31 protein-coding genes (2 of these 31 running past the window's edge) are annotated in these 57,671 nt (G+C 67.1%); 26 read left to right on the top strand and 5 right to left on the bottom strand.

From position 1 onward, the window contains the following. The 10 genes from FFS49_RS24775 to FFS49_RS24730 all read left to right on the top strand — a co-directional run. Positions 1-132, top strand: partial view of a fimbria/pilus outer membrane usher protein gene (locus FFS49_RS24775; protein WP_105815858.1) — the final stretch only. Its footprint begins 2,520 nt before the window's first position; 132 of the gene's 2,652 nt are visible here — the last part of the coding sequence; its start codon lies beyond the left edge, outside the window; the stop codon is at positions 130-132. 4 nt (positions 133-136) lie between these two features. Continuing rightward, positions 137-928, top strand: a complete 792-nt coding sequence (locus FFS49_RS24770) for a fimbria/pilus periplasmic chaperone (protein ID WP_105815857.1) — start codon at positions 137-139, stop codon at positions 926-928. Positions 929-1,010: 82 nt separating this feature from the next. Beyond that, complete coding sequence (locus FFS49_RS24765) at positions 1,011-4,007, top strand: GLUG motif-containing protein (RefSeq protein WP_105815856.1); 2,997 nt, start codon at positions 1,011-1,013, stop codon at positions 4,005-4,007. 60 nt (positions 4,008-4,067) lie between these two features. Beyond that, entirely contained in the window at positions 4,068-5,243 is a 1,176-nt protein-coding gene (locus tag FFS49_RS24760) for a fimbrial protein (protein WP_105815855.1), read from the top strand. Between the two features lie 181 nt (positions 5,244-5,424). Beyond that, a complete protein-coding gene (locus tag FFS49_RS24755) occupies positions 5,425-6,240 on the top strand; it encodes an ABC transporter substrate-binding protein (protein WP_071334422.1) in 816 nt (271 codons plus the stop codon). Between the two features lie 94 nt (positions 6,241-6,334). After that, complete coding sequence (locus FFS49_RS24750; protein WP_105815854.1) at positions 6,335-7,057, top strand: amino acid ABC transporter permease; 723 nt, start codon at positions 6,335-6,337, stop codon at positions 7,055-7,057. Positions 7,058-7,059: 2 nt separating this feature from the next. After that, positions 7,060-7,785, top strand: coding sequence for an amino acid ABC transporter permease (locus FFS49_RS24745; protein ID WP_105815853.1), 726 nt, complete (start codon positions 7,060-7,062; stop codon positions 7,783-7,785). A 342-nt stretch (positions 7,786-8,127) separates the two neighbouring features. After that, a complete protein-coding gene (locus tag FFS49_RS24740) occupies positions 8,128-17,991 on the top strand; it encodes a hemagglutinin repeat-containing protein (protein WP_224755951.1) in 9,864 nt (3,287 codons plus the stop codon). A gap of 1 nt (position 17,992) precedes the next feature. Further along, on the top strand, positions 17,993-18,463 hold the full coding sequence (locus FFS49_RS24735; RefSeq protein ID WP_137910145.1) for a hypothetical protein: 471 nt from the start codon (positions 17,993-17,995) through the stop codon (positions 18,461-18,463). A 63-nt stretch (positions 18,464-18,526) separates the two neighbouring features. Then, complete coding sequence (locus tag FFS49_RS24730) at positions 18,527-20,260, top strand: ShlB/FhaC/HecB family hemolysin secretion/activation protein (protein WP_105815851.1); 1,734 nt, start codon at positions 18,527-18,529, stop codon at positions 20,258-20,260. A 208-nt stretch (positions 20,261-20,468) separates the two neighbouring features. Here FFS49_RS24730 and FFS49_RS24725 read toward each other — a convergent pair whose 3' ends face one another. Both FFS49_RS24725 and FFS49_RS24720 read right to left on the bottom strand, forming a co-directional pair. Continuing rightward, complete coding sequence (locus FFS49_RS24725) at positions 20,469-21,737, bottom strand: M23 family metallopeptidase (protein WP_105815850.1); 1,269 nt, start codon at positions 21,735-21,737, stop codon at positions 20,469-20,471. A 340-nt stretch (positions 21,738-22,077) separates the two neighbouring features. Then, positions 22,078-22,725: a TetR family transcriptional regulator gene (locus tag FFS49_RS24720; RefSeq protein WP_137910450.1), complete on the bottom strand. Its 648-nt coding sequence runs from the start codon at positions 22,723-22,725 to the stop codon at positions 22,078-22,080. Between the two features lie 150 nt (positions 22,726-22,875). Between FFS49_RS24720 and FFS49_RS24715 the strand changes: the two genes are divergently transcribed. From FFS49_RS24715 to FFS49_RS24685, 7 genes are all read left to right on the top strand, one after another. Continuing rightward, the gene (locus FFS49_RS24715; protein ID WP_105815848.1) at positions 22,876-24,075 is read left to right on the top strand and encodes a MexX/AxyX family multidrug efflux RND transporter periplasmic adaptor subunit; all 1,200 of its coding nucleotides are present in this window, start codon (positions 22,876-22,878) and stop codon (positions 24,073-24,075) included. A 20-nt stretch (positions 24,076-24,095) separates the two neighbouring features. Continuing rightward, entirely contained in the window at positions 24,096-27,233 is a 3,138-nt protein-coding gene (locus FFS49_RS24710) for a multidrug efflux RND transporter permease subunit (protein WP_105815847.1), read from the top strand. Next, positions 27,233-28,690: an efflux transporter outer membrane subunit gene (locus FFS49_RS24705; RefSeq protein WP_105815920.1), complete on the top strand. Its 1,458-nt coding sequence runs from the start codon at positions 27,233-27,235 to the stop codon at positions 28,688-28,690. The genes FFS49_RS24710 and FFS49_RS24705 overlap by 1 nt, the downstream gene beginning before the upstream one ends. 838 nt (positions 28,691-29,528) lie before the next feature. Continuing rightward, positions 29,529-30,041, top strand: a complete 513-nt coding sequence (locus FFS49_RS24700; protein WP_027787455.1) for a fimbrial protein — start codon at positions 29,529-29,531, stop codon at positions 30,039-30,041. 117 nt (positions 30,042-30,158) lie between these two features. Continuing rightward, on the top strand, positions 30,159-32,612 hold the full coding sequence (locus FFS49_RS24695) for a fimbria/pilus outer membrane usher protein (RefSeq protein ID WP_105815846.1): 2,454 nt from the start codon (positions 30,159-30,161) through the stop codon (positions 32,610-32,612). Positions 32,613-32,628: 16 nt separating this feature from the next. Continuing rightward, positions 32,629-33,375: a molecular chaperone gene (locus tag FFS49_RS24690; RefSeq protein WP_105815919.1), complete on the top strand. Its 747-nt coding sequence runs from the start codon at positions 32,629-32,631 to the stop codon at positions 33,373-33,375. Then, on the top strand, positions 33,372-34,397 hold the full coding sequence (locus FFS49_RS24685) for a fimbrial protein (RefSeq protein WP_105815845.1): 1,026 nt from the start codon (positions 33,372-33,374) through the stop codon (positions 34,395-34,397). Before FFS49_RS24690 ends, FFS49_RS24685 begins: the two co-directional genes overlap by 4 nt. A 108-nt stretch (positions 34,398-34,505) precedes the next feature. On the opposite strand, the gene FFS49_RS42100 is transcribed toward FFS49_RS24685, so the two are convergent. Next, positions 34,506-34,643, bottom strand: coding sequence for an HHHH-motif protein (locus FFS49_RS42100; RefSeq protein WP_163008971.1), 138 nt, complete (start codon positions 34,641-34,643; stop codon positions 34,506-34,508). Between the two features lie 47 nt (positions 34,644-34,690). Continuing rightward, positions 34,691-34,930: a hypothetical protein gene (locus FFS49_RS24680; protein WP_105815844.1), complete on the bottom strand. Its 240-nt coding sequence runs from the start codon at positions 34,928-34,930 to the stop codon at positions 34,691-34,693. Positions 34,931-35,251: 321 nt separating this feature from the next. On the opposite strand from FFS49_RS24680, the gene FFS49_RS24675 reads away from it, so the two are divergent. The 7 genes from FFS49_RS24675 to FFS49_RS24645 all read left to right on the top strand — a co-directional run bounded on the left by FFS49_RS24675 (position 35,252) and on the right by FFS49_RS24645 (position 42,058). Next, positions 35,252-35,908, top strand: coding sequence for an RNA polymerase factor sigma-70 (locus FFS49_RS24675; RefSeq protein WP_039358666.1), 657 nt, complete (start codon positions 35,252-35,254; stop codon positions 35,906-35,908). An 85-nt stretch (positions 35,909-35,993) separates the two neighbouring features. Further along, a complete protein-coding gene (locus tag FFS49_RS24670; protein ID WP_039358664.1) occupies positions 35,994-36,236 on the top strand; it encodes an MbtH family NRPS accessory protein in 243 nt (80 codons plus the stop codon). 45 nt (positions 36,237-36,281) lie between these two features. Beyond that, positions 36,282-37,289 (top strand): TauD/TfdA family dioxygenase, encoded by a 1,008-nt coding sequence (locus tag FFS49_RS24665; RefSeq protein ID WP_105815843.1) that lies wholly within the window; start codon positions 36,282-36,284, stop codon positions 37,287-37,289. Then, positions 37,289-38,137 carry an ABC transporter ATP-binding protein gene (locus FFS49_RS24660; protein WP_105815842.1) on the top strand — a complete coding sequence of 283 codons (849 nt, stop codon included), beginning with the start codon at positions 37,289-37,291 and terminating at the stop codon, positions 38,135-38,137. The genes FFS49_RS24665 and FFS49_RS24660 overlap by 1 nt, the downstream gene beginning before the upstream one ends. Continuing rightward, a complete protein-coding gene (gene fhuB / locus FFS49_RS24655) occupies positions 38,134-40,224 on the top strand; it encodes a Fe(3+)-hydroxamate ABC transporter permease FhuB (RefSeq protein ID WP_137951023.1) in 2,091 nt (696 codons plus the stop codon). Before FFS49_RS24660 ends, fhuB begins: the two co-directional genes overlap by 4 nt. Beyond that, the gene (fhuF, locus tag FFS49_RS24650; RefSeq protein WP_105815840.1) at positions 40,221-41,024 is read left to right on the top strand and encodes a siderophore-iron reductase FhuF; all 804 of its coding nucleotides are present in this window, start codon (positions 40,221-40,223) and stop codon (positions 41,022-41,024) included. The genes fhuB and fhuF overlap by 4 nt, the downstream gene beginning before the upstream one ends. Next, on the top strand, positions 41,021-42,058 hold the full coding sequence (locus tag FFS49_RS24645; protein ID WP_105815839.1) for an iron-siderophore ABC transporter substrate-binding protein: 1,038 nt from the start codon (positions 41,021-41,023) through the stop codon (positions 42,056-42,058). The genes fhuF and FFS49_RS24645 overlap by 4 nt, the downstream gene beginning before the upstream one ends. Positions 42,059-42,257: 199 nt before the next feature. Here FFS49_RS24645 and FFS49_RS24640 read toward each other — a convergent pair whose 3' ends face one another. After that, the gene (locus FFS49_RS24640; RefSeq protein ID WP_105815838.1) at positions 42,258-44,003 is read right to left on the bottom strand and encodes a cyclic peptide export ABC transporter; all 1,746 of its coding nucleotides are present in this window, start codon (positions 44,001-44,003) and stop codon (positions 42,258-42,260) included. A gap of 272 nt (positions 44,004-44,275) precedes the next feature. On the opposite strand from FFS49_RS24640, the gene FFS49_RS24635 reads away from it, so the two are divergent. After that, entirely contained in the window at positions 44,276-53,938 is a 9,663-nt protein-coding gene (locus FFS49_RS24635) for a non-ribosomal peptide synthetase (RefSeq protein WP_105815918.1), read from the top strand. 9 nt (positions 53,939-53,947) lie between these two features. Beyond that, positions 53,948-57,671, top strand: the 5' portion of a protein-coding gene (locus tag FFS49_RS24630; RefSeq protein WP_105815837.1) for a non-ribosomal peptide synthetase. 1,277 nt of this gene lie beyond the right edge of the window; 3,724 of the gene's 5,001 nt are visible here — the first part of the coding sequence; its start codon is at positions 53,948-53,950; the stop codon falls past the right edge of the window.

Raw genomic sequence — 57,671 nt, 5'->3', positions numbered from 1 at the left:
GTGATCGATTACGCGGTACCTGCTGAACAGCGCTCGGGGACGGGCTACGTGATGCTGACGGGCACCTGCCGTGCGGCGACGCTGACGCCGAACGCGCTCGGGCCGCGGGCCGAGCGGGAAGGGGGGCGCTAGCACGATGGATCGTTCGCGCTTTCGCTTCGGCCCGCTCGCGCGCCTGTCGTCGCGTCGTGTGTGCCGGCAACGGGTTGCCGGCCGCATCGTGCGGGCGGCGGTGCTGGCCAGCGTCGCGAGCGTCGGCACGCCCCGGTGCGACGCGTCGCTTACCGTCGTCGGCACGCGGTTCGTTTATCCGGCCGATGCGCGTGCGCTGACGATCCTCGCCCGCAACAGCGGCAGCGCGCCCATTCTCGTGCAGGCGTGGCTGGACGACGGCGACGCGAATGCCGACCCGAGCCGGCTGCGCGTGCCGTTCGTCGTCGCACCGCCCCTTGCGCGGCTCGATCCCGGGCAACCGCTGTCGATCCGCGTGCAGGCCGTCGGCGGCGGGCTTGCCACGGACCGCGAGTCCTGTTTCTGGATCAACCTGCTCGAAGTCCCGCCCGCCGCGCCGACCGGCGAGCCCGTGCTGCGCATCGCCTACCGGTTCAGGATGAAGCTGCTGGTCCGGCCGCCCGGGCTTCGTGGCGAGCCCGACGACGCACCGAACCGGCTCGCATGGACGCACGACGGCACGCCGGCCGCAGCGTCGATCGCCGCGAGCAATCCCACGCCTTACTACGTGACGCTGACGCGCCTGTCGGTGAACGGCGAGCCCGTCGCGCTGAAGCACGGCGCGGTGGATGTCGCGCCATTCGGGCGAGCCGAGATCCCGATCGACAGGCAAATCGGCGCGGGCGCGATCGTGTTCGATGCCGTCGACGAGAGCGGCGCATCGCACGAATACCGGGCGCAAGCCGTGCCGCCGTGACGAGCGGCACGTCAATGTTTGCAGGACCCGTCCTGCCGGGGAGTATCGGCAGGGATTCGACTATAACAAGGGAAAAACGAAAGTGAACAAGACCTATGCTTTGGTGTGGAACGTCCGACAAGGCGCCTGGCAGGTCGCCGGCGAACGCGTACGCCGGCGCGGCAAATCCACCACGCGCGCGGGCGTCGTCGTGGTGCTGGCGTGGCTCGCGGGCAGCGCGGCGATGCCCGTGCATGCGCTACCCGCGGGCGAGAAGATCGTGTCCGGGAAAGCCGACATTCTTCGCTACGACAACGGGCAGCAGATGTCGATCAACCAGCATGACAACAAGCTGGTGTTGGACTGGCAGACGTTCAACGTCGACAAGGGGCAGCGTGTCACGTTCAACCAGCCGTCCGTGACGTCGATCGCGTTGAACCGCGTCATCAGCCAGGACGCCAGCGCGATCCACGGCAGCATCGATGCGAACGGCCGCGTGTTTCTCGTCAATCCGAACGGCATCCTGTTCGGCAGGAGCGCACAGATCAATGTCGGCGGCCTGGTCGCGACGACGCTGGACATCAAGAACGAAGACTTCGACGCCGGCCGCTTCCGGTTCTCCGGCCAGACTCCGAGCGAAGTGCAGAACTTCGGCAATATCGTGGCGAGCGAAGGCGGCGCGATCGCGCTGCTGGGGGCGCGCGTGTTCAACAAGGGGATCGTCCAGGCGCAGATGGGCACCGTCGCACTGGCGTCCGGCAGCGATGCCACGCTGAACTTCGACGGCGGCAAGCTGCTCAACGTGCAGATTGACAAGGGCACCCTCGACGCGCTGGTGAGCAACGAGCAGTTGCTGAAAGCCGACGGCGGACAGGTGTTGATGAGCGCCAAGACCGCCGATGCGGTGCTGCGCACGGTGGTGAACAATCAAGGGACCATCGAGGCACGCACGCTCAGGAACAACGCGGGCCGGATCTCGCTGGACGGCCACGATGCGGGCACCGTGAACGTCGCGGGCGTGCTGAACGCGAGTGCGACGACGCCGGGCAACGGCGGTACGGTCGAGACGCGCGGCGCCGACGTGAAGGTGGCGCTCGGCGCGACGGTCGACACGCGCGCGACCAACGGCCGGACCGGCACGTGGCGCATCGCATCGTCGGACGTCTCGGTCACGGCGGGTGCGAACCAGCCCGGTACGATCGTGGCGGACACGCTGTCGCGCAATCTCGCGACGACGGATGTCGAGCTGGTTGCCGAACGCGGCCAAACCTCGGTCGACGGGGCGATCACGTGGGCGAGCGGCAACCGCCTGGCGCTGGCCAGCCGGCAGGGCGACGTGTCGGTCAACGGCGCGTTGCGCGCGACCGGCGCGAACGCACGTGTTGCGATCGATGCACGCAAGGACGTGCGGATCACGGCGCCGATCGCGCTGACCGGCGCGAACGCGCTGCTGACGCTCGACTACGGCGCGGCGCAATGGCTCACCGGTGGTGCGGCAGTGAAGCTGTCCGGCGCCGGGGCCGGTTTCGAATCGAACGGCTATCGCTATACCGTGGTCCAGAACCTCCAGCAGTTGCAGGCGGTCAACGCGAATCTCGACGGCCTGTACGTGCTCGGCAACGACATCGTCGGTTCCTACTACGGCACGGCGTTCAGGACCATCGGTTCGGGCGCGTCGTTCGCCGGTGTGTTCGACGGCCTCGGCAACACGATCGGCAACCTCGCCATTTCGAGCAGCGACCCGTACGCGGGGCTGTTCGGCCGCAACACCGGCACGATTGCCAACCTCAAGCTGAACGCGTTGCGCGTCAATGCCGCGGCGGGCGTCGGCCCGGTGGCCATCGGCGGGCTGGTCGGCGAAAACGCCGGCAGGATTTCGAACGTGACCGCGACCAGCATGCAGGTGAGTGCAGGCGCCAACCGCAGCAATGCGCTCGGCGGCCTGGTCGGCATCAACCAGGGTGAAGTATCCCGCGCGTCGTTTACCGGTTATGTCGCGGGCAACGGCATGTCGTATGCCGTCGGCGGCCTGATCGGCGAGAACCGTGTGGACCGGTTTTCAGGTGTCGTATCGGACAGCGAGTCGAATGCGACCGTATCCGGTGGTGCATCGAATCTTGCATCGATCGGCGGTCTCGTCGGCGTGAACCGGGATGGCCTCATTCTGAGGTCGACCAGCCGCGGTACCACGTCGGGCGCCAACATCGCGGGCGTGAACGTGGGCGGGCTCGTGGGGGCGAACCTGCTCGGCATGATCGAAGACTCGGCCGCTCTCGGGCGGGTGACGGGCGGCTCGGGCGGTACGGCGGGCGGCCTCGTGGGCAGCAATACGGGCAAGATCGTCAAGTCGAGCGCGAGCGGCCCCGTCGACGGCCGGTACGCGCAAGCGATCGGCGGCTTCGTCGGCCTGAACCAGGGCATCGTGACCGACAGCAAGGCGCTGGGTGACGTGTGGAGCGCATCGACGGGTTCGACGGGCGGCTTCGTCGGCGTCAACCTGGGTGCGAACGCATTCATCGACATGGCGGAAGCGCATGGCGCGGTGAACGGCGGCCAGGGCAACAACGGCGGCTTCGTCGGCAGTCACTTCGGTGGGCGGATTGCGCATGCGGTCGCGCGCGGCAAGACGACGGGCGGCAACTACAGCAAGACGGGCGGCTTCGTCGGCAGCAACGCGGCTGAACTGAGCAACGTCGACGCGAGCGGCGCCGTGTACGGCGGCTATGGTGCGGCGGTGGGTGGTTTCGTCGGCGCCAACACGACGTCCGGCACGATCGAGGCAGCGTCGACCACCGGCAACGTGACGGGCAGTTCGTCGAGCACGGTGGGCGGCTTTGCCGGCGAAAACCTCGGCACGGTGAGCGACGCGTCGGCATCGGGCGTGGTCAACGCGGGGAGTTACTCGACGCTCGGCGGCTTGATCGGCATGAACGCCGGACTCGTCGAACGCTCCACTGCGAACGGCCGGGTCAACGGATCGTCGACGCAGACTTTCGGCGGGCTCGTCGGCATCAACCGTGGCATCTTTCGCAACAGCATCGCGTCCGGTGAAGCTGCGCTGCAGAAGATCGCCGGTCTCAATCTCGGTGTGATCGAGTAACGCAACGGCCGGCGGGCGCGGCCACCTGCGCGCCCGTCGGCGATACCAAGGTAGAGCAGCATGAAGACGATTCTATGGCGCAGCTCCTGGCGGATCGGCCGGGCGATCGTACGCCTGACGATGGCGGGATACCTGGTTCTTGCATTCGGCACGCATGTCGCGGCGCAGGGTGCCGACGGTACGACAGCGCTGGATTGCAGTGTCGGCAACGTCGAAGCGACACCCTGGCAAATGCAGACGCCATTGACGAGTACGACGCCGCCAAACGCGATCCTGTACGGGCGCACCGTTTCTATCTTCGTGAAGTTCAAGTACGGCACGGCGCCGGTGGCGCACGAGTTCGTGACTGCCGCCCATTGGTTGCCAGGCAGTGTCGTCCCGGACGGCATCGCGCAAACCAACGTCGAAGGTATCGGCTTCAAATGGGCCGGTGTGTCTGACGATGGCGCCGAACGCACGCTGCGGCAAGGCCCGCAGCCGATGGCGACGGCAAAGTTCGCCCTCAATTCCGCGGGCGGCGGCGGTTCGGACTCGATGATCATGCGCTTTCGGCAGTTTCTGGTGCTCGACAAGCCGGCTTCGCAATTGCCGCAGGGCAAGCTGATCGTCAAGAGCCTGTCCGGCAATCCGACCGTCGCGATTTACGCGCTTGACTTGCCCAAAGGCACCGCGTCGATTGGTGGCTCGGTGACTGTGCCCGAGGTGACCGTGCCGCCCAACCTGTGCAAGCTACCGAAAACCTATACGGGCGTCGGCAACGTTTGCATCGGCAGCGAATGCGAAATCCATGTGCCGAATCGTTGCGAGATTCAGTCGAACTGGATCGTGCCGGTGACGCTCGGCAATTTCTCGATCAGCAATTTTCCGAGCGTGAATGCGACGTCGAAGCCGGTCAGTTTCGACATCGCGCTCAGTCAATGCGCGGCGTCGGCCAAGCCGGAGATCAGCTTCCGCGACAAGGCCGCGAAGCCGAATCCGGACAAGACGCTGCTTCAACTGAGCGCGCCGGCCGGGCAGACGGTCGCACGCGGGTTCAACATCGTGATGACGAACGCGTTGACCGGGGAGCGGATCGCGTACGGCGAGCCGGGCGCAGCCGTCGAGTACCCGATGCGGCGCACGGGCGACATGGCGGTGATGCCGTTGCGTGCGCAGTACATCCGTACCGGCGCAGAAGGCGAGCTGGCGCCCGGCTATGCGGGCGGCGGGGCGGAATTCTCGTTCACGTTTCCGTGATCGCGGCGCGCGATGCGGCCTCATTACGAAACCCGCAGAGCAAAGCACCATTTGTTGGTTCGGATTCGCCGCGTGCGCTGATACGTTAGCGGCTTCGCGACGGCACACTCCGTCGCGATGTGTGTCGAACCGTGCCGCCGCGCGATCCGCGGCGGCCTTCATAACAAATCAGGTCGTGCTCATGAAATTCCACACGCTCGCTGCGTGGCTCGTCGGAGCCGCGCTCATTACCGCAGGCACCGTCGCGCATGCGGACCGTCTCGACGACATCAAGAAGGCCGGTGTGCTGCGCGTCGCAACGTTCGACAGCAACCCGCCATTTGGCTATGTCGACGGCAAAAGCAATCACATCGTCGGTCTCGACGTCGATTACGCGAAGGCACTCGCCGACAAGCTCGGCGTGAAGCTGCAACTGCAACCGACCAATCCCGCGAACCGCATTCCGTTCCTGACGTCCGGCAAGGTCGACCTCGTGCTCGCGAACTTCACGATCACCGACGAGCGCGCGAAGCAGGTCGACTTCAGCATCCCGTATTTCTCGTCGGGCCAGCAGTTTCTCGCGAAGAAGGGCGTACTGAAATCGGCCGACCAGCTGAACGCGCTGCGCGTCGGCGCCGACAAGGGCACGACCAACGAGATCACGCTGCGCGAGAAATTCCCGAAGGCGACGATCGTGGCGTACGACGATACGCCGTTCGCGTTCGCCGCGCTGCGCGCGGGCAACGTGCAGGCGATCACGCAAGACGGCCCGAAGCTGATCGGGCTGCTCGCGAACGTGCCGGACAAGCAGAACTACGAGATCCCGGCGTTCACGATCTCGAACGACTACATGGGTGTCGGCGTGCCGAAGGGCGAGACGCGCCTGCTCGGCTTCGTCAACGACACGCTGAAGGGGCTCGAGGCAAGCGGCCGCGCCACGCAGATCTACGACGCATGGTTCGGGCCGACGACGAAGACGCCGCTCACGCGCATCTTCCGCATCGGCGACAAGACCTGACAGGTCCCGCACGCGCGCCGCGATCGGCCGGTACACCGGCCGCGCGGCGCTTTTTGTTTTCATCCGACCGCGCGCGTCGTGCGCGCTCTACAGCATGTTCGGGTTGGCTCCCAAATATTTGTCCTGGCTCTGGCAGGGCTTCCTGCTGACGCTCGGCGTTGCGGCCGCATCGGCCGTCGCAGCGACCGCCGGCGGGCTGCTGCTCGCGGTCATGCGGCATGCGCGCGGCACGGCGCCGCGCACGGTGGCGGCCGCGTACGTCGTCACGTTCCGCAACACGCCGCTGCTCGTGCAGTTGCTGTTCTGGTATTTCGGCGTCGCGTCGCTGCTGCCCGATACATGGATCGCGTGGCTGAACGCGCGCCATGCGTTGAGCGTCGGCCCGCTCACGCTTGCGTGGCCGTCGTTCGAATTCGTCGCGGGCTGGGTCGGGTTGAGCGCCTATACGGCCGCGTTCGTCGCCGAGGAGTGCGAAGCCGGCCTGCGCGGCGTGCGGCGCGCGCAACACGACGCGGCGGCCGCGCTCGGCCTCACGCCGATGCAATCGCTACGTTACGTGGTGTTGCCGCAGGCCGTACGCATCGCGTTGCCGCCGCTGTTCGGCCAATACATGAATCTCGTGAAGAACTCGTCGCTCGCGATGGCGATCGGCGTGGCCGAGCTGTCGTATGCGTCGCGGCAGGTCGAGACCGAGACGTTCAAGACATTCGCCGCGTTCGGCGTCGCGACGCTGCTGTACGTCGCGGCGGTGGCCGCGATCGAAGCCGGGGCGTATGCGGCCACGCAATGGCGCGACCGGCTGGGAGCGGGGCGCTGAAGATGGATTTTTCGCTGCTTCTCTCGAATCTGCCGTATCTGTTGGTCGGCGCGTTTCCGGACGGCCCGCTCGGCGGCGCCGCGCTGTCGCTGGTGCTGGCGCTCGCGTCCGCGATCGCGTCGGCCGTGCTTGGCGTGGTGCTCGGTGTCGCGATGGCGCTCGCACGCGGCCCGGCGCGCGTGCTGCTGCTCGCGTTCATCGGCTTCTTCCGCGCGATTCCGGTACTGATGCTTATTTTCTGGACGTATTTCCTGATGCCCGTGCTGCTGCACATGGATGTGCCGGGACTCGCGACGGTCGTGTGCGCGCTGGCGCTGATCGGCGGCGCGTATCTCGCGCACGCGGTGCACGCGGGAATCGTCGCGGCGGGCGACGGGCAATGGCAGGCCGGACTGTCGCTCGGGCTCACGCGCTGGCAGACGGTGCGCTACGTGCTGCTGCCGCAGGCGATCCGGATCATGACGCCGTCGTTCGTCAACCAGTGGGTCGCGCTCGTGAAGGACACGTCGCTCGCGTATATCGTCGGCGTGCCGGAACTGTCGTTCGTCGCGACGCAGGTGAACAACCGGCTGATGGTGTATCCGGCGCCGATCTTCCTGTTCGTCGGGCTGATCTATCTGGTGCTGTGCACGTCGCTCGACGGTGCGGCGCGGTGGTTGCTGTCGCGAGGGCCGCGGGAGCGGCGTGTCGAGGGCACGGCAGTCGAACGGATCAAATCCGCGCGATGACGTAATCCTTATAAGGGGTTACAAGAGATCTGAATACAGATCGCGTGCCGATTCGACCTCGCAATTCTGTCAGGGATATTTTTCAACTGTCGGGTGAGGTAATATTCGCGCGGATTGCCATTACAATGGCGCCCATAGTTGCGGACAGCGCAATATGTAACTTGCCACGCTCGGGGTAGCGGGGGCGAGCGCCCGTGTTGAAGCATCGGCGCGAACGAGCTGTGTCATCCGGGCAACGATTGACGTTCTTTGACGCTGACTTTCTGCGTTTCAATTAGATTCCAGCGATGTTCGATACCGTGAGAGCGGATCGAAACAGAAAAATCGCGAGTAGACCAAAACATGAACAAGAACCATTATCGGCTGGTGTTTAGCCGCGTACGGGGTATGTTGGTTGCCGTCGAAGAGACGGCCAGCAGGACGGGGAAAACAAATACGGGCGAGACTCGCCGCGTCGCCAAGCACGGCGGCGAGCATCCGGCAGCGAAGTTCGCGTTACGGGTGACTGCATTCGGCGCGCTGGTCGCAGCCGGCGCGAATCCGATCTGGGCGGATGCGCAGATCGTCGGCGGGGGGGCTCACGCGCCCGCGGTGCTGCAGACGCCCAACGGCCTGCCGCAAGTCAACATCAACAAGCCGAGCGCTGCCGGCGTGTCGTTGAACACCTATAACCAGTTCGACGTTCAGAAGAACGGCGCGATCCTGAACAACGCGTCGACAATCGTCAACACCCAGCAGGCCGGCTATATCAACGGCAACCCGAACCTGAGTGCGGGGCAGGCGGCGCGCATCATCGTCAACCAGGTCAACAGCACCGCGGCTAGTCAGATCAAAGGGTATGTGGAGATCGCGGGTAGCCGCGCGGAGATCGTGCTGGCCAACCCTGCCGGTATCGTCGTGGACGGCGGCGGGTTCATCAATACCTCGCGCGCGGTCCTGACAACGGGCGTGCCGCAGTTTGGCGCGGATGGGTCGTTGACGGGCTTCAATGTCAATCGCGGCCTCGTGACCGTGCAAGGTGCGGGACTCGATACTTCGAATGTTGATCAGACTGACATCATCGCCCGTGCTGTGCAGGCCAATGCCGCGATCTATGCGAAGAATCTCAATGTAATTGCCGGTACGAATCAGGTCAATCACGACACGCTCGCCGCGACGCAGATCGCCGGTGACGGTCCTGCTCCTGCTGTCGCGATTGACGTGGCTCAGTTGGGCGGCATGTATGCCAACAGGGTGTTTCTGGTTGGCAACTCCGCAGGCGTTGGTGTCGCGAACGCAGGGACGATCGCGGCGCAGGCAGGCGATTTGACGTTGCAATCGGACGGCCGGCTCGTGCTCGCGGGCAAGACCACGGCGAGCGGCAACCTCGCGATGTCGGCCTCGGGCGGCATCCAGAATAGCGGCACCACGTATGCGCAGCAATCGTTGTCGGCGAACACTGCGGCCGATCTGACGAACAGCGGGACGCTCGCGGCGCAGCAAAATACGACGATCAACGCCGGCAGCATCAACTCGACCGGCACGCTCGGTGCGGGTGTGAACAACGACGGTTCCGTCGCGCACAGCGGCGACCTGAACCTGATTGCGTCGGGCCAACTGACCGCGACCGGCCAGAAAGTTGCGGGCGGTAACGCATCGCTGACGGGCGGCAGTGTGAATCTCGCCGGCAGCCAGACCGCCGCGAACGGCAATCTGTCGCTGAACGCGACGGCCGGCGACGTGAACCTGTCGAACGCGACGACGAGCGCGCAAGGCGCCATTCAGGCGAACGCATCGGGCACCGTGATCAACGACCGCGGCAGCCTGTCGAGCGGCAACAGCACGACGCTGACCGGCGGCAACCTGTCGAACCAGGGCGGCAAGGTGTCGTCGCAGGGGCCGCTGTCGGTCAACGTCGCAGGCCAGATCGCCAACCAGTCGGGCGAACTGGTGTCCGAAAGCACGGCTGACGTGCGTGGCGGCGCCATCGCGAACACCCAGGGCACCATTCAAAGCGCGGCTGGCATGACGGTGACCGGTGCGTCGCTGGACAACACGGCGGGTCGGATGACGTCGCTCAACAGCGACGGCCTCTCTGTGACGACCAGCGGCCAGTTGACCAACGCAGCGGGCAAGACTGCAAACGGCGCGCAGGGCGGCGTGATCGGTGGCAACGGCGACGTCACCGTGCACGGCGGCAACGTTGCCAACCACGGGACGATGACGTCCAGTACGAATCTGCATGTCTCGGGACAATCGGTCGACAATAGCAGTGGCGCTTTGCAGGCTACGCAAAAGGTGGCGGTCGATGCGGGCGCGCGCTTGATCAACAACGGCGGCTCGATTGTCGCTCAGACGGCAGCACTGACCGGCACGGCCCTCGACAATAGCGCGGGCGCCGTGAAGGCCGACAAGGTGTCGTTGAACGCGACCGACCTCGTGAATCACGGCGGCACGATCACGCAGATCGGCACCGGCGCGATGAGCGTGAACGTGTCCGGCACGCTCGACAATTCCGGCGGCGGCACGCTGCAAACCAACAGTAGCGACTTGACGCTCGGGGCGGCGGCCATCGTCAACGATGGTGGCACGATCACGCATGCCGGCAACGGTACGTTGACCATCGATAACGGTACGGGCCGAGTGTCGAATGTCGGCGGCACTATTACCGGCAACGGGCGTGTCGCGGCTCGAACGGGTACGCTGAACAACACGGACGGGGTAATCGGCGGTCAAACCGGACTGACGGCTGCCGTCGGCGGCTCGCTCGACAATACGGGAGGCAAGCTGCTGTCGAATGCCGACCTCGGCATCGCCGGCGGCACGCTGAAAAACGATAACGGAAGGATTAGCGCGAATACGAATGCGTCGATCCAGAGCGGAACGATGTCGAACAGCGGCGGATCGATCGCAGCGTCAACGCTGAGCGTGACCGCGAGCGAACTACTCGACAACAGTCAAGGTGCGCTGGAGGCGAATCAGCTCGCATTGACCGCGCCGAATTTGACGAACCATAACGGGACGATCACCCAGTATGGCTCGTCGGAGATGAAGGTCGACGTCAGCAACACGATCGACAATTCGGCGGGCGGTGTGATCCAGACCCGCAGTACTGACCTTACGTTGTCTCCTGCGACGCTGATCAACGATTACGGCACGATCACGCACGTCGGGACCGGCACGCTGACGCTCGGCAATGGAGCGAACGCGATCAGCAATGCGGGCGGGAAGATCGTCGGCAATGGCCGGGTCGACGCCCGGTCCGCAACGCTCGACAACACGGCGGGTTCGATCACTGCGCAGACCGGGCTGGCGGCCGAGGTGAGCGGAACGCTTAACAACGCGAACGGCAAATTGATGTCGAGTACGGACCTGGGCGTGACCACCAGTATGCTGGTCAACGACGGCGGACAAATCGGCGCGAGTGCGAATGCGACGATCCAGACCGGATCGATGACGAACAAGCAAGGGTCGATCGTTGCACCGAATCTCGTTGTGAAAGCCGGCAACCTGCTCGATAACAGTCAGGGCAGACTTGAAGCAAACCAGCTCGTGCTGACCGCGACGAACCTGACAAACCGTGGTGGCACGATCACTCAATACGGAACGTCGGCGATGGCTGTCGACGTCACCGGCACGCTCGACAACTCGTCGGCCGGTGTGATCCAGACCAACAGTACGGACCTCACGCTCAGGCCGGCCGAGCTGAACAATGCGGGCGGAACGATCACGCATGCCGGTACGGGTACGCTGACGATCGCGCCGGGCAATGGAGCCGGTGCGCTGAACAATGCTTCGGGCACCATCGTGACCAAGGGGCAGGCCGTCGTCAGCGCGGGCAACTGGAACAACGCGAACGGGATTCTCGCCGCGCAACGCGGTTTGAACGCGGCGATTGGCGGCGACGTGAACAATACGCAAGGCCTGCTGCGCTCGAATGCTTCACTATCGCTCTCGGCCGGCGGCGCAATATCCAACCGCGGCGGTCATGTCCAGGCGGGCCAGTCGGCCGGTGACGCGAGTACGCTCGATCTTCGAGCGGCGTCGCTCGACAATACGGACGGTGCCGTCGTCGATCTCGGCACGGGCCAGATGAACGTCCAGGGGGGAGCCTGGATCGCGAATAGCCATGCCGGCAACGTGTCAGGCATGGGCGCGATCACCGGCAACGGCGATGTCACGATCGGCGCGGCATCGATCAGTAACACGCAAGGCGGTCAGCTCAGCGGCGGCTCCCTGCACGTGAACGCAAATACCGTCGACAACAGCGGCGGCGCGATCGGTAACGTTGCGAATACGAACGGCGACGTGAACGTGGCGACAGGCGGTGCGATCACGAACACGAATGGCCGAGTCAGTTCTACGCGCAATCTGACGATGTCGGTTGCCACGTTGCTGGGTGGTGGGGCGTACAGCGCGGCGCGCGACGTGAACGTGAATCTGCAGGGCGACTACGTGTCGACGTCCGACACGCAGTTCAATGTCGGTCACGATCTCACGTTCACGCTGCCAGGCACCTTCAAGAACAATGCGAACCTGCAGTCGGTGAACAACCTGAGCGTCAATGCAGGCAACATCGTGAACGTGGGCGCGCTGACGGCAGGTGGGCTGTTGCGGACGCAATCGGCCAATTTGTACAACACGGGCGCGCTCGTCGGCGCGAATGCGTCGCTCAATGCGACCGGTACGATTTTGAACGTCGGGGCGTCTGCGCTGATCGGCGGATCGGATGCAAACGGCACGCTCGAGATACTCGCGCGTGACATCGAGAACCGGGACGATACGTCGTCCGCCGACACGATGGCGACGACGGCCATTTTCGGCATGGGCAAGGTCGTATTGGCGGGCGGCAGGGACGCAAGCGGCAATTACGCGAATGCGGCGCTGGTCAACAATGCATCGGCATTGATCCAGTCCGGTGGCGACATGGAACTGCATGCGGACCGCGTCACGAACACGCGTCGTCAGATGCAGACATCGGGCGGGACCACGAGCGTCGACCCCGCGGTGCTGGAGCAACTGGGCATCAGCATGTCGGGCTGCATTGCGTACTACATGGCCGCCTGTAGCGGTCAGGATGTTCATTGGATCAACCTCTCGCGCGATCCGAACTATCCGGATTACGATCCGGCACCCATCATCGCGAAGCTGCAGACCCAGCCGGGCGGTGTATTTACCGTTCCGCCGAACGGCGGGCAATGGAACAGCGGTTATCAATACACGACTTATACCGGGACGGCAGTCGCGAACACGGTTACGGCGTTGAGTGCTGCCGGTCAGATCGTGTCGGGCGGCAAGATCGATGCGACGACGGTCGGCAACCTCCAGAACTACTGGAGCCACATCACGGCCGTGGGCAATGTCGACATGCCACAGCATTACGACGGCGACGGTTGGGCGGCTTCCGGCCAGCAGGCGCCGGCCGTGACCGTTACGTATTCGGGCTATTACCACTACAACAACTACGACAATAGCGAGCACAACTGGACATTGCCGTTCGGCGACATGCCGTTCGTCGGCGGTCGCCCCGGCGGTTACGCGCAGGCGGCGCCGGCCGATGTCAAGAAGTATGCGATTGCCGGTTACGACTCGACGTTGGGCTCGAACGGCACGATCACGGGCACGGGCGTCAGCATCAACAACACGGCGGGCAATGCGTCGATTCCGTCGCTCGGGCTGCTTCCCGGCCAGGAAGTGCCGGGTCTGACGTTTGGAAGCCTGAACGGTAACGCCGCGGTGTCGAAAACGTCGGGCGGTATGGTAACGGGGCAGGTTTCCGGCACCGGCGCGAAAGGCGGGACCGTGACGAGTCAGCCCGTTCAGCCCGTCAGCCCGATCATTGCCGGCGCGACGGCACAAAGGGTGCTGGACAATCTCGCGATTCCTCAGGGCGGGTTGTACAGGCCGAGCCAGTCGCCGAACGCGAGCTACGTGATCGAGACGAACCCGGCGTTCACGAATCAGAAGACCTTCCTGTCGAGCGACTACTTCTTCAATCAGATCGGCGTCGATCTGACGCACGTCCCCAAGCGCCTCGGCGACGGGTTCTACGAACAGCAGCTCGTCAGAAACGAGGTGACGGCGCTCACGGGCAAGGCTGTGCTCGGTCCGTACACCGATTTGCAGGCGATGTATCAGTCGTTGATGGGGGCTGGCGCGGATCTGGCGAAATCGCTCAATCTGCCGGTGGGCGCGAGCCTGTCCGCCGATCAAGTATCGAAGCTGACCGGCAACGTGATCATGATGGAAACGCGCGTGGTCGACGGCCAGTCGGTGCTCGTGCCCGTCGTGTATCTAGCGCAGGCGAACCAGCAGAATGTCAATGGTCCGCTGATCACCGCCACCGACATCGATTTGAAGGACGCGCAGAACTTCACGAACAGCGGCACGGTGAAGGCCGACAATACGCTCTCGATCCAGGGCAAGCAGATCGACAACGCGTTCGGCGCGCTGGAAAGCGGCGGGCTGATGTCGCTGACGACGGACGGTCAGGTCGATTTGACCTCGGCCAAGGTGAAGGCCGGCAGCCTGAATCTGAATGCCGGTGGCGATCTGATTCTGAACACCGCGACGAACACCAGCACCCAGGTAAGTCGTGACGGTGCGACGAGCGTCACGACGACGCTCGGGCCGACCGCGCAACTCGATGTGCTAGGTGATGCGTCGATCAAGACCGGCGGAAACTTCCAGCAGAATGCCGGCAGCCTGACGGTCGGCGGCAATCTCGGCATGAACGTCGGCGGTGACTGGACGCTCGGCACGCAGCAGGTCGGCGAGCACAAGATCGTCCAGCGGGCGAACGGCGTGTCGAACACCGATCTCAATAGCGTTGTCGGGAGTTCGGTGAAGGTGGGTGGGCAGTCCGAAATCGCCGTCAGAGGCGATCTGACGGCGAAGGGAGCGCACATCGACCTTGGTCAAGGCGGGACGATTGCCGCCAACGGCAATGTGATACTAGGAACGGCGAGTTCTACGTCGACGGTGAACGCGAACAGCTCGGGCGACGACGGCAGCCGAAGCTATGCGGAGACGCTGCATTCATCGAGCCAGACGCTGGCCGGCACGACGCTGACCGCTGGCAACACGGTCAACATCGTGTCGGGCAAGGACATTACGCTAAGCGGCAGTGCGATCGGCCTGGAGAAGGGCAACGCGAATCTGCTGGCGGTGGGCGACGTGAATGTGGGCGCGGCGACTGAGTCACGTGAATATAACTCGCACGAAACGCACAGCCACAGCAACGTTGTCAGCGGTTCGAAGGTCGCGAGTGGGATCGATCAGACCGCGACCTATAGCGTAGGCAGCACGATTTCCGCGGACGGTGTCACGGTCAAGAGCGGGCGGGACATTAACGTGACGGGAAGCAATATCGTCGGCACGAACGATGTGGTGCTGTCGGCCGCGCGCGACGTCAACATCAAAACCTCGCAGGATACGATCCAGTCGTCCACGTACTACGAAAAGCAGGAGTCCGGCCTGCTGTCGAATGGCGGCCTGTCGGTTTCGATCGGTTCGCGCTCGCAATCGGACAAGCAGCAGTCCGCCAGCGTGAAGAACAACGGCAGCGCGATCGGCGCGCTCGACGGCAATCTGACGGTGAGCGCCGGCAACGACGTGCATGCGACCGGTAGTCTTCTCCATGCCGGCAACGATCTCGCCGTGGTGGGCAAGACCGTCACGATCGATTCGGCTTACGACACGATGAGCCAGGCGGAACAGCAACAGTTCCGCCAGGCCGGCCTGTCGGTCGGATTCACGAATCCGGTTGTGGCCGCGGTACAGACTGGCCGGCAAATGGCCGAGGCTGCGCAGCACGCCAAAGGCGATGCCCGCCTGACGGCATTGGCGGCGGCCACCACCGGACTGGCAGCGAAGAACCTCTATGATGGCGCAACCAGCGGTAACCCGGCGCAATCGCCGACGAGCGTCGGGGTCAGTATTTCGTTGGGCGCAAGCAAGAGCGACAACCAGTCGCAAGAGCAAGCCAGCACGGCCGTTGGCAGTACGGTATCGGCAGGTCGAAACGTCACGATCGCAGCGTCAGGCGCAGGCGCCGACAGCAATATCAATGTGATCGGCAGCACGGTGTCGGCCGGCAACAAGGCGCTGTTGGCTGCCGACGGCGACGTGAACCTGCAAGCCGCACAGAGCACCAGCAGCCAGCATTCCACCAACAGCGGATCGAGTGCGTCGGTCGGTATTGCATTTACCGTCGGCTCGCAAAACGGCTTCTCACTCAATGCGGGTGTAGCCGGCAATCGTGGGCATGCGGACGGCGATTCGACGACGTGGACGAACACGCATGTCACCGCGGGCGATACGCTGACGATCAAATCAGGCGGCGATACGAATCTGAAAGGCGCCGTGGCGTCGGGCAAGCAGGTCGTGGCCGACGTTGGCGGTAACCTGAATGTCGAGAGCTTGCAGGACAAGGACCATTACGATTCGAAGCAGCAAAGCGCAGGCGTATCGGTCAGCGTCTGCGTGCCGCCCTTCTGTTATGGCGGTTCGTCCAGCGCGGCGGCAAACTTCAACCAGCAGAAAATGCACAGCGACTACGCCGCGGTAGGCGAGCAGTCCGGCATCAAGGCTGGCGACGGCGGCTTCCAGGTCAACGTCAAAGGCAACACTGATCTCAAGGGTGGCGTCATCGCGAGCAGCGACAAAGCCGTTCAGGACGGTGTCAACAGCTTGACGACTGCGACGCTCACGCACAGCGATATCGAAAACCATGCGTCGTACGACGCGTCTTCGATCGGACTGTCGGGCGGTGTCGGCGGGCAGATCGGCAAGGATCAGAAAGGCACGGCGACCAACGTGAATCCGGTGTCGGGGACGACGCTGCCGAAGGGCGACGGCGGATTGCAGGTAGCGCCTCCGGTGGCCCTCAGTGCGTCGGGCGACGCCAATTCGACCACGAAGAGCGGTATCAGCGGCGGAGCCATTACCATCACCGACGGTGCGAAGCAGCAGCAATTGACCGGGCAGACGGCCGCCGAAGCGGTCGCCAGCGTCAATCGCGATACGTCGAACACCGGCGGTGCGCTCGCGCCGATCTTCGACAAGGACAAGATTCAGGCCGGCTTCGACATCACGAGTCAGTTCATTAATCAGGCCGGGACATTCGTCGCGAATCGCGCGGCGGAAGCCGACGCAGCAAAGGCCGCCGCGAACAATCCGAATCTGACGCCGGAGGAACGCGCGGACGCCCAGCAGCGCGCCGACGAACTGAACGCCAACTGGGGGCCGAGCGGCACGTATCGACAAGTGCTCACGGCCCTGTCGGTGGCCGCAGGCGGCAATGTGACAGGTGGCCTGGGCCAATTCGCGCAGAACGCCACGGTGGCCTATTTGCAAGAGCTCGGTGCGAACCAGGTAAAGCAGATCGCAGACAACCTCGGCAGCGAAGACGCGCGTGCAGCACTTCATGCGATTGTCGGATGTGCCGGTGCGGCCGCCGGCAGCCAGAGCTGCGGTGCGGGCGCAATAGGCGCGGCGACCAGCTCCGTGCTCGGCAGTCTGCTCGCGCCGTCGACGAACATGTCGGCATCGGAGCGCGAAGCGCGCGACAATCTGGTGGCCAGCCTGGTTGCCGGCGTCGCGGCCGTGTCGGGCCAGAATGTGGCCACGGCGACCGGTGCTGGCAAAATCGAGGTGGAGAACAATCAAGTCTCGTTTGGGCGAACCGTCACCGGCCCGCAGGATGTGCCACAAGGCATGGGCGGGTACTTCGGGGAGCAGCGCAAAAAAGGCGACGGCGTGATTGCGGATCCGGCCACGGCACTTGATCCGACGATCAAGCCGACCGGTTCGTTGATCTATCCGATGCCGGACGCGAAGACAGTCGGCGACTGGATCACGGAGATCATTCCAGACCAGGTCAAGGGGCTTGTAGACTACATCGTTACGGCGACCCGCTGGAAGCGCGGCGATGACGTTTACACACCAACAGCAAAAAATAACGATCCATCCTGGTCGGCCGTTCGGTCTAGATTCTGGAAAAATGAGGCGGAGTCAGCCGATGCGGTGGCCAAATATGGAGCAGAGAACGTTGCTCGTATGAAAGACGGTTCAGCACCTCAACGCTACAACCCTGACAAGGGTGGAATGGAATCGATGGAACTGAGTCACGAACCCGTCCCAGCCCGTGATGGTGGCAAGGAATTCGTGCCTCGGTGGCCGCAAGACCATGCAACGGTAGATCCGTATCGAAGACCAGGATATTGAAATGACGAACATCTCATTAGCGCAGCGCTTCCAAGAAGCTAGAGCACCCAAAATTGAAGTTGACGGTCGGGAAATTTACAGCTTGTATGAGATTGACGTGTCTTCTGGTGACACATTACTGTCGTTTGATTTTGTATCAAGTAAAAAATCGTCAAATCAAGGTATTAAAATAAAGGCATTAAATTGCAATGTTGAGGTTAATAATCAAATTTTGACGGATTTTTTCATATGGCTGGATCATAGCCCCAATCATATTCCGATGAATGTCAGGATTGGTAAGGGCGGAAAGGCCACCCTTAAAGTTTGGAATGTTTGGAAATATGATGACGTTGTTCATGCATGGATTGGAAATGCTGGGATGCTGGTAAAAAAAGACGATCGTCATATCGCATTCCATTGCAGCGACGGCGTAGGTGATCCGGATTTCGAAGACCTTGTGTTTACGATTGAGGTCGGCAAAGTGGTCAAATAGCCACGGTATCGGGCCAGTGTAAAAGCTAATCACCAAATGACAATAACCAAACAGCTGGCGACCATGCCGTTCGCGATTTTGATGGCGGTCACCGTGCAGGCGCAGCAAGCCCCAACGCCAGCAGATCAAGCCGCTGCCGCGCGCGCGAATGCGGAGCAGGAGCGCCAAGCGCAACAGCAACGCGATGCGCAGCAGCGCGACGCTGCGGTCCACACGCCTTCGGTTCGTTCTGATGTGCCGCATGTCGAAGCGTATCCCGCAATTCCGGCCGAAACGCCCTGTTTTCGGATCGACCGGTTCGCATTGGACGTACCGGACGCGTTGCCCAGCGCAGTGAAGGCACAAGGCGCGTCGGCCTTGCCGATGGATCGCTTCGCGTTCGCACGCGAATGGCTCGAGCACTACAGCGGCCAGTGCATCGGCAAACAGGGCCTCGACACCCTCGTCAAGGGTCTGTCACAAGCGATCCTGGCGCGCGGGTACGTCACGACGCGTGTGCTACTGCCTGAACAGGATCTGTCGACCGGTATCCTCAAGTTTTCGCTGATTCCGGGTGTGGTCCGCCACGTGCGCTTCGCCGACGAGAAACTGCGCGGCACGTGGAAAACCGCGTTTCCAACGGACGACGGCGACCTGCTGAACCTGCGCGACCTCGAACAGGGCCTCGAGCAAATGAAACGCGTATCGAGTCAGGATGTCTCGATGCAACTTGTTCCGGGTGATCTTCCCGGCGAAAGCGACGTCGTACTCGACGTAAAGCGCGGCAAGCCGTGGACGGTCGTCGCATCGGTCGACAACGCCGGGACGCGCGCCACCGGCAAGCTGCAAGGCAACCTGTCGCTCGGCATCGACAACCCGCTGGGCCTGAACGACGTGTTCAACATCGGCGTGAGTCAGGATCTCGAATTCGGCGACAAGCGTCTCGGTTCGCACGGCTGGAACAGCTTCTACTCGATTCCATGGGGCTACTGGACGGCGACGCTATCGGCCTACACGAACACGTACTACCAGCAGATTGCCGGCGTGAACCAGACATTCGTCGCGAGCGGCAATTCGAAGACGGTCGATTTCAAGCTGGCTCGCGTGTTGTCGCGTAGTCAGAATGACGTGTTCGGTGCGTACCTTCGCCTGTCGCGTCGTTTCGGACAAAGCTTTATCGAAGACACCGAGATTTCGCAGCAGCGCCGCAATAACACGACGATCGAGCTTGGTCTGACCGATCGCCACTATTTCGGTGGCGCGCAGTTCGATGGCTCACTTGCATATCGTCAAGGCGTCGGTGGATTGGGTGCTCAGGACGACAGGTTGGCAGAGGGTGGTGGACCGACCTATCGCTTCAAGATGACCGTGCTCGACGGGAACCTGTCGGTGCCGTTCGCGATCGGCAAGCAGCCATTCCGGTATGTCGGCACATTCCACGGCCAGTACACCGGAAACACGCTGTACTACATCGACGACTTGACGATTGGCAGTCGCTATACAGTGCGCGGTTTTGATGGCGAGACGATGCTCGCGGCGGCACGCGGCTTCTACTGGCGCAACGAACTGCAGGCGCCGATCGGGCAGACGGGGCAGGCAGTTTATGCGGGACTCGACTACGGTCGCGTATGGGGCCCGCAGCCTGTCGTCCTCGTCGGGACGCAGTTGGCCGGTGCCGTGATCGGCATAAAGGGCAGCGTGGGCACGCGATTCGGAGCCTATGCGTACGATCTCTTCGCGGGTACGCCTGTCTACAAGCCGTCGGGTTTTCCGACTGCGCGAGTGACGCTCGGGTTTCAGGTGACTGCTCAGTTCTGAATAAACGCGGTCTTGCTCGTCATGAGGGAACCTGTCTCGGTCAACTACGAGGGGTTAGTGCACACCGCAGGCGGTATCGGGCGCAGGTCTGCTTTACCTCGCACCAAAACATTGGCTCAAGCCCGTGACCATCTGACGGTATGGAGAAGAGCGGCGGAGCACTTGACCGTACGCTCTTCTGCAACCACCAGGATCGTGTGCCTCAGAGTCAGCTTCGTTCCGCCGAGTAGTGCGTATCGAAAACCGCGCGCAGCGTCGACGGACCGGTCGCGAAATCGCCCCACAGCGGCCCGTCGCTCTGCGCGAACGCGAACGGCGTCGTGTTGATCGACGCGAGGCGGAAGCGCCATTGCTTCGCCTCCTGGCGAAACGCGGTGAGCTGCATGTCGGACAGCGCCGTCTGCGCGCTCGCGAGCGTGACGAGCGGATCGACCGGATCGTTCGCTACGCGCACTTCGAAGTGCAGATGCGGGCCCGTCGCCGCGCCCGTCATCCCGACCGAGCCGATGCGTTGCCCCTGCTTCACGGTTTCGCCGACCTTCAGCCCGCGAGCGAACGCGGACAGGTGCGCGTAGTACGTCGAATAGCCATCCGCATGATCGACGATCACGTAGCGGCCGTAGCCGCCCGGATCGGTGCCGACGAACGACACGACGCCGTCGGCCGCCGCATCGACCGGCGTGCCGCTCGGCGCGGCGAGATCGACACCCGTATGGAACGCCATCGCCTGCGACAGCGGGTGAATGCGTTCGCCGAAGAACGAACTGATGCGCGTCCACTTGACCGGCATCGTGAACGCGGCGGCTTCGAGCGGCGAACCGTCGAGCGCGTAGTACGCGCCGTGTTCGGCGCCCGGCGCGCGGAACCAGATCGCGCCGAACGTGCGGCCGGCAACGCGCAACTCCAGCGCGGTGAGGTGCGGGGTGCCGTTGTTCGTGTCGTACGCGACGCGGTAATAGTCACCACGCTGCGCGCTCGCCCGCATCGCGACCTTGCCGGTGACGAGATCGCCGAGCTGGATGCGCACTTCGGGCGGTACGTCGAGACGGTTCAGCGTATCGGACAGCGTGAGCTCGATGTTGCCCGCGCGCATCCCTTGCTGGTGTTCGGGCGGGGCAAGCTGGAACAGGCTCGCATAGCCGAGCATCTCGTTGCGGTGCGCGCTGAGCGGCGCGAACAGGCCCGGCTGCTGGCTGCGGTCGTTGCGTTCGCCGGCATCGTTGCGCTCGCCGATCGTGCGGGCGAGCTCGCTCGTCACGAAATGCTGCGCGGTGGGGAACGGCGTGTCGGACAGCACGCGCTGCGGCAGCGCGGCCGTGCCCGAATCGACGGCGCCCGGCAGTTGCGACACGGCCGGCAGCGCGGCGAAGCCGAGTGCGGCAAGGGCGCCGAGCACGGCGGCCGGCACGAGCGCGCGCGCAATGCGCTGCGCGCGGCCGGGCGCGAAAGCATCAGGGGTAGCGGCAGACTTGACCAAGGTGTCCACATCCAGGAACGCGGTTCAAAGGGGGTGTGGGCGGGGGCCACCGGCGGCACATCCGTCGAACGGCGACGGGGCGGGCGGCGGGCGTGCAACAAAACAGGCCCCGCCAGGGGCCTGTGTCGTTTCCGTTCGACCCAACCTGCGGGGCGGTGCCCGCTTCGAACGGCGGCGTGCATGCCGGGTCGTACCCGGTTATCACGAAGACGCTAAAGAAAGATGACAGCGTCAGTCTACCGATGTTCCGCGAAACGTTAAAAATTTTAAAGAGGGTCAGCTCATTCGTTTCGCAGTGCGGTAAATCGGGTTAAATCAGCATTTATTACGACAATTTACGTCAGTTCGGCAATTTGTGCGCGCGGATTCGCAGCGCGGCGGACGTGCGCACTGTGTCGAAGCCGGCGTCGAGCATGGCCTCGGCGTCGTTCCACAGATTGCCGCGCAGCCGGTTGGTCCAGATCATCGACGCGAACACGCCTTCGAGCAGCGACACGAGATAGACGGCGGCCAGGTGCACGTCGAGATCGGCAGCGACTTCGCCGGCCGCGATCGCGCGGCGCAGCAGCGCCTTCGTGATCCGCAGCATCTGCAATTCCAGCAGCATGCGGCGCCGCTGCAGCGCGCCGTTCTCTTCGCTCTGCTCGCATTTCGTATAGAGGATCACGAGCACGCGCTGCATCGGGCCCGGCTCGCCGCATTCCTGCAGATAGTGCGACGCGGCGCGCCGCAGCGTGGCGAGCGGGGGCAGCCCTTCGCCCGCATCGAAGCCTTCCGACGTGCGCGCGAACGCGCGGTCGCACATCGCGAGACACACCTCCATCTTGTTGCGGTAATGGCCGTAGACGGCACCCCGTGACATCCCGGCGGCCTCGGCGAGGTCCGCCATCGCGGTTTGCGCCACGCCTTTCTCGAGCAGCACGAGCTCGGCGGCGTCGAGAATCCGGTGCTTGATGGCGAGCGATTCTTCGCGGGTCTTGCGGGCCATGTCCTGAAATTCCTTACAGTTCGCTGTCGTTTTATTGAGACAGTGTGACGGTCAGATTGAAGTGGCGTGTATTTAATCAGTCGTGACTGATTATAATCGGCCACCCTGAGCCGCCGCATTTTATCGGTGGCGAACGATCCGAGGTCACACATGAATAACAATCGCTCCCTGTTGCGCCACCAACTGGCGCCGTTCGCGCTGGCGGCCGTGCTGGCCCTGGCCGGATGTGGAAAGGGCGACAAGGACGCCGCGCCGGAGGCCGCGAAACAGGCGACGGTCGTGACGGTGCGCCCGACGGCCGTGCCGATGTCCGTCGAATTGCCGGGCCGGCTCGACGCCTACCGGCAGGCGGAAGTGCGAGCGCGAGTCGCGGGCATCGTGACCGCGCGCACCTACGAGGAAGGCCAGGAAGTGAAGCAGGGCGCGGTGCTGTTCCGCATCGATCCCGCACCGCTGAAGGCCGCGCGCGACGCCGCGCAGGGCGCGCTCGCGAAGGCGCAGGCCGCCGCGCTCGCGGCGACCGACAAGCGCCGCCGTTACGACGATCTCGTGCGCGACCGCGCGGTGAGCGAGCGCGACCACACCGAGGCCGTCGCGGCCGACACGCAGGCGAAGGCCGAGGTCGCGTCCGCGAAGGCCGAGCTCGCACGCGCGCAGTTGCAGCTCGACTACGCGACCGTCACCGCGCCGATCGCGGGCCGCGCGCGGCGCGCGCTCGTAACCGAAGGCGCGCTCGTCGGCCAGGACCAGGCGACGCCGCTCACGACCGTCGAGCAGCTCGATCCGATCTACGTGAACTTCTCGCAGCCGGCCGCCGACGTCGACGCATTGCGTCGCGCGGTGAAGAGCGGGCGCGCGACGGGCATCGCGCAGCACGACATCGCGGTGACGCTGCTGCGCGCCGACGGCACAGCGTATCCGCTGAAAGGCAAGCTGCTGTTCAGCGATCTCGCGGTCGATCCGACCACCGACACCGTCGCGATGCGCGCGCTGTTCCCGAATCCGGAGCGCGAGCTGCTGCCGGGCGCGTATGTGCGGATCGCGCTCGACACGGCGGTCGACCAGCGGGCGATCCTCGTGCCGCGCGATGCACTGCTGCGCACGACCGATCGTACGTCGGTGCGGGTCGTCGGCACGAACGGCAAGGTCAAGGACGTCGAGGTCACGGCCGACCAGATGAGCGGCCATGACTGGCGCATCACGCGCGGTCTCGCGGGCGGCGAGCGCGTGATCGTCGACAACGCCGCGCAGTTCGCGCCCGACACGGCCGTCAAGCCCGTCGAAAAGGCGCCGCCGTCGAAGGCAGCGCCGGCAGCGGCTGCTTCGCAGGCGGCCGCCCGTCAAACCTGACTGGTCAACACCACACCACCATGGCACGTTTCTTCATCGATCGCCCCGTCTTCGCGTGGGTGATCGCAATTTTCATCATGCTGGGCGGCGCATTCGCGATCCGCGCGCTGCCCGTTGCGCAGTACCCGGACATCGCGCCGCCCGTCGTCAGCATCTATGCGACGTACCCGGGCGCGTCCGCGCAGGTCGTCGAGGAATCGGTGACCGCGCTGATCGAGCGCGAAATGAACGGCGCGCCGGGGCTGATGTACACGTCGGCCACCAGCAGCGCCGGGGCGGCGTCGCTGTACCTGACGTTCAAGCAGGGCGTGAATGCCGATCTCGCGGCCGTCGAAGTGCAGAACCGGCTGAAGACGGTCGAGGCGCGGCTGCCGGAACCCGTGCGGCGCGACGGCATCCAGGTCGAGAAGGCCGCCGACAACATCCAGCTCGTGGTATCGCTGACGTCCGACGACGGGCGGATGACCGACGTGCAGCTCGGCGAATATGCGTCGGCGAACGTCGTGCAGGCGCTGCGTCGCGTCGAGGGCGTCGGCAAGGTGCAGTTCTGGGGTGCCGAGTACGCGATGCGGATCTGGCCCGACCCGGTGAAGATGGCCGGGCACGGCCTCACCGCGTCGGATATCGCGTCGGCCGTGCGTGCGCACAACGCACGCGTGACGATCGGCGACATCGGGCGTAGCGCGGTGCCGGCCAGCGCGCCGATCGCGGCGACCGTGTTCGCCGACGCGCCGCTGAAGACGCCCGCCGATTTCGGCGCGATCGCGCTGCGCACGCAGGCCGACGGCTCCACGCTTTACCTGCGCGACGTCGCACGCATCGAGTTCGGCGGCAACGACTACAACTATCCGTCGTACGTGAACGGCAAGGTCGCGACCGGCATGGGCATCAAGCTCGCGCCGGGCTCGAACGCGGTCTCCACCGAGAAGCGCGTGCGCGCGACGATGGACGAGCTGTCCGCGTATTTCCCGCCGGGCGTGAAGTACCAGATCCCGTACGAGACGTCGTCGTTCGTGCGCGTATCGATGAACAAGGTCGTCACGACGCTGATCGAAGCCGGCGTGCTCGTGTTCCTTGTGATGTTCCTGTTCATGCAGAACTTGCGTGCGACGCTGATCCCGACGCTCGTCGTGCCGGTCGCGCTCGCGGGCACGTTCGGCGTGATGTATGCGGCCGGTTTCTCGATCAACGTGCTGACGATGTTCGGGATGGTGCTCGCGATCGGCGTCCTCGTCGACGATGCGATCGTCGTGGTCGAGAACGTCGAGCGGCTGATGGTCGAGGAGGGGCTCGGGCCTTACGACGCGACCGTCAAGGCGATGAAGCAGATCAGCGGCGCGATCATCGGGATCACCGTGGTGCTGACGTCGGTGTTCCTGCCGATGGCGTTCTTCGGCGGCGCGGTGGGCAACATCTATCGGCAGTTCGCGCTGTCGCTCGCGGTGTCGATCGGCTTCTCGGCCTTCCTTGCGCTGTCGCTGACGCCCGCGCTGTGTGCGACGCTGCTCAAGCCCGTGTCGGGCGACCATCACGAGAAGCGCGGCTTCTTCGGCTGGTTCAACCGCCTGGTCGCCCGCTCGACGCAGCGCTATGCGACGCGCGTCGGCAAGATGCTGAAGAAGCCGGTGCGCTGGCTCGTCGTGTACGGCGCGCTGACCGGCGCTGCGGCGCTGATGCTCACGCAGCTGCCGACCGCCTTCCTGCCGGACGAGGACCAGGGCAACTTCATGGTGATGGTGATCCGGCCGCAAGGCACGCCGCTCGCGGAAACGATGCAGAGCGTGCGGGAAGTCGAGTCGACCATCCGCCGCGACGAGCCGACCGCGTTCACGTATGCGCTCGGCGGCTTCAACCTGTACGGCGAGGGGCCGAACGGCGGGATGATCTTCGTCACGCTGAAGAACTGGAAGGAACGCAAGAGCGAAGACGCGCACGTGCAGGCGATCGTCGCGCGCATCAACGAGCGCTTCGCGAGCACGCCGAACACGACGGTGTTCGCGATGAACTCGCCGGCGTTGCCCGATCTCGGCTCGTCGAGCGGCTTCGACTTCCGGCTGCAGAACCGCGGCGGGCTCGACTACGCGACGTTCAGCGCCGCGCGCGAGCAGTTGCTCGCGACGGGCCGCAAGGATCCGGCGTTGACCGACCTGATGTTCGCCGGCACGCAGGACGCGCCGCAATTGAAGCTCGACATCGATCGCGCGAAGGCGTCCGCGCTCGGCGTGTCGATGGACGAGATCAACACGACGCTCGCGGTGATGTTCGGCTCCGACTATATCGGCGACTTCATGCACGGCACGCAGGTGCGGCGCGTGGTCGTGCAGGCCGACGGGCTGCACCGGCTCGATCCGGACGACGTGAAGAAGCTGCGCGTGCGCAACACGCGCGGCGAGATGGTGCCGCTCGCGGCGTTCACGACGCTGCACTGGACGCTCGGGCCGCCGCAGCTCACGCGCTACAACGGCTTTCCGTCGTTCACGATCAACGGCTCGGCCGCGGCAGGCCACAGCAGCGGCGAGGCGATGACCGCGATCGAGCGGCTCGCCGGGAAGCTGCCGGCCGGCACCGGTTTCTCGTGGTCGGGGCAGTCGTTCGAGGAGCGGCTGTCGGGGGCGCAGGCGCCGATGCTGTTCGCGCTGTCGGTGCTCGTCGTGTTCCTCGCGCTCGCGGCGCTCTACGAGAGCTGGTCGATTCCGTTCGCGGTGATGCTGGTCGTGCCGCTCGGCGTGATCGGCGCCGTGCTCGGCGTCACGCTGCGGATGATGCCGAACGACATCTACTTCAAGGTGGGGCTGATCGCGACGATCGGGCTGTCCGCGAAGAACGCCATCCTGATCGTCGAAGTCGCGAAGGACCTGGTCGCGCAGCGCATGTCGCTCGTCGATGCGGCGCTCGAAGCCGCGCGCCTGCGGTTGCGGCCGATCGTGATGACGTCGCTCGCATTCGGCGTCGGCGTGCTGCCGCTCGCGTTCGCGTCGGGCGCGGCGTCCGGCGCACAGATGGCGATCGGCACCGGCGTGCTGGGCGGCGTGATCACGGCGACCGTGCTCGCGGTGTTTCTCGTCCCGCTGTTTTTCGTGATCGTCGGCCGCCTGTTCGACGTCGGCCCGCGCCGGCGCGGCGGGGCGCAGCCGGCGACGATGGAGGGTTCTCAATGATGTTTGCGCTGAATGCACGCGCCGCGCTGCGGGCCCAGGTGGCGCTGGCCGCCGCGCTCGCGCTGGCCGGCTGCACGCTCGCGCCGCGTTACGAGCGGCCGGCGGCGCCGGTGCCGGCGACCTATACGCCGGTCGACGGCAGTGCCGCGCCGGCGGCCGAGATGTCGCCCGCCGACGCCGCGCTGCTTGACGACTGGCGCACCTACTTCACCGATGCCGCGCTGCAGGCGTGGATCGACGCGGCGCTCGCGAACAACCGCGACCTGCGCGTTGCGGCCGGCCGCCTCGAGGAAGCACGCGCGCTGTACGGCGTGCAGCGCGCGGATCGGATGCCGTCGGTCGATGCGAATCTGGGCTATGACCGTACGCGCCAGTACGACCCGGTCGTGCGCGAAAGCGCGATCAGCGGGCTGTATCGCGCGGGCGTCGGCATCAGCGCGTACGAGCTCGACCTGTTCGGCCGCGTGCGCAGCCTGTCCGACGCGGCGCTCGCCGACTATTTCGCGACGGCGAACGCGCAACGCACGGTACGCATCGGCGTGATCGCCGACGTGGCGGGCGCCTATGTATCGGAGCGCGCGCTGCACGAGCAGCTCGCGCTGGCGCAGCGCACGCTGGATACCCGCGAACGCATGGCCGCGCTCACGCAGCGCCGCTATGCGGCCGGCACGAGCGACGCGATCGAGCTGCGTTCGGCCGAGATGCTGGTGGCATCCGCGCGCGCGTCTCAGGCTGCACTGCAGCGCGAGCATGCGCAGTCCGTGCGCGCGTTGCAGTTGCTCGCGGGCGACTTCGCGCGCAACGTGCCGGATGACACGACTGCGCTCGACGCACTGTCGATCGCGCCCGTGGCGCCCGGTGCACCGAGTGCGCTGCTGGAACGGCGGCCGGACATCCGGCAGGCGGAAGCGCGGCTCGAGGCCGCCAACGCACAGATCGGCGCCGCGCGCGCGGCGTTCTTTCCGCGCATCACGCTGACGAGCGACTACGGCTCGGTCAGCGATGCATTCTCGAGCCTCTTCAGCGGCGGCACGAGCGTGTGGACGTTCGCGCCGCGCATCACGCTGCCGATCTTCGCGGGCGGACGCAATCGCGCGAACCTCGACGTCGCGAACGCGCGCAAGCACATCGCGGTGGCCGATTACGAGAAGACGGTGCAGACCGCGTTCCGTGAAGTGGCCGACGCATTCGCCGCGCGCGACTGGATCGATCGCCAGCTCGCCGCGCAGCAGGACGTGTATGCGGCCGACGGCGCTCGGCTGAAGCTCGCGGAGCGCCGGTACGCGGGTGGCGTGGCAACGTATCTCGAACTGCTCGACGCGCAGCGCAGCACGTACGAGTCGGGGCAGGAGCTGATCCGACTCAAGCAGCTCAGGCTCGCGAATGCGATCACGCTGTACCGTGCGCTCGGCGGCGGCTGGTCGCCGGCGTCGGCGGAAGCCGCGGCTTCCGCGTAATGCCCGTCGCCCGACGCGACGACACGTCGGGCGGCATGATGACGGCGGCGGTACGCATCGACGTGCCGCCGCCGCTTGCTTCGATCCGTCCCGCTGCTCCAGCGATATCTCTCCCCACTGACAGGCCGGCCAGGACGCTTTTCGTCGTGTAGCAACACGCACGCGTGTGTCCGGTACAGCCTTCGTCTTGCGACCGCTCGTGTCGCCATTCCACGCAAACGTGCGCGGGTCATTTCTCCTTCCTTCCCCGCTGCGATGCGGACCGGCTGCCGGTTCCGGCGATCGCTCGGGCGTACGATTTACGATCGGGAATTGACGATCGAATTAATCAATGTATTGGAAATAATGAGGGCGGCAAAGTGTCGCGGTAAAACGTTTGTATTCGTTACGCAATCGTTTGCGCGAAAGAATCATATTGATTGAATCGATCGTTAATTTCCTGTTTGTTGAAAATGATTTGATATTGGCGTTGTCGATCGGCAACGATGGCGGTACTGGACAATGTTTTGTCCTTTTCGATGGGAATCTTCGGGGAGCCAATGCCAGCAAGGAGGAGCGGGGTGGTGTCGTCTACCGGACGAAAATCTCTTTAATCTTCAAGTGCTTCCGGAGAATAAAAAAGGACTGCGGATAAAAATGGCCGGATTCGAAATCGACGAGAAATAGTGAGGATCTGGAGCGGTAAATCGAACATTGTCAGAAGCATTTGACAATGATTTACAGAAAACTTTCATGATTATCTCGATAATGCCGCCTCGTGTCGGACGGAAGCCACCATGCGCTGCCGTTTGTGTCCGCCACGTCAACTACTCCATTTGCAGTCCTTACGGGAAACGTCATGAAAAAATCCATCCTGACCGCTGTCGCACTCGCGGCCCTGTCGACCTCGGCCTTCGCAGCGGGCACCGGCACGATCAACTTCACGGGCGAGATCGTCGCGGGCGCATGCGGCATCGATTCGGGCTCGGTCAACCAGACCGTGAACCTCGGCAAGGTGCCGACCAACGTGTTCAAGCAGGCTGGCGACAAGTCCACGCCGACCAACTTCGACATCAAGCTGACCGACTGCGACACGAGCGTCGCGCAGAACGCGTACTTCACGTTCACGGGCACGTCGAGCGCAGGCCAGCCGAAGCTGCTCGCGACCATCGGTTCGGCGACCAACGTCGGCATCCGCCTGCAGGCAGCGTCGGGTGAATACCTCGACAACGGCGCCGAGCAGAAGGCACCGACCGTGCTGCAGAACGGCACGAACGTCGCGCGCTTCGCTGCGATGTACGAAGCAACCGCAGCCGGCGTGACGCCGGGTACCGCCGAAGGCGTCGCGAACTTCACCGTCCGCTACCAGTAAGCCGCCGTACCGGGGAAGGGTGCGCGCACCCTTCCTCGTTCGTTTTTCCTCTTTTCTCCCTCCCTGGACTTCCGGTAGCGCCGCGTGCGAATCAGACATTCCTTCCTTTGCGTCTCCGTGCTGGTTGTCGGCAGCCAGAGCCATGCGACGGAATTCAATTCGTCGTTCCTGAACATCGACGGCTCGAACAACGTCGACCTGTCGCAGTTCTCGCAGGCGGACTTCACGCTGCCCGGCGAGTACATGCTCGACGTGCAGGTCAACGACCTGTTCTACGGGCTGCAGGCGATCGAGTTCATCGCCATCGACACGTCGGGGGCGGGAAAACCGTGCCTGCCGCCGGAACTCGTCGCGCAGTTCGGGCTGAAGCCGTCGCTGCTGAAGGACCTGCCGCGCTTCCAGGGCGGACGTTGCGTCGATCTCGGCGCGATCGAGGGGGCGACCGTGCGATACCTGAAAAGCGACGGGCGGCTCAAGATCACGATTCCGCAGGCCGCGCTCGAGTTCACCGACTCGACCTACCTGCCGCCGTCGCGCTGGTCCGAAGGGATTCCGGGCGCGATGCTCGACTATCGCGTGATCGCGAACACGAACCGCAATTTGGGTACGGGCGGCAGCCAGACGAATTCGATCCAGGCCTACGGGACGGTTGGCGCGAACTGGGATGCATGGCGCCTTCGCGGCGACTACCAGGCGCAATCGAACGTGGGCAATACGGCCTACGCGGACCGCACGTTCCGCTTCAGCCGGCTTTATGCATTTCGTGCGCTGCCGTCGATCCAGTCGACGGTGACGTTCGGCGACGACTACCTGACGTCGGATATTTTCGACACGTTCGCGCTGACGGGCGCGTCGATCCGCAGCGACGACCGCATGCTGCCGCCTTCGCTGCGCGGCTATGCGCCGCTGATCTCGGGCGTCGCGCGCACCAACGCGACCGTGACCGTTTCACAGGCAGGCCGCGTGTTGTACGTGACGCGCGTGTCGCCGGGCGCGTTCGCGCTGCAGAACATCAATACGAGCGTGCAGGGCACGCTCGACGTCGCGGTCGAGGAAGAGGACGGCAGCGTGCAGCGCTTCCAGGTGACGACGGCCGCCGTGCCGTTCCTCGCACGCGCCGGGCAGTTGCGCTACAAGGCTGCCGTCGGCAAGCCGCGTCAGTTCGGCGGCGCAGGCATCACGCCGTTCTTCGGCTTCGGCGAAATCGCGTACGGCTTGCCGTTCGACGTCACGGCGTACGGCGGCTTCATCGCCGCGTCGGGTTATACGTCGATCGCGCTCGGCGTGGGCCGCGATTTCGGCGCGTTCGGCGCGTTGTCGGCCGACGTCACGCATGCGCGGGCGAAGCTGTGGTGGAACGGCGCGACACGCAACGGCAACTCGTACCGCATCAACTATTCGAAGCACTTCGACGGGCTCGATGCCGACGTGCGCTTCTTCGGCTATCGCTTCTCCGAGCGCGAATACACGAACTTCGCACAGTTCTCGGGCGACCCGACCACGTACGGCCTCGCCAACAGCAAGCAGCGCTACTCGGCGACGCTGTCGAAGCGTTTCGGCGATACATCGACCTATTTTTCGTACGACCAGACGACCTACTGGGAACGTGCGAACGAGCAGCGCGTCGGCCTCACGCTCACTCGGGCGTTCTCGATCGGCACGCTGCGCAACCTGAACGTGAGCGTGTCGGCATTCCGTACGCAGAGCGCCGGTGCAAGCGGCAACCAGGTCTCGGTCACCGCGACGTTGCCGATCGGCGGCCGTCACACCGTCACGTCGAACCTGACGACGGGCAGCGGCAGCACGAGCGTGAACGCGGGCTACATCTACGACGATCCGGATGGCCGTACCTACCAGGTCAACGCGGGCGCGACCGACGGGCGTGCGTCGGCGAACGCGAGCTACCGCCAGCGCTCGTCGGCGTATCAGCTGACCGCGCAGGCGTCGACGCTCGCCAATGCGTATGCGGCGGCATCGCTCGAAGTCGACGGCTCGTTCGTCGCGACGCAATACGGCGTGTCGGCGCACGCGAACGGCAATGCCGGCGATACGCGCCTGCTGGTGTCGACCGACGGCGTGCCCGATGTGCCGCTGTCCGGCACGCTCTCGCGTACCGATTCGCGCGGCTATGCGGTGCTCGACGGCATCTCGCCGTACAACGTGTACGACGCGACCGTCAACGTCGAGAAGCTGCCGCTCGAAGTGCAGGTGACGAACCCGATCCAGCGCATGGTGCTGACCGACGGCGCGATCGGCTTCGTGAAGTTTTCCGCCGCGCGCGGCAGCAACCTGTACCTGACGCTGACCGACCCGGCCGGCAAGCCGCTGCCGTTCGGTGCATCGGTGCAGGACGTGGCGAACGGCAAGGAACTCGGCATCGTCGGCGAGGGCGGTGCGGCGTTCCTGACCCAGGTCCAGCCGAAATCCACGCTGGCGGTGCGGGCGGGCGAACGCACGCTCTGCACGATCGACACGCTGCCGAACCAGCTCCAACTCGAAGGCACGCCGATTCCGGTGACGTGCCAGACGCCCGGCGAGTCGCATGCAGCGGCTGCGCGGGTCGAACGATGAATTCATGGATCCAGCGATGAAAAACAGCTTCTCCCTTTCCTTTCCGCGGCGCGCATGGTGCGTGCTCGCGACCGCCGTTGCGCTGTTCGCCGGCGCCGCGCAAGCGGCGATCGTGCCCGACCGCACGCGCGTGATCTTCAACGAAGGCGAACAGGCCGCGATCGTCACGATCACCAACAAGAGCACGACGTACCCGTATCTCGTGCAGTCGTGGCTCGAGGACGCGAAGGGCAACAAGATCACGTCGCCGCTGATGGTCGTGCCGCCGCTGCAGCGCGTCGAGGCGAACGAGCGCAACGTGCTGCGGATCGCGAAGCTGCCGGGCACCGAGCTGCCGGCCGATCGCGAAACGGTGTTCTACCTGAACATCCGCGAAGTGCCGCCGAAGACGGATACGCCGAACACGCTGCAGATCGCGCTGCATACGCAGATGAAGCTGTTCTATCGCCCGAAGGCCGTGCAGCCGGCGCGCGACGAGGACTGGACGCTGCCGATGACGTTGCGGGTCGACTCGGCCGCGCACACGCTCGTGTTCGACAATCCGACGCCGTATCACATCACGATCGTCAACCTGGCTGCGGGGGCGCAGAAGACGCACGTGCCGCTGGAGCCGGTGATGGTGAGCCCGATGAGCAGGACGGACGTGCCGTTCAAGGCCGCGACGCCGTCGACGCTGTTCGTCACGCACGTGGACGACTACGGCGGCCAGGTGGCGGTGGAGTATGCGTGTGAGGCAGGTGCTTGCAAGAGCGTGAAGAAATGAGCGGCGGCGCGCGAAGCGGGGTGACGACGCGGATGCCCAAGTGGCTTCGGTGGTGTGTGATCGCGCTGTTCGTCATGCTTGCGCAGCCGGCGTGGGCGCTGAAGTGTATTGCGGACAACGGCGGCCTGTCGCTGACCGAGACGATTGGCAATGTCGCGTCGTATCCGACCGACGCGCCGGATGGCTACGTGATCTGGGTGTCGCCGCCGCGCACGACGACGGGCTATTGCTACAAGGATATCGGCGGGCTGCAGGATTTCCCCGAGCAGATCTACTTCTACGCGAACCCGGAGAAACAGAATCCGGCCGCGTGGGGGCTCGAAGTCGGCATTCGCTTCGAGGGCACGGACTATTACGGACGCAGCAGCCAGCCGGGGAATGGCATCGACACGCACCGCTCCGTGAAAATCTGCGAGATGAGCGACCGGCAGGTCAATGCCGGGATGTGTCCGAAATGGCCCATCAGCATTACGTATCAGGTGGTCATTCGCAAGCGGGGAGCGTGGACGAGGCCGCCTTCGGATATCTACGCGGTGTTTCAGTTCGACGGCGAGCGCGGGCTGAACAGCAAGGGAAGCTTCCGCTACAAGCTGAGCGGTCTGCAGAATCTCAAGCCGACACCCTGCATGGTCGACGTGAAGGTCACGCCCGAACCCGGCATCGTGAAGTTCGGCCAGGTGCAGGCGACCGGCAACGGCTTTTCGCCCGCGGTGCCGCGCAAGTCGTTCAGTCTCGCGCTGACCAAGCAATGCAACGTGCCGGTGCGCGTGGACGGCTACTTCGAGACGTCGCAGACCGTGCGTAACGGGCTGCTCGTACCGGATCCCAACAGCAATTTCGGCATTGGTATCGAAGACCGGAACGGCAAGGCGATCGCGTTCAACGAACAATTCGTGCTCGCCCAGATGCCGGCAAGCGTGAACTACCAGAGCGTGACGCTCGATGCCGTGCTGAAGGCGTTCGGCCCACCGAAGATCGGGCCGTTCAACGGAACGGCGACGATACGCTTGTTCATCTATTGACGCGGTAGGCCGGGCGCCGGACGGTCGCGCGCTCCCCGGTGGAGAGCAGCATCGGTAGAACGAAAAAACGCCGGCAAGCCGGCGTTTTTCGCATTTGCTGCGCGATGTTCAGCGCACCCAGCGGCAAACCTTGTGATGGTGATGCTCGAAGTGACACACGCGGTGCGGATGCGCTTCGGCGATGGCCGGCACGAGTACGGCGGCGGCGAGCGCCGCGACGGTCAGGGTTTTGAGTAGTGTCTTCATGTTTGAGGTCCTGTCGTTGAATAGTGGGTCACGGGAGCGGCAGCGCATCACCACTGCGGCCGCTGATCGTCGCGATGGTCGTCCCGGCGATCGTCGCGGCGGTCGTCATGCCCGCCGCGATGCTGAGCCTCCCAGTCGCGGCGCTCCCAGTAGCGATTTCCGTCCCAGTAACGATCGCCATGCCAGCCGATCGTGACTTCGGCCGAGGCAGGATAGGCGACGCAGCCGGTGAGCATCACGCTCGACAGCGCACCAATCATGACGGCGGATAACACGATGGATTTCATGTTGTTCTCCCTTGCGGAAACGGCACGTCAATCGTACGGGCCCTCAAAATTTCACGTGGTAAGAAGTTGCTACCGCGCATGACACGACGCTCCAGGCGTTTCGTCAGCACCCCGTGAACGCATCGGCAGCCGTATCCGCCGGACAGACGCATCGATCGCCGCCTGCCACGACCGACGGCATGCGTCCTATCTGCCCCGACAACGATTCCGCCGATTGTTCAGACAAATCCTGATGCCCGGAAGGGTCATTTCGTAATCGTATTGAGAATGATTTGCGTTTACGTTAAATTTCGCTATCTCGGAATTTGACGGAGCAGATCGATGGCGATGGCGGAAGTGCTCGACCGACCGGCGGCGGCAGCGGCAAACCCGTTCCTCGGCAGTTATCCCGACCGGCCGCCGCGTGCGCGCCGCACCGCGGAGCCTCGTGCGCAGGGCGCGTTGCTCGACGTGCTGATCTCGCATCGCGCGATGCTCGTCAATGTCGCGCGCGGCTTCGTCGGCTGCGCGAGCCGCGCCGAGGACGTCGTGCACGACGTGTTCGTGAAGCTCGTCGAATTCCCGAACCAGGATGCGGTGCGCCAGCCGGTCGCGTACGTGACGCGGATGGTGCGCAATGCGTCGATCGACGCGTGCCGCCGGCAAAGCCTCGAGAACGTCTATCACACGGAAGAGGACGACGGCTTCGACGTGCCGTCGCCCGAGCCGACACCGGAAGCCGCGCTGCTGACCCGCGACACGCTGCGGCGCGTGTGGGCGGCGCTCGACGATCTGCCGGCGCGCAGCCGTGCAGCCTTCGAGATGGTGCGGCTGCGCGAGGAGACGCTGCAGACCGCGGCGCGCGCGCTGAACGTGTCGCAGACGCTCGTGCATTTCATGGTGCGCGACGCGGAGCGTCACTGCGCGGAATGCCTCGACGCGTGCCATCGCGGCGTCGAGTGCCCGGTGTTCCTGGGCGGCCGCGCACGGCGCCGGTAAAAAAACGCGCCGGCCAACCGTCTATCAGACAGGAGCGGCCGAAACCGCCGCTTCGCCACCTTCAACCGCCCAGCGATTTCCGATCATGACGCAAGCCCCGACGCCTTCCGCCGACACCGACGATCTCGTCTACACGGTCGTCATCAACGACGAAGAACAGTATTCGATCTGGCCGACGTTTCGGCCCGTGCCGGCGGGCTGGCGCGAAGTCGGCGTGAGCGGCCCGAAAGCCGACTGCCTCGCGCACATCGAGACCGTCTGGACCGACATGCGCCCCGCGAGCCTGCGCCGCGCGATGGACGGCGAGCGCGCATCGCGCGCGTCGTGACCCGCTGCGCCGCGTTTCCGGCGCGCCACCTGAAGAGGACGTTGCATGACCCTGCTTTCGTTGCCGACGCTCGACGACCTGCATATCGAGCCGGGGCTGCCCACCGTCGTGTCGCCGCGCGGCGGCGACGGGATGTCGATCGACGACGTCGCGCCCCTCGCGCGCGAGATCGCGGCCGACACGCTCGAACGGGCGGGCGGCGTGTTGTTCACGGGTTTTCACGTGCCGTCGATCGACGCGTTCCAGCAATTCGCGGCATCGTTCGGCGATCCGCTGATCGGCTATGAATATGCGTCGACGCCGCGCAGCCAGGTGGAAGGCGCGGTCTATACGTCGACCGAATACCCGCCGCACCGCGCGATTCCGCTGCACAACGAGCAGTCGTATACGCGCGAATGGCCGCTGCGGATCTGGTTTCACTGCGCGCTTGCCGCGCCGAAGGGCGGTGCGACGCCGATCGCGGACAGCCGCGCCGTCTACCGCGCGCTCGATCCGGCGCTGATCGCGCGCTTCGAGAAGCGCGAGCTGCTGTACGTGCGCAATTTCGGGCAGGGGCTCGACCTGCCGTGGCAGCAGTCGTTCGGCACCGACGAGCCGGCCGAAGTCGAGCGGATGTGCGCGGCGCGCGGGATCGAGTGCGCCTGGCGCACCGACGACGACGGCGAGCTGCTGCTGCGTACCCGCGAACGCTGCCAGGCCGTCGCACGCCATCCGCGCACCGGCGACCGCGTGTGGTTCAACCAGGCGAACCTGTTTCACCTGTCGGCGCTCGACGACGACATGCAGGAAGCGCTCGTCGACGCGGTCGGGCTCGAGAACGTGCCGCGCAACGTGTATTACGGCGACGGGGAACCGCTCGAAGCCGATGCGCTCGCGGAGATTCGCGGCGTGCTCGACCAGCAGAGCATCGTGTTCCCGTGGCGCACGGGCGACGTGCTGATGCTCGACAACATGCTGACCGCGCATGCGCGCGACCCGTTCGAGGGGCCGCGCAAGGTCGTCGTCGCGATGGCGCAGAGTTATACGGTCCCGCGCGACCGAACGGAGGATTGATGACGCGTAGTACCGCCGCGCTTGCCGCGCGCGGGCTGTCGGTAGGATATCGCGACCATGTCGTGATCGACGGGCTGGACCTGTCGATCGCGGCCGGCCGCGTAACCGCGCTGTGCGGACCGAACGGCTGCGGCAAGAGCACGCTGCTGCGCACGCTCGCGGGCCTGCAGCCCGCGCGTGCCGGCCATGTCGAAGTGAACGGCCAGCCGCTCGCGTCGTTTCGCCGTCGCGCGCTCGCGCGCGAGCTCACGATGCTCGCGCAGTTCAACCAGATTCCGTCGGGCCTCACGGTGCGCGAGCTCGTCGCGTACGGACGTTATGCGTACGGCGGCTTCCTGCGCGGCCTGTCGAGGGCCGACCATGCGGCGATCGACGAGGCGCTCGAGACGAGCGGCCTCGCGGGCGATGCGGACCGTGACGTCGGTGCGCTGTCGGGCGGCGAGCGACAGCGCGCATGGATCGCGATGGCGCTCGCGCAGCAGGCGCCGATCGTGCTGCTCGACGAACCGACGACCTATCTCGACATCCATCACCAGCTCGACATCCTCGATGCACTGCGCACGCTGAACCGCACGCGCGGGCTGACGATCGTGTGGGTGCTGCACGACCTGAACCAGGCGGCCGCGTACAGCGACGAGATCGTGCTGATGCGCGCGGGCCGTCTCGTCGCGCAGGGCACGCCCGACGCGATGCTCGATCCGGCGCGGCTGCGCGCGGCGTTCGGCGTCGAGATGCTGAAGCTTTCGCATCCGCAGACGGGCGCGCCGATGTGCGTGCCGGCCTACGGGCGGACGACCGACGGCGTGCCGCAGGCAGCCGGCATCTTCGACCGGGATCTCGCCGTATGACGACGTTCGCGATGCGCAAGCGCCTCGCGGCGGCGGGGAAGGGCACGGCGTCGGGCCGGGCCAGTGCAATCGCGTTCGGCCTCGTCGCGCTGATTGCCGCGCTCACGGTTCTGCGCGTCGCCCCCGATCTGCGCGTGTGGTGGGATGCCGTGCCCGGCAGCGATGCCGCTGCGCTCGCGCACGTGTTCCTGTTCGACCTCAACCTGCCGCGTGTCGCGGCCGCGCTCGTCGCGGGCGGCTGCCTCGGCATCGCGGGCGCGCTGTTCCAGTCGCTCACGCGCAATCCGCTCGCGTCGCCCGACCTGCTCGGCGTGACGGGCGGTGCCCAGCTCGGCCTGCTCGCGGCAATGCTCGTGCCGGCGCTGGCCGGCGTGGCGTCGGTGCCGCTGCTGTTCGTCTGCGGGCTGGCCGCGGCCGCCTGCGCGATCGTCGCGGCCGGCGGCTGGCGCGCGACACCGTTGCGCCTCGTGCTCGCGGGCAGCGTGTGCATGCTGCTGTTCGCGGCGCTGTCGACGCTCGTGCTCGCCTTCTTCGAGCAGAACATCGCGGGCGCCGCGCTGTGGACCAACGGCAGCCTCTACCAGCCGGGCGCGACGGGCCTGGCGCTCGCCGCGCGCTGGCTCGTCGTGCCGCTCGTCGCGTTGCCGTTCGTGATCAGGCCGCTCAATCCGCTCACGCTCGGCGACGATGCGGCGGCCGCGGCCGGCGTGCGCGTCGATGCGACGCGGCTCGCCGCGACGATCGTCGCGGTCGCGTTCACGAGCGTGGCGGTCAGTATCGCGGGCCCGCTGTCGTATGTCGGCCTCGTCGCGCCGAACCTGTTGCGCCAGGTACGCGGCGCGCGTGCGGCGCGGCTCGGCGTGCTGGTGCCGCTGTCGGCGCTCGCCGGCGGTGCGCTCGTGCTCGTCACCGACAGCGCGGTGCTCGCGTCGGGTCTCGACGCCCCGCTGTCGACCGGCGTCGCGATCGCGCTGGTCGGCACGCCGCTGCTGCTGGCGATGATCCGGCCCGGCGCCGCGTGGTCGGGCGTGCTGCACGCGGACGCCGAACGCGCGGCCGGCGGCGGCTCGACGCGGCTCGTCGGCTGGCTCGAACGGCTCGGCTGGCCGCTGCGCACGGCGCTGTTCGTCGCGGCGGGCGTGCTGATCGTGTTCGTCGGCGTGTCGGCCGGCCCCGAGTGGCTGTCGATCGCGCGCTGGTCCGATGCGCTGTCCGGCCACGATGCGCTCGCGCGGATGCTGATCGACCTGCGCATGCCGCGCCTGTTGTGCGCGCTGCTTGCCGGCGCGCTGCTCGCGGTGAGCGGCGTCACGATGCAAAGCGTCGTGCGCAATCCGCTCGCGGGCCCCGAAGTGCTCGGCGTCACGCAGGGCGCGGGGCTCGTCACGCTGTTCGCGTTGTCGACGTGGCCGCTGATGGGTCATGTGACGCTCGCGGCGGCTGCGCTGATCGGCGGCGGCCTGTCGCTCGCGATCACGCTCGCGCTGAATCACCGGCATCGCTATGCGCCGCTCGCGGTGGCGCTGACGGGTATCGTGATCGGCGCGCTGTGGACCACGCTCGCGCAATGGCTGATCACGCAGGAAAGCGTGCAGCCCGCACGCTTCGTCGTGTGGCTCGTCGGCGGTACCTATGGCCGGAGCTGGGGCGAGGTGTCGATGCTGCTGCCGTGGTGCGTGCTCGCGGTGCCCGTGTTCGCATGGCTCGCGAAACCGCTCGACATGCTCGCGCTCGGCGACGACCAGGCGGCCGCGCTCGGCCTGCCGGTGGCTGCATTGCGGCCGCTCGCGCTGACGATCGCGACGCTCGCCGCGTGCGCGGCCGTCGCGGCGGTCGGGCCGGTCGGCTTCATCGGGTTGATGGCGCCGCACGTCGCGACGATGCTCGGCGCGCGCCGGCACCGGACGCGGCTGTGGCTCGCGGCCGCTTGCGGCGCGCTGATCCTGGGTGTGGCGGATCTCGCGGCGCGTACGGTCGTCGCGCCGCGCGAAGTGCCAGCCGGCGTGCTGACCGCGCTGATCGGCGCGCCGTACCTGCTCGGGCTGCTGATCCTCGAGGGGCGCCGCGCCCGGCGCGCAGGGCGATGACGCCCGCGCTCGACGGCGCGCGCGCCACGCGTTTTTCGACATTCGCGCCCGAACCGTTCGCCGAACACCTCGACGTCGTCTGGCTCGGCATACCGGACGACGCTCACGATGCACCGGGCCGTATCGTTGTACCCGTGAGCGAGTTGCCCGCGCACCGCGACATCGTGCTCGACGCGATGGTCGGCCATTACGGTGGCGATCCGGCGCAGCATGCGCGCGCGCTGATGTCGCAATGGAGCAAATACTATTTCGGCCGCGCGGCGCCGGCCGGCGTCGTCGCCGCGCTGACGCTCGGCCGGCCGCTCGACATGACGCCCGAGCGGACGTTCGTCGCGCTCGACGACGGGATGCCCGCCGCGCTGTATTTCCCGCACGATGCGCTCGGCGCACCGTGCGACGACCCGGCGACCCGCTATGCGGGGCTCGTCGCGCATCTCGGCGCGGTGATCGACCTGCTCGCGGCGATGGGCCGCGTCACGCCGCGCGTGCTGTGGAGCAACGCGGGCAATCTGCTCGACTATCTGCTCGATACGTACCGTTCGCTGCCATCCTCGGCCGATCCCGTGCGCGATGCGGACTGGCTGTTCGGGTCGAGCTGCGTGCACGGCGAGCCGAATCCGCTGCGCGCCCCCGTGCGCGATGCCGTGCCGCGCTCGGCGCTGCTGCCGACGCCGTTTCGCGCGCGCCGCGTGTGCTGCCTGCGCTATGAAATTCCCGGAGAAACGCAACTGTGTGGAAGCTGCCCCTTGCTACTGACGATGGACGACGCGGCGCTGGCCGAGCAGGACGCGATCCGGTGACGGATACCGGCCGCCGGCACGCGCTCGGCGCACTCGCGGCGCTCGGCGCCGCGTGCTGCGGCGCGCTTTCCGCTTCGTCCCGCGCGGTTGCCGCGACGCTCGATGCCCATCGTGCTCAGGGCGTACGTACGCCGGGGGCGGTGTCGCTGGCCGGCAATCCCGTCGTGTCGCAGGCGAGCGCGACGATGCCGGTGCGCCCGCAACGCGTGGTCGCGCTCGACTTCATGTTCGCGGAAAGCGTGATCGCGCTCGACATCGTGCCGGTGGGGATGGCCGATACCGCGTTCTATCCGGGCTGGCTCGGCTATCAAAGCGACCGGCTCGCGAACGTGACCGATATCGGGTCGCGCCAGGAGCCGGGCCTCGAAGCGATCGCGGCGGTCAAGCCCGACCTGATCATCGGTGTCGGTTTCCGGCATGCGCCGATTTTCGATGCGCTCGACCGGATCGCGCCGACGATCCTGTTTCAATTCAGTCCGAACGTGTCGGACGGCGGCGTGCCGGTCACGCAGCTCGACTGGATGCGGCAGATCTTCCGGACGATCGGTGCGGTGACGGGGCGCGACGCACGTGCGCAGGCGGTCGATGCGCAGCTCGATGCGGGCATCGCGCGCAATGCGGCGCGGCTCGCGGCCGCGGGCCGCAAGGGCGAGCGCGTCGCGCTGCTGCAGGATCTCGGCTTGCCCGACCGCTACTGGGCGTATACGGGCAACAGCACGTCGGCGGGCCTCGCGCGGGCGCTCGGGCTCGATCCGTGGCCGAAGAAGCCGACGCGGGAAGGCACGCTGTACGTGACGTCCGCCGACTTGCTCAGGCAGCGCGACCTGGCCGTGATGTTCGTGACCGCATCGGGGATGGACGTGCCGCTGTCCGCGAAACTCGATTCGCCGGTGTGGCGCTTCGTGCCCGCAATGAAGGAACACCGGATCGCGCTGATCGAACGCAACATCTGGGGGTTCGGCGGGCCGATGTCGGCGCTGAAGCTGGCCGACGTGATGACCGATACGATGCTGAAGCTGCCGGCCGCGCGTTGAGTGTGCGGCGGTCGATCGGTGGAGGGTTGCCGCTTCGACTTCGACGGGCAGGGCGTTGCGGTTGCCCCGACTCGCGGTGAATCACCGGGTCCTTCCACGAACGCGCCACGCTGCGCACCCTAAACATTCCCTTCCGAAACGAAAATCGCCGACGCACTGCCATTGCAGCGCGTCGGCGATTTTTCGCCGACTTGCCGTGTTACGCGCTCAGCGCATCGACACCATCCTGCGCGCGAGACCGCGCCGGCGTCGTGTCGCTGACGATGCGCCCGTTGTCGAGCTTCAACAGGCGGTCGGCGAGATCGAAGTAGCGGTCGTCGTGCGTGATCACGATCACCGCCTTGCCGCGCGCACGCAGCTCGGGCAGCAGTTGTTCGTAGAACACGGCCTTGAACGACGGGTCCTGGTCGGCCGCCCATTCGTCGAACAGGTAGAACGGCCGGTCCTCCAGGTACGCGACGACGAGCGCGAGCCGCTTGCGCTGCCCGGTCGACAGTGCGCGGGTCGAGAACGCGCCGTCCACCACCTTTACCTTGTGATCGAGCGCGAGCTTCGCGACGAGCGCGTTCGCGCGTGCATCGGCCTGCGCGCGGGACGGATCGTCGGGATCGACGATGCCGAGCAGCGCATCGAACAGGTGGAAATCGTTGAACACCGCGCTGAAGCGCTGCCGGTACGCGGCGCGCTCGCGCCAGCCGATCGTGCGGCCGTCTACCTCGATCGTGCCTTCTTCCGGTTCGTAGAGCCCCGTCAGCACCTTCGCGAGCGTCGTCTTGCCGCTGCCGTTGCCGCCGACGATGAACACAAGCTCGCCCGGCCGGATCGTCAGGTTGATCGGCCCGATGCTGAACATCCGTTCGTCACGCTCGTGGAAGTACGCATGCGTGACGCCGCGCAGCGTGACGGCGCCGGCCGGCGGCACGTCGGGTGCGTCGGCTGCCGGCGGCACCGTGCGCAGCGCGCCGAATTCGGCCATCACGCCTTCGATCCGCGTGAGCGACACGCGGGCCGCGTTGACGGTCGGCAGGTTGTTCAGCAGCCCGTCGAGCGGCACGAGCATGAACAGGAACACGACGACGTAGCCGGCGGCCGCGGCCGGATCGGCATGCACGCCGAGCTGCGGCCAGAACGACGCGATGCCGAGGAACACATAGAACAGGAAGATGATCCAGCCGACCCCGACCGCATACGCGCTGAATGCGCGGCGGCGGTGGTCGCGCACTTCGCCGATCGCGGCGCCGAGCTGGCCGTCGACGAACTGGCGTGCGCGTTCATCGTGCAGCTTCAGCTCCTTCGCGCCGGAAAACAGCGAGCCGAGATAGCCGAACAGGCGATCCTGCGCCTGGCCGGCCGCCTCGAGCGCCGCGATCGCGCGGCGGTCGCCGGTGTGATAGCCGAGCGAGCCGGCGAGGATCGCGGCGAGCGCCAGCAGGCACACCGGCCACGACAGCCACGCGAGGTAGCCGAGGCAGCCGAACACGATCGAGCCGTGCATGACCAGGTTCGGCAGCGCGAAGAACAGCATCGACACGTTGGTGGCGTCGTCGGTCAGCACCGACTGCACGGGCGCCGCGCCGATCCGCTCGATGTCGCGCAGCTCGGCCGCGCCGACGCGCCGCGCGAGATGCACGCGCAGCCGCGCCATCGTGTCCTGCGACAGGCGCGCGAACAGCGTGCCCGACACGATCCGTGTGACGAGCGCGATCACCGCGCACAGTGCGAAGCGCCACGCGAGCGACGCGTCGGCCGCGCCCGGCTGCGACAGCGCGCGGTTCAGCGTCGCGACGAGCAGCACGCTCGCGACGCCGTTCAGCACGCACGCGGTGAGCGCCAGCGTGAGCGACACGCGGCTTTCGCGCAACAGCGCAAGGATCAGGCGCGCCGCGGGGCGGCCGGGGGAAGCGTCGAGGGACGGCGGGGAGGAAGGCTCGTGGGCGGCTGTCATCGGCAACGTCGGTAAAGGGAAGGCAAGCGAAAAAGCGGAAACGGCAAAACTGACGCGAAAGCGGCGGGCGAGGCGGGGCCCCGTTCCGGCTTTCCTCCCTGATAGACGAACGGGCCGCGCAAATATTTAGCGGCACGTTCAAAAAAGGCGTCCGCACGCGCTTTGAGCGCAAAACGGTAAAAAATCGGCGGCGCCATTCGTCACACCAGTGAAGCCGCCCCAAGCGGCCCCGAGACTTGGCCGAAGCGGCCGGACCGAAGGACTTCACGCACATGACGAGTTTCCCGACTGCGCTGCATCACCGAATCCGCGAACTGGCGCGCCTCGCGCCCGACGCACCCGCCATCGCGGTCCCTTTCCAGAATGACTTGCGCCTGACGCGCGGCGCGCTCGACGCGCGGGCATCGCGGCTGGCCCGGCAACTGCGCGCGGCCGGCGTCGGCGCGGAAGTGCGGGTGGGCGTGTGCGTCGAACGCTCGGGCGAACTGTTCGTCGCGCTGCTGGCCGTGCTGAAGGCGGGCGGCGTGTTCGTGCCGCTCGATCCGCGTCACCCGGCCGCGCGCCTCGACTGGATCGTCCAGGATGCACAGTTGCGGCACGGGATCGTCGATGCGGCCGGCCGCGCAGCGCTCGGCAAGCCGTTCGAACACGCGTTTGACGTGGCCGCCGACGCGGCGGATGGGCAGGAGATCGTTGCGGAGGACGAAGCAGTACCCGTCCACCCGCGTTCGGCCGCCTACATGATCTATACGTCGGGGTCGACCGGCACGCCGAAGGCGGTCGTCGTCGAACACGGGCCGCTCGCCGCCCATTGCGATGCACTCGCTGCCGCGCTGCCGATCGAGGCCGGCGACCGGCTGCTGCATTTCGCGTCGGTCAATTTCGATGCCGCGCACGAATGCTGGCTCGCGCCGCTCGCGACCGGCGCCAGCATCGTCGTGGCGCCGCCGCAGCCGTTCGCGCCGGATGCCGCGCATGAGTTGCTGGTGAGCGAATCGGTCAACGTGGCCGCGTTCCCGCCCGCGTACCTGCGCGAATTCGCGGCGGTGGCCGCGCGCGACGGCGTGCCGCCGGCACTGCGCGTGCTCGCGTTCGGCGGCGAAGCGCTGCCGCAGCAGGCATTCGAATTCGTGCGCAGCACCTTTCCGTCGGTACGCCTGATCAACGGCTACGGGCCGACCGAGGCCGTGATCTCGCCGATGCTGTGGCCGGTCGAGCCGGGCGAGACACCGGTGCTGGCCGCCGACGATGCGTACGCGTCGTTGCCGATCGGCCGCGTGATCGGGCCGCGCGTCGCGCGTGTCGACGGTGGCGAGGCCGAGGGCGTGGGCGAGTTGCTGCTGGGCGGCGTCTGCGTCGCGCGCGGCTATCACGGCCGCCCGGCGCTGACGGCCGAACGTTTCATTCCCGATGCGGACGGCGAACCCGGTGCGCGCGTGTACCGCACCGGCGATCTCGCGCGGCTGCGCGACGACGGTGCATTCGACTACCTCGGCCGCCTCGACGATCAGGTCCAGGTGCGCGGCGTACGCGTGGAGCCCGCTGAAATCGCCGCGTGCCTGCGCTCGCATCCGGCCGTGGCCGATGCGGCCGTGGTGGCCGAAACCGGCAACGGGCCGACGCGGCTGATCGCTTGCGTCGCGCTGCGCGGCGCGGCCGATGACGCAGCACTGAAAGAACATGTGGCCGCGAAGCTGCCGGCCGCATGGCAGCCGCACCGGTTCGTGCGGTGCGATGCGCTGCCGTACACGCTGAATGGCAAGATCGACCGTGCCGCGCTGCGCGAGCAGATCGCCGCCGCGCGCGACACCGCGCAACGCAGCGGCGACGCACCGCGCACGCCGACCGAACAACAGCTCGCCGGCCTCTGGCAGACGCTGCTCGGCCTCGACGTCACGCCGTCGCGTGACGATCGTTTCTTCGCGCTGGGCGCCGATTCGCTCGCCGCGATGCAGTTGCAGGCCGCAATCCGTGCGGCAGTGCGCGTGAACCTGCGGCTCGATGCGCTGTTCGCCGATCCGGCGCTGTTCGAACTGGCCGAAGCGGTCGATCGCGCGGAACGCGAAACCGGCGAGCCGCTGGCCATCATTTCCGCGCGCCGTGTACCGGCCGATGCGGCCGTGTCCGCCGCACCGCATGTCGACCGTGCCGCGTCGCTCGCCCAGCAACGTTTCTGGGTACTCGCGCAAACGCGCGATGCAAGCGCCGCGTATCACATCGCCGCGCACTGGACGATCGACGGCACGCTCGATCGCGCCGCGCTGCAGCGCGCGCTCGATCACGTGATCGGCCGCCACGAAGCCTGGCGCACGACGCTCGTCGACAACGACGACGGCGTCGTGATGCAGCGGATTCATGCCCGTCTGCCGGTGTCGATCGCCGACATCGACCTGCGCGACCAGCCGCCAGCCGCCCGCGACGCGCAAGTCGCGCGCCTCGCCGAGCGCGATGCGGCCGAGCCGTTCGACCTCGCACGCGGCCCGCTGCTGCGTGCGACGCTGGTCGCACTGGCCGACGACCGCCACCGCCTGCTGCTGACCGCCCACCACGCGATCACCGACGGCTGGAGCTCGCGCTGCGCGTTCGACGAACTGTCGGCCGCCTATCGCGCGTATGCCGAAGGCCGGGAACCGTCGCTGCCCGACCTGCCGATCCAGTACGCCGACTATGCGGACTGGCAACGCGACATGCTGGCCGGCGGCGAGGGCGAGCGCCAGCTCGACTACTGGCGCGGCGCGTTGCGCGACGTGCCAGGCCCGCTCGCGCTGCCGGTCGACCGGCAGCCGGGCGCCACACGCACGCTGCAAGGCGCGCGCGTGTCGGTGCGGCTGCCCGACGCGGTCGCGACCGACGTGCGGCGACTCGCGCGCGACGCGCAGGCAACGGTCTTCACGGTGCTGCTGGCCGCGCTCGATGCGTGGCTGTCGCGCGTGACCGGCGCAACGGACGTCGTCGTCGCGGTGCCGGTCGCGCATCGCCAGCGCCCGGAAACGCGCGCGCTGCTCGGGCTGTTCCTGAATACGGTTGCGCTGCGTGTGAAAGTGGCGCCGACGCTGCCGTTCCGCGCGCTCGTCGATGCGGCGCGCACGGCGGCGCTCGACGCGGTCGCGCATCAGGACGTGCCGTTCGAGCGCGTCGTCGACGCGGTGAAGCCGCCGGTCAAGCGCGGCGACGAATGGCTGCGCGTGAAATTCGCGCAGCAGTTCGACGCGCGGCACGACAGCGTGCTGCCGGGCGCGACGGCCGTTGCAACGCCGGGGCCCGACCTGGCCGCACGCTTCGACTTCGCCGTGGATTTCACCGACGATGCAAATGGCATCGAACTGGTCGCGGCCTATGCGACCGACTGCATCGATGCCGACACCGCGCGCGCGTGGCTCGACAGCTACGCGGCGCTCGTCGGTGCGGCCGCGCGCGATCCGCAGCAAACTACGGCCGTATTGCCGTGCGACGCATCGGCCGCTTCGCGCCAGCCGCGCGACGGCCGTGCGCTGCGCATCGAACATGCTGACATCGTCGCCGCGTTCGCGCGGCAGGCAGCCGCGTATCCGCATCGCGTCGCGCTCGCCGATGCGTCGGCGTCGCTGACGTTCGCCGAGCTCGACGACGCATCGAACCACGTCGCTCGCGCGCTGACCCAGCGCGGCGTGGCGGCCGAGACGTCCGTCATCGTCTGCATCGAACGCTCGGCGCGCTTCGTCGTCGGCCTGCTCGGCGCACTGAAGGCCGGTGCGCTCGCCGTGTTGCTCGATCCCGCGCAGCCCGCCGCGCGACTGGCCGCGGCGGCCGCCGACTGCGGCGCGCGCTGGGCGCTCGTCGCGGAACCGGCCGCATGGCCTGCCGGCATCGACGCACAGCCGCTTGACGTCGACACGCTCGCGCAGGACGCAACCCTCGCGCATGCAACCGGCGTGCGCATCGCACCGCATCCGGAGCAGGGCGCATACCTGATCTATACGTCGGGCTCGACCGGTACGCCGAAGGGCGTCGTCGTGTCGCACGGGGCGCTGGCCGACTACGTGCAGGGGATGCTCGACGAACTCGCGTTCGCTCCGGACGCGTCGTTCGCGATGGTGTCGACCGTCGCGGCCGACCTCGGCCACACGACGCTGTTCGGCGCGCTGTGCGCGGGCCGTACGCTGCACCTGCTGCCGGCCGCGTGCGCGTTCGATCCGGACCTGTTCGCGGACGAGATGCGCCGCCGCGACGTCGGCGTCCTGAAGATCGTGCCGAGCCACCTGCAGGCGCTGCTCGACGCACGTGTGCCGGCCGACGTGCTGCCGCGCCACGCGCTCGTGACGGGCGGCGAAACGCTCACGTGGGCGCTCGTCGCGCGCGTGGCCGCGCTTGCGCCGGCCTGCCGCGTGATCAACCACTACGGGCCGACCGAAGCGACCGTCGGCGCGATCGCCTGCGACACGGCGTCGATCGCCGCCGATGCGCGCGATCCGGCGAGCGGCGTGCCGCTCGGCCTGCCGCTGCCGAATGCGCGCGCGCTGGTGCTCGACGCGTTCGGCGCATGCGTGCCGGCCGGTGCGACGGGCGAGCTGTACCTGGGCGGGCCGGGCGTCGCGCGCGGCTACCTGGGGCGTCCGGCGCAGACCGCCGAGCGCTTCGTACCCGATCCGTTCACACCCGGCGCGCGGCTGTATCGCACCGGCGACCGCGTGCGGTTGTGCGCGGACGGCCGTCTTGCGTTCCTCGGCCGTATCGACGACCAGGTGAAGATTCGCGGCTACCGCGTCGAACCGGGCGAGGTGAGTGCGGCAGTGCGTGCGGCCGGCCCGATCGCACAGGCCGAAACGCTCGCGATCGACCACGACGGCCGCCTGCGGCTCGCGACGTTCGTCGTGATGCGCGACGGTTCGACATTCGACGAGGCGGCCCTGCGCGCGGCACTTGCCGCCAAGCTGCCCGACTACATGGTGCCCGCGCAGTTCGTCGCGCTCGTGCGCCTGCCGGTCACCGCGAACGGCAAGATCGATCGCGCGGCGCTGCGTGAACTGGCGGCGGCGCCGGTCGTGACCGCCTCCGGCGATGCACCGCAGGGCGCGGTCGAAACGGTGCTCGCCGAAGTCTGGCAGGCCGTGCTGAAAGCGCCGAAGGTCGGCCGCGACGACAACTTCTTCGAGCTCGGCGGCGATTCGATCCTCGTGCTGCAGGTGATCGCCCGCGCGCGCAAGCGTGGTGTGCGCTTCACGCCGAAGCAGCTGTTCGACGGCCCGACGGTCGCCGAACTCGCGCGTACCGCGAAGACGGAGGACGTGACTGCCGCCGCCGCGCAGCCTGCCGTTGCAGCCGCCGCCAGCGCGCCGGTAGCAGCAAGGGTCCTGACGCCTGCGCAGCAGCGCTTCTTCGCGCTCGATATCCCGCATCCGGGCCACTGGAACCAGTCCGTTGCGTTCGACGTGCGCGGGCCGTTCGACGCCGAGGCATTCGCGCGCGCGTTCGACGCATTGCTGACGCATCACGACGCGTTCCGCCAGCGTTTCGCACGCGGCGCGGACGGCAACTGGCATGCGAGCGACGCGGCGAAACCGTACGACGCGCTGCCGTTCGTCGAAGTCGCCGCGTGTGACGAAGTCGACGCACTCGCGCGCTTCGACGCGCTGCAGCGCCGTCTCGACCTCGGCCGCGGGCCGCTTGCCTGCGCCTGCGCGGCACGGCTGCCGGACGGCGCGACGCAGCTGTATCTGGCGATTCACCATGCGATCGTCGATGGCGTGTCGTGGCGCATCCTGCTCGACGACCTCGACACGGCCTACCGCGCCGCATGCGAACGCGCGCCGGTTCGACTGTCGCAGCCGGGCCTGCGTGCGGATGCATGGGCTGCACGGCTCGCCTGTGCGGCAACGGAACCGGCATCGCCGCTCGCGGCCGAGGCCGCGTACTGGGCCGGCATGGTGCAGGGTGACGACATCGTGCCCGATCATCCCGACGCAGCGGCGACGAACGCCGATGCGGCCGCTGTCGTGCAGACGATCGACGCGGCGTTGACCCGGGCGGCGCTGACCGATGCGCACGCGGCCTACCGCACGCAGACGATCGAACTGCTGGGCGCGGCGCTTGCCCTGGCACTGGCCGGCGTGAGCGGTGCCGCATCGTGCCGCGTCGAACTGGAAGGGCATGGCCGCGAGGCGCTGTTCGACGACGTGGATGCCAGCCGCACGATCGGCTGGCTGACGAGCCACTACCCGGTGACGTTGCCGGTCGCGGCCACGGCAAGCGACACGCTGTGCGCGGTCAAGGACACGCTGCGCGCGGTGCCGCACAAGGGGCTGGGCTTCGGCGTGCTCGCGCATTACGGCGATGCGGCGACGCGAGCGGCGCTGGCCGCCGTGCCGCGTCCGCGCGTCACGTTCAACTATCTCGGCCAGTTCGATGCGCCGCGCGACGCAACGCTCGTGCCGCACTTCGGCGGCACCGGCGTCGAGCGTGATCCGCAGGGGCCGCTCGGCAATACGCTCGCGATCCACGCATACCTCGACACGGATCGCGACGGCGCACGCACGCTGAAAGTGCACTGGGTCTACGGCGCACCGCAATTCGAGCGCGCGACGATCGACGCATTCGCCGAACGTTTCGCGGCGGCGCTGCGCGAGCTCGTCGACGCCTGCGCGTCGCGCGTGGCGCATCGCGGCGGTGGTGCGACGCCGGGCGATTTCCCGCTCGCGCAGGCTGCCGGGCTCACGCAGGCCGCGATCGAGCGCACGCCGCTCGACTGGCGCGCGATCGACGACGTGTATCCGTTGTCGCCGATGCAGCAGGGCATCCTGTTCCATGCGCTGTTCGCCCCCGGTCATGCCAGCTACGTCAACCAGCTCGTCGCGACCGCGACCGCGCTTGACGCCGACCGGCTCGCGGCCGCGTTCGACGCGTCGATCGCGCGCCACGACATCCTCCGCACGAGCGTGATGCCGGACGAAGCCGCGCCGCTGCAATGCGTGCATCGTCATGCGCGGATGCCGGTCGAGCAGCTCGACTGGCGCACTCGCGGCGACGCGTTCGACGCCGATTTCGACACCTGGCTCGCCGCCGATCGCGCACGCGGCTTCGACTGGCGCGAGCCGCCGCTGATGCGGCTCACGTTGATCCGCGTGACTGACGACGCATGGCGCGTCGTGTGGACGCGTCACCACGTGCTGCTCGACGGCTGGAGCACCGCGCGCCTGCTCGCCGGCGTGCTGCGCGACTATCGCGATCCGGACGCCGTGTCGCCGTTCGCGAGCCGCCCGGCGCTGCGTTATCGCGACTTCATCGCGTGGCTCGGCACGCGCGACCGCGACGCCGACGAACGCTTCTGGACGGAACGCCTCGCACGACTCGACGCGCCGACGCTGATCGCGGAACGCACGGCCGACCGCGCGGATGCCGACATGGTCACGTGGCGCGCGACGCTCGATGCCGACACGCTGACGCGTGTCGCGCAGACGGCGCGTGCACTGAAGCTGACGGTCAACACGCTGGTGCAGGGCGCGTGGGCGCTCGCGCTGCAGCGGATGACGCACCAGCCGGCCGTCGCGTTCGGTGCGACCGTCGCGGGCCGCCCCGATTCGCTCGCGGACGTCGATTCGGTGCTTGGTCTCTTCATCAACACGCTGCCGGTGATCACGGCACCCGCGCCGCAACAACGCGCGGCCGACTGGCTGCAAACGCTGCAACGCGAGAACGCGGCCGCCGCCGAGCACGCCCACACGCCGCTTGCCGACATCCAGCGCTGGGCACGCGGCGCGGGCGGCGCACTGTTCGACACCCTGGTCGTGTTCGAGAACTACCCGGTCGACGATACGGTGCGCGACGCCGATCCGCGTGCGTTGGCGTTGAGCGGTGTGCGCAGCATCGAATCGACCGATTTCGCGCTGACGCTCGTGATCGAGAGCGGCGCCGAGCTGACGATCGACTATGGCTACGACACCGCGCGCGTCGATGCACGTCAGATTGAAACCTGGCACCGCGCCTTCGCGTGCGCACTCGATGCACTGGCCCGCACGCCGGATGCGTTGCTCGGCACGCTGTCGATCGCCGACGAAGCAACCCGTGACGCACTGGCGCAAGCGCAAGACACCGCCCGCGCATGGCCGGCTGCGCAGCAACAGCCGCTGCACCTGCAATTCGCCGATGCGGCACGGGCGACGCCCGACGCGATCGCGCTCGAATACGCGGACGTACACGGTGGCGTGCATCGCGCGACCTATCGCGAACTCGATGTCGGCACGTCACGCATCGCGGCTGCGCTGCGCCGGCGCGGCGTGCAGCCCGACACGCCGGTCGCGCTGTGCGTCGAGCGCTCGTTCGACATGGTGATGGCGCTGGTCGGCGTGCTGAAGGCCGGTGCGGCCTACCTGCCGATCGATCCCGACTATCCGGCCGAGCGCATCGCCTACATGCTGCGCGACGCGCGGCCGGCCGTCGCGATCACGCAGGCCCACCTGCGCGAGCAGGTCGAGGCCGCGCTTGGCGATGGCGTCGCGACGCAGTTGCTGACGGTGACGGACCTGCTCGCCGATGAAGCCGAAGGCGACGCCGCCGGCGCGACCGCCACGATCGACGATGCCCAGCTCGCGTACCTGATCTACACGTCCGGCTCGACCGGCAAGCCGAAGGGCGCCGGCAATACGCACGGCGCGCTCGCGAACCGGATCGCATGGATGCAGCACGCCTACCGGCTGACGCGCGACGACGTCGTGCTGCACAAGACGCCGTTCGGCTTCGACGTGTCGGTGTGGGAGTTCGTGTGGCCGCTGGCGATCGGCGCGAAGCTCGCGATCGCCGCGCCTGGCGACCATCGCGATCCGGCGCGTCTCGCAGCGGCGATCCATGCGCACGGCGTGACGGTGCTGCACTTCGTGCCGTCGATGCTCGCCGCGTTCGCCGCGTATCTCGACGATTTCTCGGCCGCCGCGCAGTGCGACAGCGTGCGCCTGATCGTCGCGAGCGGCGAGGCGCTCGCGACGGAACTCGTCGCAAAGCTGGCGCGGCTGCTGCCGAACGCGACGCTCGTGAACCTGTACGGGCCGACCGAAGCGGCAATCGACGTGTCGCACTGGACCTGCGGCCCCGACGACGCGCACGCGGTCGCCGTGCCGATCGGCCATCCCATCGCGAACCTGCAACTGCACGTGCTCGATGCGGCATGGCAGCCGGTGCCGGTGGGCGCCACCGGCGAACTGTATCTCGCGGGCGCGGGCCTTGCGCGCGGCTATCTCGGCCGCCCGGCGCTGACCGCCGAGCGCTTCGTGCCCGATCCGTTCGTGCCGGGCGCGCGCATGTACCGCACGGGAGACCTCGCACGCCGGCGCGCCGACGGTGCGCTCGACTATCTCGGCCGCGTCGACACGCAGGTGAAGCTGCGCGGCCAGCGGATCGAGCCGGGCGAGATCGAGGCATTGCTGCGCGCGGCGCCCGGCGTGAACGACGCGGTCGTGATCGTGCGCGACGAGCAACTGATCGGCTATGTCGCACGCGGCGACGCAGGCCCGCTCGACCGGGCGGCGCTGCTCGACGCGCTGCGCGCGCAGTTGCCGGCCTACATGGTGCCGTCGCAACTGATCGAACTCGACGCGTTGCCCGTGACGCCGAACGGCAAGTGCGACCGCCATGCGCTGCCCGCGCCGGTGCGCGAAGCGGCGGCCGACGTCGAGCTCGCGACCGACACCGAGCGCGCGCTCGCCGCGATCTGGCAACGCGTGCTGCACGTGGACGCGATCGGCCGCGACGGCGATTTCTTCCTGCTCGGCGGCCATTCGCTGCTCGCGACGCAGGCCCACGCGCAGGCGAACCTGCACTGGGGGCTCGCGTTGCCGCTGCGCACGCTGTTCGACGCACGCACGCTGGCGCGCTGCGCGGAAGCGATCGACGCGGCCTGCGCGGCCCGTGGCGAGACCGATGCGGCGAGCGCGATCGACGCGCTGCTCGGCGAACTGGAAACCCAATAAGGACGACGGATGACGAAGGTTCAACCCGACTGGCTCGCGCTCGCGACGCGTTTCGCGCAGTTGCCCGACGCGCAGCGCGCGGTCTTCATCGACAAGCTCGGCGCGGCCGGCATCGACTTCCGCGTGCTGCCGATCCCGCCGCGCACGCCGCGCCACGACCGCGTGCCGGCGTCGTTCGCGCAGACGCGGCTGTGGCTGCACGCGCGGCTGATCGATGCGCCGGACGCGTATCACATCACCGAGCGCCTGGCACTGACGGGCCCGCTCGACGCGCATGCGCTGCGCCTCGCGTGCGACGCGCTGATCGCACGCCACGAGGTGCTGCGCACGACCTTCGACGAAGCGCAGGACGGCGTCGCGCAGACGATCCATGCACCGTTGCGCTGCCCGTGGCGCGAAACCGATCTTGAAGGGCTGCCGGACGCGCAGCGCACGGCGCGCGCGGAAGCCGTCGCGACGGCCGACGAAGCCGAGCCGTTCGATCTCGGCGCGGCGCCGCTCGTCCGCGCGCATCTGGTGCGCTTCGATGCGACGCATCACTGGCTCGCGCTGACCGTGCATCACATCGTGTCGGACGGCTGGTCGTCGGGTGTGATGCTGTTCGAGCTTGCGGCGTTCTATCGCGCCTATGCGTCGGGCGAGCCGGTGCCGCTCGCGCCGCTGCCGATCCAGTACGCCGATTACGCGCTGTGGCAGCGCCGCTGGCTCGACGCCGGCGAGCGTGACCGCCAGCTCGCGTTCTGGCGTGAACGGCTCGATCCGCAACGCGGCGTGCTGGCGCTGCCGGGCGCGGCCGCACGACCGGCGCGCCGCAGTGCGCGCGGCGCACGCCACGTGTTTTCGCTCGACGCGCGCATCGGTGCGCAACTGCGCGCATTCGCGGCCGCATCGGGCGCCACGCCGTTTGCGGTGCTGCTCGCTGCGCTCGATGCGCTGCTGGCGCGCGCGACCGGCGACGCGCGGATCTGCGTCGGCGTGCCGGCCGCGAACCGCGAACGCGCGGAAGTCGCCGGCCTGATCGGTTTCTTCGTCAACACGCTGGCGATCGATGTCGACGTGCCCGCGCACGGCGATTTCTCGTCGCTGGTCGCACGCACGCAGCGCGCGCTCGTCGACGCGCAGATGCACCAGGACGTGCCGTTCGAGCAGGTGGTCGACGCGCTCGGCGTGCCGCGCAGCGCGAGCCACCATCCGCTGTTCCAGGTGATGGCCGCCTACGGCGAGCGCCGCGCGCTGCCGGCGCTCGGCGCGGCATCGGCCGCGTTGCTGCCGTCGGGTACGCCCTCCGCGAAATTCGACCTGACGCTGTCGGTCGAAGCGATGCTGGACGGTACGTTCGACGCCGCCTTCATCTATGCGCTCGACCTGTTCGAAGCGGACGCGATTGCCCGGCTGGCCGCACGCTTCGTCACGCTGCTCGCCGATGCGCTCGCGCGCCCCGACATGCCGATCGGCGATCTCGACTGGCTACCCGCCGCTGAGCGCGAGCAGCTCTTCGCGTGGAACGCACCGGCAGGCGCAACCGCGACTGAACCGTTCGTGCCCGTGCATGCCCGCATCGCCGCGCATGCTCACGCACGGCCCGACGCACGCGGCGTCGCCGATATCGATCGCGCGCTGACGCGCGGTGAAGTCGATGCGCGCGCGGCGCGCCTGGCACGCCACCTGGCGGCGGCCGGCGTTCGGCCGGAAATGCGCGTCGGCGTCGCGCTGCAGCGCTCGGTCGACCTGCTCGTCGCGCTGATCGCGGTGCTGAAGTCGGGCGCCGCGTTCGTGCCGCTCGACCCCGCGCATCCGCGCGAACGGCTCGCGCAGATCGTCGGCGACGCGAGCATCGCGCACGTGCTGACCGACGGCGCGAGCGCCGCGTCGCTGCCCGAACTGCCGGATCTGCGCGTGTGGCGCGCCGATGAAGTCGACGCACTCGACGAAGCCGCGCACGTCGTGCTGCCGGACGTGCTGCCGGGCCACGCGGCCTATGCGATCTACACGTCGGGCTCGACCGGCAAGCCGAAGGGTGTGATCGTCGACCATGCGTCGTTCGCGCTGCATTGTGCGGCGATCGCCGAGCGCTACGGCGCGGGCGAGAACGACGTGTTCCTGTTGTTCCAGTCGGTCAACTTCGACGGCGCGCACGAAGGCTGGTTTTCGCAATACATGTCGGGCGCCGCCGTGTCGGTGACGGCCGACGTGCTGTGGCCGCCCGCGCAGACCTGCGCGATGATGGTCCGCGACGGCGTGACGATGACCTACGTGCCGCCCGGCTGCGCCGCGCAGCTCGCCGAATGGGCGCTCGCGCATGGCGCACCGCCGACGCTGCGTTCGCTGACGGTCGGCGGCGAGGCGACGTCGCGCGAGGCGTTCGCGATGCTGCGCCGCGCGCTGCCGAACGTGCGCGTGGTCAACGGCTACGGCCCGACCGAGACGGTCATCACGCCGACGCTGTGGATGTTCCGGCCCGGCGACGATCTCGCGATGCTCGGCGACGCCGCGTACCTGCCGATCGGCACGCTGGTTGGTGCACGCACCGCGCACGTGCTCGACGAACGGCTGCATCCGCTGCCGGTCGGCGTGATCGGCGAGCTGTACCTGGGCGGCGAGGGGATCGGCGTCGCGCGCGGTTATCTCGACCGCCCGGCACTGACGGCCGAGCGCTTCGTGCCCGATCCGTACGGCGCGCCGGGCGCGCGGCTGTACCGCACGGGCGACCTCGTGCGGCGCCGCGCGGATGGCGTGTTCGACTTCATCGGCCGCGTCGACCACCAGGTGAAACTGCGCGGGCTGCGCATCGAACTCGGCGAGATCGAGGCCCAGCTGGCCGCGCACGAGGCCGTGCGGGAAGCCTGCGCGGTCGTGCACGGGCAGGGCGCACTGGCGCAGCTCGTCGCTTATGTCGAACTGACCGCCGACGCACGGGCGGCCGCGCAGCCGGTCGAAGCCGCGACGCTCGACGCGCACCTGCGCCGCACGCTGCCCGATTACATGGTGCCCGCACAGCTGATCGTGCTCGACGCGCTGCCGCGCAACGCGAACAGCAAGGTCGACCGCGCGCGGCTGCCGGCGCCGGTACGCGTCGAACGTGCATACGAAGCGCCGCACGACGGCGACGAAGCCGCGCTTGCGGCGATCTGGTGCGACGTGCTGAATCTCGAGCGCGTGGGCCGTGGCGATCACTTTTTCGATCTCGGCGGCCATTCGCTCGCCGCCGTGCGCGTCGCGACGCGCGTGGCCGAACGGCTCGGCCGCGACGTGCCGGTGCGCGCGCTGTTCGAGGCGCCGGTGCTCGCGCAGTATGCGTTGCAGGTGGCCGATGCGCCGCGCGCGGCGCACGCCGGTGCGGCGGCACCGGGCGTGGCCGTCGCCAAACCGGATGCACATGGCGTGTGGCCGCTGTCGCCGGCGCAGCTCGGCCTGTGGTTCCTGTGGCGCGCGCAGCCGGACAGCGCCGCGTACAACATTCCGGTCGCGCTGCGGGTGCGCGGCCCGCTCGACGTCGATGCGCTGCGTGCGGCCTTCTCGGATGTCACGGCCGTGCATCCGGCGCTGCGCGCGCGGCTCGTCGCGCGTGACGGCGCCATGCCGGGCCAGCGGATCGATGCAAATGTTTCTGTCGAACTGCCCGTGATCGACCTGTCGGCGCAATCCGATGCGCTCGTTCGCGCTGCGGTGCTGACCGACGAGGATGCACTCGCGCCGTTCGACCTGGCTGCCGATGCGCCGCTGTGGCGCGCGC

The organism is Burkholderia sp. 4NA327C6, from assembly GCF_005502655.1.
Taxonomy (GTDB): domain Bacteria; phylum Pseudomonadota; class Gammaproteobacteria; order Burkholderiales; family Burkholderiaceae; genus Burkholderia; species Burkholderia contaminans.
The sequence above is the reverse complement of the archived record's forward strand: the minus strand, read 5'-3'. Positions and strand labels throughout refer to the sequence as shown.

Bases quoted from the DNA above. Each gene is read 5' to 3' on its own strand.
- FFS49_RS24770 (WP_105815857.1), top strand. From the start codon at position 137: ATGGATCGTTCGCGCTTTCGCTTCGGCCCGCTCGCGCGCCTGTCGTCG.
- FFS49_RS24680 (WP_105815844.1), bottom strand. From the start codon at position 34,930: ATGAAATCCATCGTGTTATCCGCCGTCATGATTGGTGCGCTGTCGAGC.
- FFS49_RS24715 (WP_105815848.1), top strand. From the start codon at position 22,876: ATGAATAACAATCGCTCCCTGTTGCGCCACCAACTGGCGCCGTTCGCG.
- FFS49_RS24735 (WP_137910145.1), top strand. From the start codon at position 17,993: ATGACGAACATCTCATTAGCGCAGCGCTTCCAAGAAGCTAGAGCACCC.
- FFS49_RS24740 (WP_224755951.1), top strand. From the start codon at position 8,128: ATGAACAAGAACCATTATCGGCTGGTGTTTAGCCGCGTACGGGGTATG.
- FFS49_RS24700 (WP_027787455.1), top strand. From the start codon at position 29,529: ATGAAAAAATCCATCCTGACCGCTGTCGCACTCGCGGCCCTGTCGACC.
- FFS49_RS24760 (WP_105815855.1), top strand. From the start codon at position 4,068: ATGAAGACGATTCTATGGCGCAGCTCCTGGCGGATCGGCCGGGCGATC.
- FFS49_RS24755 (WP_071334422.1), top strand. From the start codon at position 5,425: ATGAAATTCCACACGCTCGCTGCGTGGCTCGTCGGAGCCGCGCTCATT.
- FFS49_RS24660 (WP_105815842.1), top strand. From the start codon at position 37,289: ATGACGCGTAGTACCGCCGCGCTTGCCGCGCGCGGGCTGTCGGTAGGA.
- FFS49_RS42100 (WP_163008971.1), bottom strand. From the start codon at position 34,643: ATGAAGACACTACTCAAAACCCTGACCGTCGCGGCGCTCGCCGCCGCC.
- FFS49_RS24750 (WP_105815854.1), top strand. From the start codon at position 6,335: ATGTTCGGGTTGGCTCCCAAATATTTGTCCTGGCTCTGGCAGGGCTTC.
- FFS49_RS24720 (WP_137910450.1), bottom strand. From the start codon at position 22,725: ATGGCCCGCAAGACCCGCGAAGAATCGCTCGCCATCAAGCACCGGATT.
- FFS49_RS24665 (WP_105815843.1), top strand. From the start codon at position 36,282: ATGACCCTGCTTTCGTTGCCGACGCTCGACGACCTGCATATCGAGCCG.
- FFS49_RS24710 (WP_105815847.1), top strand. From the start codon at position 24,096: ATGGCACGTTTCTTCATCGATCGCCCCGTCTTCGCGTGGGTGATCGCA.
- FFS49_RS24635 (WP_105815918.1), top strand. From the start codon at position 44,276: ATGACGAGTTTCCCGACTGCGCTGCATCACCGAATCCGCGAACTGGCG.
- FFS49_RS24670 (WP_039358664.1), top strand. From the start codon at position 35,994: ATGACGCAAGCCCCGACGCCTTCCGCCGACACCGACGATCTCGTCTAC.
- fhuB (WP_137951023.1), top strand. From the start codon at position 38,134: ATGACGACGTTCGCGATGCGCAAGCGCCTCGCGGCGGCGGGGAAGGGC.
- FFS49_RS24705 (WP_105815920.1), top strand. From the start codon at position 27,233: ATGTTTGCGCTGAATGCACGCGCCGCGCTGCGGGCCCAGGTGGCGCTG.
- FFS49_RS24730 (WP_105815851.1), top strand. From the start codon at position 18,527: ATGCCGTTCGCGATTTTGATGGCGGTCACCGTGCAGGCGCAGCAAGCC.
- FFS49_RS24685 (WP_105815845.1), top strand. From the start codon at position 33,372: ATGAGCGGCGGCGCGCGAAGCGGGGTGACGACGCGGATGCCCAAGTGG.
- FFS49_RS24640 (WP_105815838.1), bottom strand. From the start codon at position 44,003: ATGACAGCCGCCCACGAGCCTTCCTCCCCGCCGTCCCTCGACGCTTCC.
- FFS49_RS24675 (WP_039358666.1), top strand. From the start codon at position 35,252: ATGGCGATGGCGGAAGTGCTCGACCGACCGGCGGCGGCAGCGGCAAAC.
- FFS49_RS24690 (WP_105815919.1), top strand. From the start codon at position 32,629: ATGAAAAACAGCTTCTCCCTTTCCTTTCCGCGGCGCGCATGGTGCGTG.
- fhuF (WP_105815840.1), top strand. From the start codon at position 40,221: ATGACGCCCGCGCTCGACGGCGCGCGCGCCACGCGTTTTTCGACATTC.
- FFS49_RS24745 (WP_105815853.1), top strand. From the start codon at position 7,060: ATGGATTTTTCGCTGCTTCTCTCGAATCTGCCGTATCTGTTGGTCGGC.